We start from the raw sequence: 56154 nt of genomic DNA, 5'->3' as shown, positions 1-56154 counted from the left end.
GACCTGGAATTTGAGCGGGGCGAAGGGCCATACCTCTTCACCACGAGCGGCGAGCGATACCTCGATTTCGGTGCGGGCATCGCGGTGAACGCGCTCGGCTACACGCATCCGGCTCTTGTCGCAGCACTGGTGGAGCAGGCCGGAAAAGTCTGGCACCTCTCCAACATCTACAAGATTCCGGGTCAGGAAAAACTCGCCCGCCAGCTTGTCGACGCAACCTTCGCCGATACGGTCTTCTTCACGAATTCCGGCGCCGAGGCGCTTGAATGCGCGATCAAGATGGCGCGGAAATATCACTATGCGGGCGGTGCGTCGGAACGCCACGACCTCATCACCTTTGAGGGCGCGTTTCACGGGCGCACGCTGGCGACCATCGCCGCAGGCGGCAACGCCAAATATCTCGAAGGCTTCGGCCCGGCTATGCCTGGCTTCGTGCAGGTGCCCTTCGGCGATGTGAAGGCGCTCGAAAAAGCCATCGGTCCGAATACGGCAGGCGTGCTGATTGAGCCGGTGCAGGGCGAAGGCGGCATCCGTGTTCTGCCGAACGAGGATCTGCGCCGCATCCGTGCGCTTTGCGACGAGGCGGGCATTCTGCTTGTACTCGACGAAGTGCAGACGGGCTTCGGCCGCACGGGCCAGCTCTTTGCCCATGAACTTGCGAGCATCACGCCCGACATCATGGCTGTCGCCAAGGCGCTGGGCGGCGGTTTCCCTGTCGGTGCCTGCCTCGCAACCGAAAGCGCCGCACGCGGCATGGTGGTCGGCACGCATGGCTCGACCTATGGCGGCAATCCGCTGGCTATGGCTGTTGCGGGCGCGGCCGTTGCGCTGATGACGAAGCCGGAATTCCTCGCGCATGTGCGCGACATGGGTGTGAAGCTTCGCCAGAAGCTCGCAATGCTTGTCGATCAGCACCCGACCATCATTGAAAGCGTGCGCGGCGAAGCCTTGATGCTGGGCCTCAAAACCCGCGTGACGAATACCGAGCTTGTCGAAGCCTTGCGGGCCGAACACATGCTGACCGTCGGTGCGGGCGACAATGTCGTGCGCTTGCTGCCGCCGCTCATCATCGACGAAACGCATCTCGACGAAGCAATCGAAAAAATCGGCAGGGCCTGCGTGGCGCTTGAGGCGAAAATAGCCGCCGCGCCCGTCAAGGCAGCCGGAGGTGTTGCATGAATCCCCGGCATTTCCTCGATCTCGATGCTGTTGCGCCTGCGGAAATCAGGGGTATCCTCGATCATTCGCGCAGCCGCAAGGCGCAGCGCAACGGGCTTTCCCATGCTGCGCCCGACGCCGACAGCCCGCTGAAGGGCAAGCTTCTTGCCATGCTTTTCGAGAAGCCTTCGACGCGGACGCGCGTGTCATTCGACGTTGCAATGCGCCAGCTCGGCGGCGAAACGCTGCTGCTCAACGGCAACGACACGCAGCTTGGCCGTGGCGAGACGATTGCCGACACGGCGCGCGTGCTTTCGCGCTACGTCGACGCGATCATGATCCGCACGACCGATCACCGGCATCTGATCGAGCTTGCCGAATATGCAAGCGTGCCCGTCATCAACGGCCTGACGGATCGCTCGCATCCCTGCCAGTTGATGGCCGACGTGATGACGTTCGAAGAGCACAAGGGGCCGATCAAGGGCCGCAAGGTTGCCTGGGTCGGCGACGGCAACAACATGGTCACCTCATGGATTCATGCGGCGACGCAGCTCGATTTCGAATTGCAGCTCGCCTGTCCGCCCGAACTCGCGCCCGCGAAGGACGCGCTCGCCTGGGCGCGCAGCAAGGGCGCGAAAGTAAGCGTGACGAGCGATCCTTATGAGGCGGTCAAAGGCGCCGATTGCGTGACCACGGATACGTGGATTTCGATGGGAACGCCTGCCGACAAGGCCCAACATCGCCACAATCTGTTGGCACCTTATCAGGTAAATGCGCGGCTCATGGCCGCCGCCGCCAAGGATGCGATCTTCATGCATTGCCTTCCCGCGCATCGCGACGAGGAGATGACCGCCGAAGTGATCGACGGCCCGCAATCGGTCGTCTGGGACGAAGCGGAAAACCGTCTGCATGCGCAGAAGGGCGTTCTTGCCTGGTGCTTTTCGTGAGCGAAGCGGGGTCCATGGCGTCGGGTGATATGGAGCATGGTCTTTCGGCTGCCGCCGACGATCTCATTCTGCCTTTCCAGATCGAGGGGCTGGGCATTCGCGGGCGCGTCGTGCGGCTTGGGCCGCTCGTCGATCGCGTGCTGACGCAGCATAACTATCCAGAACCTGTTTCGCGCATGCTTGGCGAGGCGCTTGCGCTGACTGCGATGATCGGCTCGGCGCTGAAGTTCAAGGGCCGCTTCACGTTTCAGACGCAAGGCAAGGGGCCGGTCAATCTGCTGGTCGCCGATTATGAAACGCCCGATGACGAGCACAAGGCCGGGCGCTTGCGCGGCTATGCCCAGATGGACGAGTTGCGCCTTGCCGAAATGCTGGATGAGGGACGCACCTCCACAGCCGATCTGCTCGGCGAGGGCTATCTCGCGCTGACCATCGATCAGGGCGACGACATGGAGCGCTATCAGGGCATCGTCGCGCTCGACCCGGCGGGCCTGTCTGAAAGCGCGCATGAATATTTCGCAAGCTCCGAGCAGGTTGCGACGCGCATCCATCTCGCCGCCGGGCCGCTTTTCCAGCGCCGCGCCGACGGACAGGCGGAAACGACATGGCGCGCCGGCGCCATCATGATCCAGCACATCGCCAGCGACGGCGGCCTGACCGGCTATCGCGAAGGCGACGACGAAGCAGTGCCGGATGACGAGGAAGAAAACTGGAACAGGGCGGCGATCCTTCTCGATACGGTCGAGGATCACGAGCTGCTCGATCCAGCCCTTGCGCCCGCGCGCCTTCTCTACCGTCTGTTCCACGAAGACGGCGTGCGCGCCTATGAAGTATCGGAAGTCTCATTTGCATGCCGCTGCTCGCGCGAGCGTACGCGCTCCGTCGTCGGCTCATTCGAGGCTGAAGAAATCGATGAGATGGTAAAAGACGGTATCATCGAAGTGACATGCGAATTTTGCAGCGAAGTGTACCGCTTCGCGCCCGATGAGCTGAAAGAGGGAACGGAATGAAGCTGACCACGATGTCTCGACACGTCGCCGCTGCCGTCATATTGCTGGGTCTTGCCATTCTGCCCGGCTGCGCAAACGAGCCGCCGCCCGCGCCGCAGGCCGCTATCGGCTTCACCGGCAAGCCGATCAAGCTCGATGTCGCGAGCATCGCGGTCGATGAACGCTACAATCCGCCCGGTCGCGCGCCCAATGTCGAACAGCTTCATGCGGTGACGCCGACGACGGTCGCGCAGCGCTGGGCCGATACGCGCCTCGTCGCTGTCGGCACGCGGGGCATTGCGACGCTGACGATCTTCAATGCGAGCGTTGTGGAGTCAAAGCTGCCGGTCAAAGGCGGCCTCACGGGTTTCTTCGGCGACCAGACGGACACGAAGATCACGGCGACGCTGCGCGCGGAGCTTGTCGTCTCGCGTCCGGGCGATCAGGCCGGGGCTTTCGCGACCTACAAGGCCATCGTCAATGCGAGCGGCGAAAAGACGATCCTGCAAAGCGCAAACCTCAATGATCGCGACCGCGCCTATTTTGAACTGATGCAGTTGATTGCGCAGAAGTTCGACGCGGCGCTGAGCGCCGAGGTCAGCCGCACCATGGCGCCCGTGATCCGCTAGTCGCGCGGATCAATTCTGTTTTTGTCCGACATGTTCGGCGAGCCGCGCCATGAAGCGCTCGCATTCCGCAATCTGTGAAAGTGCGATGAATTCATCGGGCTTGTGCGCCTGATCGATGGAACCCGGGCCGCAAACGACTGTCGGAATATCGGCAAGCTGAAAAAGCCCGGCTTCCGTATTGTAGGAAACGGCCTCCGCCGAATTGCATTGCGCGAGCTTCATCACCAGTGTCTCGCCGGGATCGCCATCGGTGGCGGCAAGACCCGGCGATTGCGCCCGCGCCACGGTTTCGATTTTCGCGCCGTCAAAGACGCTGAGCATGCGCGGCAGAACCTGTGCCTCGGCGAAAGCGTTGAAGCGCGTGACGATTTCTTCCGCGTCCGCGTCGGGGAGCGAACGATATTCCCAGAGAAACGAGCAGCTTTTCGGAATGATATTGACGGCCGTGCCGCCCTTGATGATGCCGACGCTGATCGTCGTGAAGGGCGGCGTGAAGCGGCCGGACGCATCGCCGCGCTCGCGCATCTCCTCGCCGAGTTTCATCAGAAAGCCGATAAGCTCGGCGGCATATTGAATGGCGCTGACGCCCTGATGGGTCTGGCTCGAATGAAATTCGAGGCCGGTGACGGTCGTGTAATAGGAGCGAATGCCCTTATGCGCGTTGACGACCTTCATGTCCGACGGCTCGCCGACGATGACGACTTGCGGCTTGGGCAATGTGCGGATGACCGTGTCGATCATCGGCCGCACACCAAGGCAGCCGACTTCTTCATCATAGGAGAGCGCGAAATGGATCGGGATTTCCGGCCCGCGCGCCAGGAAGTCCGGCACGGCGGCAAGCGCGGCACCGATGAAACTTTTCATGTCGCTGGTGCCGCGGCCATAAAGCTTGCCGTCGCGCTCCACGACCTTGAACGGATCGCTCGACCAGTCCTGCCCCTCAACGGGCACGACATCCGTATGGCCCGACAGCACGATGCCGCCCGCGCGATCGGCAGGCCCGAGCGTCGCAAAGAGATTGGCCTTGGTATTGTCGTCATTCGCCACGCGCTGCGAGCTGACGCCGTGGCCCGACAGGTAGTCTTCGACGAAGGCAATCAACTCAAGGTTCGACTTGCTGCTTGTCGTGTCGAACGAGATGAGCTTCGCAATCATCTCGCGCGTGGTGTAGCGCGTTGCGGGCATGTGGCATTCCTTGATTGGGTGGCGCCTACATTACCCGACTTCGCCGTCTTTCACACAGTCCCGTCAAGCCGGACGGAAGATGGGTCCCGGGGACAAGCCCCGGGACGACGCATCATTCTTGATGTGCGCTGCCTCACCAGTGCAAGCCGCGCGTCAGCGCCGCGAGTGCGACCGCCTCGTTCGATGGCTGGTTTTCTCCCGCCACCGGCTTTTCGCCTTTCGCCGCTGCCGAATCCGGGAAGAGGCGGAAGGTGGTGTTGAAGAGGATATTGGTGATGTTGGGTGCAAGTGCCCAAAGCGTTTCGCCGAAAGTACCGAGCCTTGTCGCGATGCGCTTGGGGCGTTCGATGATGCCTTCACAGATCATGTTGGCGGCATCGTCGGGCGAGAGCGTCGGTACATTGTCATACATTTTTGTCGGCGCAATCATCGGTGTCTTCACCAGCGGCATATAGATATTCGTGAAGACGATATTGTTGTGATGAAACTCCGGCTGCGCGCAGCGGGCGAATGCGCCAAGCGCTGCTTTCGACGCGACATAGGCCGAGAAGCGCGGCTGGTTCACCTGCACGCCGATCGAGAGGATGTTGATGATCTGGCCGCGATTGCGTTCCACCATGGCGGGCAGAAAACCCATGATGAGACGCAGCGAACCGAAATAGTTGAGCTGCATCGTCCGCTCGAAATCGTGGAAGCGATCATAGGACAAATGCACCGAGCGGCGGATGGAGCGCCCCGCATTATTGACCAGCACATCGACGCCGCCGTGATCCTTCACGACTTGCGCAACGAGCTTGTCGCAGCTCTCCATATCGGCAACGTCGGCGCTATAGACATGGGCTGTGCCGCCTGCGGCTTCGATTTCCGCCTTGGTGGCGGCAAGTTTTTCAGGATCGCGCGCAACGATGATGACGCGCCCGCCCGCGCCCGCAACCTTGAGCGCCGTTGCATGGCCGATGCCGGACGACGCGCCCGTGATGAGCACCGTCTTGCCGCGCACCGCGCCGGACAGCGAGTGATCCTTGAAGAGATCGGGATCGAGATGGCGCTCCCAGTAATCCCAGAGATAACCGGCATAGGAAGCGAGCGGCGGACACTCGATGCCCGAGCCCTTCAGCGCCTTTTCCGCATCGCGATTATCGAAGCGCGTCGGATAGTTGAAGAATTTCATCGTCGCGCGCGGAATGCCGAAATCGGCAAGCACGCCTTCGACGATTGCGCGCACAGGCGGCAGACGCATCAGGCTGTCGCGCAATCCCTTCGGAATGAAGGCGAACATGCGCGCATCGATACGGACGCTGAATTCAGGCGCACCGGCAGCGCGCGCAAACATGTTGAGGATCTGCCCGACGCGATGGTGTTCGGGATTTGTGAGATGGAAAGTCTGTTTGTTGAGCTTCGGCTTATGCGCGATGTGGTCGAGCGCCTGCGTCACGAAATCGACCGGCACGACATTGAGAAATCCGCCCTCGATGCCGACAAGCGACACCCATGAGGGGATGAGCTTGCGCAGCTTCTTGATGAGGCGGAAGAAAACATAAGGCCCGTCGATCTTGTCGATCTCGCCGGTCTTTGAATGGCCGACAACGACGCCCGGGCGATAAATGCGCCACGGCACTTTCGCCTCCTCGCGCACAACGGCTTCGGAAGCGTGCTTGGTGGAGAAATAGGGATGCTGTCCATTCTCCCATTGCTCGAACATGTCCTCGCGCCACCAGCCGGGGAAAAGCCCCGCCGCCGCGATGGAACTCACATGATGAAAGCAGCCCGCCTTGAGCGCCTCGGCAAGTTCGAGCGCGTGGCGCGTGCCGTCGACATTTGCGGCGAGCTGCGCTTCCTCATCTTCATTCGTGATGTCGTAGATCGCGGCGAGATGGAACACATGATCGATCTTGCCCTTGAGCTTGGCGATCTCGGCGGGCGAAACGCCAAGCCGCTTCTTCCCCAGATCGCCGGTCAGGGCGACGACGCGATCGGCGTCCTTGCCCCAACGCGCGCTCAATTTCTTGAATTTTTCCTTCGAGCCCGGACGCACCAGCACATGGATCGTGCCTTTGCGTTTTGCGATCAGCTCGTCGATCAGATGGCGTCCCAGAAAGCCGGTCCCGCCCGTCACCAGATAACCCATAAGTCCTCCCCTGCGCGGGCGCCTGGCCCTTACGCGCTCTCCCTTGGGGCGCGCCCAACCAGACGGCGGGCGGCCTCCTCCCGCATCGATGCTACGCGAGAACGGGGAAAAGATGCCAGACGGGCGGGCAGGCGAGACTTGACAGACCGGTCTGCGGGAATAACATTTAACTAGTTGGTTAAGTGCGGGTGAGATCAGTCTCGGTCGCGCTTTTGCGGCGCGGGCATCTGGCCGAGGGAGGTCGCCGTGCCATGGCTTGATTGCCGCGAGCGCTTCTGGTCGGCGCAGATTGACCGGCTTGCTCGCTATGTGGAGGAAGAAACATGCCCGCCCAATCCCGGCCCGACCGCACCCAGACTGCTGCGATTTCCGCAGCCGACGCCACGATCAAGCCGAGCCTCACGCTCCGACGCCGGATCAAGGCGCGGCCGGAAGACATCTATGCGGCCTGGACCGACCCGCAAAAAATAGTCCGATGGTGGGGGCCTGCGGGCGCCGAACCTTTGCACGCGCAAACGGATGCATGCATAGGCGGGCGCTTTCGCGTGACGTTCCGCACGCCCGACGGCGAGGAGCATGACGTGAGCGGCATCTATCGCGAGGTGGTGCCGAACGAAAAGCTCGTTTTCACCTGGGAGTGGCGGACCATGCCGGAGCGCCAGTCCCTCGTTACCATCGCGCTCAAAAATATGGGTGATGAAACGCAGCTCACATTGATCCACGAGCAGTTCTTCGACGAGCCCGCCCGCGACCGCCACGAATATGGCTGGACCGGCGCTCTCGACAAGCTCGAAGCCCTCTGTTCGTCTGACCATCGCGAAGAATAAAACGGGAGAGAAACGCATGGCCTATGTAGATGGATTTGTCCTGCCCATTCCGGCGAAGAATGTTGACGCCTACAAGCGCATGGCGCGCAAGGCCAGTAAGGTCTGGAAGGATCATGGTGCGCTCGAATATGTGGAATGCGTCTATGACGGCCTCCATATCAAAGGCATGCAGACCTTTCCGCGCGGCATCAAGGTCAAGCGCGGCGAAACGGTGATCATGGCCTGGATCACCTACAAGTCACGCGCGCATCGCGACAAGGTCATGGCAAAGGTGATGGCCGATCCGCGTCTGGCGGACATGCCGAGCCCGATGCCTTTCGATTCCGAACGCATGCTCTATGGCGGCTTCAAGACGCTGGTTTCGTTCTGACTTCGGTTCAACAAACGACGAGGAGGATTGACGATGGACGCGCACAAGATCGTTTCTCGCGAAGACTGGACTGTCGCCCGCAAGGCGCTGCTGCTGAAGGAAAAAGAATACACGCATATGCGCGATCGGCTGAGCGCGGAGCGGCGCGACCTGCCCTGGGTGAAGGTCGAGAAGACCTACACATTCGAAACGCCAGCGGGCAGGAAGACGCTCGCCGATCTCTTTGACGGGCGCAGCCAGCTTATCGTTTATCACTTCATGTTTGCGCCCGGCTGGGCGGAAGGCTGCCCCGGTTGCTCGCTGCTTTCCGACCATCTCGATGGGCCGAACATGCATCTGCCCCATCACGATGTCGCGATGGTCGCCGTGTCGCGCGCGCCGCTTTCGCAAATCGAACCGTTCAAGAAACGCATGGGTTGGCGCTTCAACTGGGTGTCGTCGCAGGGAAGCGATTTCAACACGGACTATCAGGTCTCGTTCACGGCTGACGAGGTCGCCAAGGGGCCGACCTATTACAACTATGAATTGCGCGAAGACCCGAGCGAGGGCGAAGCGCCGGGCGTCAGCATTTTCTATAAGGATGAAAAGGGACAGATATTCCACACCTATTCGTCATATGGCCGCGGACCGGAAGACATGATCGGCGCGCTTATGTATCTCGATCTGACGCCCAAGGGGCGCAACGAGACGTCACCCATGAACTGGGTGCGCCATCACGACAAATATGAAGAGGTGGCGGCTGGCGCTTGCCATGCTGCGGAGAAATCGGCCTAGGCGCGCCGCTCAGTTCGGCAGATGGGCCGCAAATGGGCAATCGAGCGAGAAGGCGGGAATCTTGACTTCAAGCGTCTCGCCTTTTTCGGTTTCCATCTGATAGGTGCCGAACATGATGCCTGACGGCGTCGCAAGCGGCGTGCCGCTCGTATATTCAAAGCACTCGCCGGGACGCAGCACAGGCTGCTCGCCGACGACGCCGGGGCCACGCACTTCATGCAGATGGCCGGACGCGTCGGTGATCTTCCAGTGCCGTGAACGCAACTGCACCGTCCGCTCTCCGCGATTTTCGATCACGATATGGTAGGCCCAGACATAGTAATTCTGCTCGGGCTCGGACTGATCCTCGAGATATGTCGGCTCCACTTCAATGTGGATGGAGTGGCTTGTGGCGCTGTACATCGTGCGGTCCTTGCCCGAAAGCGTCGGTGAGTCTGGCTGGTGCCGAGGGGCTCGTTCTGCGCTTGCCCCGGCACGTGAATTTTACTGCGAATATCAGGAACCGCCGAACAAATTGGGTCCCTGATCGGTCACATTATCGGCAATCCGCTAACTCACGATTAACAACGTGTGCACGGCTGCCATAGAGTTTGGCTTCAGGCGTGGCGCAATGCCGCGTCGAGGTCCTCGATGATGTCCTGAATATCCTCCAGGCCGACCGACAGCCGGACCATGCCATCACTGATCCCGACAGTCACCCGTTGTTCCGGTGTGAGCCGCTGATGCGTCGTGGTCGCGGGATGGGTAATGAGGCTTTTCGTGTCGCCCAGATTGTTCGAAATCTTGATGACCTCGAGCGCATTGGCAAAGCGGAAGGCGCCTGCCTGGCCACCCACAACATCGAAGCAGACGACATTGCCGCCCATCTCCATCTGCGACATTGCAAGCTCGTGCTGCGGATGGCTCTTGAGGGCCGGATGCAGTACGCGCTCGATCTTCGGATGGGCCTCGAGAAAATGCGCCACAGCCTCGCCGTTGCGCGCATGTTCGCGCACGCGCAGATCGAGCGTTTCGAGGCTTTTCAGCATGACCCAGGCGTTGAAGGGGCTGATCGAGGGGCCCGTCTGGCGCATGAAATTATGCAGGTTCTCGTCGATCCATTTCTTTGACGACAGCACGACGCCGCCAAGGCAGCGGCCCTGACCGTCAATATGCTTCGTCGCCGAATAGACGACGATATCCGCGCCGAGTTCGAGCGGGCGCTGAAGGATGGGCGTCGCGAAAACATTGTCGACCATGAGCAGCGCGCCGACCGAATGAGCGATTTCGGCGACCGCGCGCAGATCGATGATTTCAAGCGAGGGGTTCGAGGGCGACTCGAGAAAAACGATTTTCGTATTGGGCTGGATTGCCTTGCGCCAGGCGTCGAGATCGCGCCCGTCAACCAGCGTGGAGGTGATGCCATAACGCGGCAACAGGTCCTCGACGATGAAGCGGCATGACCCGAAAAGCGCCCGCGACGAAAGCACATGATCACCCGCCCGGAGGCAACAAAGCATTGCCGAGGTGACGGCCGCCATGCCGGTCGCGGTCGCGCGCGCATCTTCCGCGCCTTCAAGCAGAGCCATGCGTTGCTCGAACATGCGGATCGTCGGATTGGCAAAGCGGCTATAGATGAAGCCCGGTTCTTCGTTGGTGAAGCGCTTAACGGCTGCTTCCATCGTTTCGTAGACATAACCGGAGGTGAGGAAAAGTGCTTCGCTCGTCTCGCCGTATTGGCTACGCAGCGTGCCGCCATGGACGAGGTCCGTCCGCGGCCGATATTTTTTGGTCATGTCTATGTCCTGGGGTCTGCCTGTCTTGAAAAACAAAAAACCCCGACCAGCAATGGACAGGGTTCGCAGAACCCGACCACTTTAGCGATTTATTTAACGTGGCCGCAAGCCGGTCGGCTCAAATCACCACGGGAGAATGGGGCGCATTTAATGCTCATCGGCGCGGGGCGTCAAGAACTACCCTGCCTGAGGGCTTCCCGACGGTCGCAGGCGGACCTATAACGGGCATCCGGCAGGCATCAGGCAGAACGATGACGAAAACGGCGGACGATCTCTTCCCTAACCATGACGGCGCGGAAATCAGGCGCGGTCCCGGCCAGTTGCATGCGACCGGCATCCTGCCTGCCCATGGCATTCAGGCGCTGATCCGTGAGCAGGAGATCTGGGCGACGCGCGAGGTCGAGGCAAACCAGATACAGCCCGCAAGTCTGGACCTGCGCCTAGGCGCACAGGCCTATCGGTTGCGGGCGAGTTTCCTTCCCGGCCCCGAACGCGGCGTCATGGAGTGCGTCGAGGAACTGACGCTCCACAAGATCGACCTGGCGGACGGCGCGGTGCTGGAAACCGGCTGCGTCTATCTCGTGCCGCTGGTCGAAGCGCTGGCCCTGTCGGAGCGCACTTCGGCATCCGCAAACCCCAAAAGCTCCACCGGTCGCCTCGACGTATTCACCCGCGTCATCACCGACTTTGGCACCGAGTTCGATCAGGTGGTGGCGGGCTATAAGGGCCACCTCTATCTCGAAATTGCGCCGCGCACCTTTCCCATTCTCGTTCGCTCCGGTTCGCGCCTGGCGCAGATGCGCTTTCGCCGCGGCTCGCATACGAGTTCCGATGCCGAGATGAAGCGGCTGCATGAAGAGGTCAAGCTTGTCGATGGCGAGGCGGATATAGATGGCGGCATCGCGCTCACCGTCAATCTGATGCCCGACAAGGAACACGAGATCGTCGGCTATCGCGCCAAGCGCCACTCCGGCGTGATCGACGTCGACAAGGTCGGCGCTTACGACGTGCTCGACTTCTGGGACCCGGTGCAGGTGCGCCCCGGAAAAGGTCTTATTCTCGACCCGGACGAATTTTACATTCTCGCCTCGCGCGAGGCGTTGCACATTCCCGCGACCCATGCCGCTGAAATGGTTGCCTATAATCCGCTGGTCGGCGAATTCCGCGTTCACTATGCCGGTTTCTTCGATCCGGGCTTTGGCGCGCGCGAAGCAGGCGGGGCAGGCAGCCGCATCGTCCTTGAAGTGCGCAGCCATGAAGTGCCCTTCATTCTCGAACATGGCCAGATCATCGGGCGTTTCGTTCTGGAGCGGCTGACGGATCGCCCCGCCGTGCTTTATGGCGCGGGCCTCGGTTCGAACTATCAGCGGCAGGGCTTGAAGCTCTCCAAGCATTTCAAGCCGCTCTGACGCATGAACCGCCGCCGTATCATCTCCTGGGCCGTAGCTTTTCTGGCGCTTGTCGCCTGCAACGAGGCGGGCCGTCTGATCGCGGCGGGCTTGCATTTGCCGGTGCCGGGCACGGTGATAGGGCTTCTGATTTTGCTCGCCGCCCTCCTTGTCATGCGCCGCGTGCCCACGCCGCTTCGAGAGATGACGGTGTTTCTCCTCGCGCATCTCAATCTGTTTTACGTGCCCGCAGGTGTCGGCGTGATGGCCTATCTCGCGCTGGTGCGGCAGGACCTCTGGCCGATCATCGTCGCGCTGTTCCTCAGCACCTTCCTCGCCACGCTTGCGGCAGGGCTTGCCTTTCACTGGACGGCGAAATTCGTCCGCGACGATGAGAGCGGCACATGAGCGATGCGGTCGAGTGGGCAGCGCTTGGCGAGGCCGCGTTCTGGCTCGCGCTGACTGTCGCCTTTTACATCGGCGCGCGCCGCGTCCAGCAGATGGTGGGCGGTAGCGCGCTTGCTAACACGGTACTCATCGCCGCCTTGCCGATCATGCTGCTGCTTCATTTTGCAGGTATTCCGTTCTCGGATTACCGCGATGGCGGGGCGCCGCTGCTCTGGCTGCTTGGGCCCGCAACCGTCGCGCTCGCCGTGCCGCTCTATATCAACTTTCACCACGTCCGCGCCGCATGGTTGCCGATGTGCGTTTCGCTCGTGGTCGGATCGGTCGTCGCCGTCCTGTCCTCAATCTGGCTCGGCGATGTTCTGGGGGCGAGCATGGAGACGGTGCGCTCGCTGGCGCCCAAAACAGTGACAACGCCGATCGCCATGGGTATCGCATCGAAAATCGGCGGCGTCCCCGCACTCACCGCCGCTTTCGTGATCTTCACCGGCATCATCGGCGCGATCAGCGCGAGCGCGATCTTCAACGCTGTCGGCATTCGTGACCAACGCGCACGCGGCTTCGCCCTTGGCGTTACCTCGGGCGGCATCGGAACAGCGCGCGCATTTCAGGAAAGCCTGCTGGCAGGCACCTTCTCCGGCGTCGGCATGACGCTGAACGGCATCATCACGGCGATCTTACTGCCGTTGCTCTGGCTTGCCTTTTCCTGACCATCCACTGGAAACTCGCGATGGCCGACACCCGGTGGGGCCGGGGGACAGCCAGCCATCGCGAGCTCATGACGGATGTCAGAGATGGTCTGGATTTCCGTCGTAAATCTTGAAGTTCGTATCCGTCACGCCGGGAACATTAAGTCGGCGCAAAGTGCCGTCCTTGTCGATCTGATAGTCGAAGCAACCGCTGGGCCTGCCGGAGCCGAGCGTTATACAGAACTTGCCGTCCTTGATTGCCCAGACGCCACCATATTTCTTCCAGCTGCCGGCCTGGTTGCATGGCCGCTCGCGACCGTGAATCTTGCCGTCCTCCGTGTAGAATTCGTTGAAGTCGTTACGACCTGCGCTGCAGTCGCGATACTGCCCTTCGATCGTCTTGCCGGCGACAAGCTTGGCGACATCCTCGCCCCTCATATACACGTCGGCCAAGGCAGCACCCGCAAACAGGCTCGTCGCCGCCGCAGCCACCAAAATCAGAGATTTCACCTTCATGTCGTGTTTCCTCTTCCCAGGAACAGACGAAGCGCAATTGCTCCGTTTCCTTCCGCTGCCGAAGAGATTGGAGCAAGGCGGAGCACTCGGCTTTGATTGGTATCAAATTTGGTTGCCGATTATGCCATGTCTGCGCGCGGCCGACATGGGCAGGCGGGAGGGCGGGCAAGCATAATATCAGTTGGCGGAACAACTTCCGCCGCCGAGAACGCAGAATTTTGCGCAGTGGCGATGGTTGAGTTTTACGGGCCGGAAGCTCTCGGCCAGCGTATCGCCGAGATCGAATTGCGGGTCATCCGGCAGCAATGTGCAGGCGACGACGCGGGGCCGCGTCGCGCCCTTGCGTTTCACGACCATGCGGCTCGTCGCGCACATCATGCTTGCCGGATCGACATGCAGAATGTCCCAGCAGGCCGTCGTGATTTCGGGGACATCCACCCGCTCGTCCATTTCGGGAAAGAGAACGAGCGCGGCTGGATTGTATGCATCGACAGGTATGAGCCTGCCGGAAAAAAGCTCCGCATAGCCTGCGCGCTCAAGCGCTTCGTCTTCGCCCGATGACGTCCGCCCCGCAACCGTAATGGAGAAGCCTTCGCTAGCAAGCCAGCTCATGCCTTCCATCGTCTTGTCGAAGCTGCCCGCACCCCGCTCTGCATCATGCAGCGCCGCCGTATAGTGATCGATGCTGACGCGCAGCCGCAGTCTTGCGCCATGCCGCGCCTTGAGCGCCAGCAGCCCTTCACGAATGCGAGGGCGCATCATCGGCTGCATCGCATTGGTGAGGATCAATGCATCGTGCCCGCGCTGGAGCGCATCCCCGACCATTGTGAGAATGTCCGGGTTCATGAACGGCTCGCCGCCCGTAAAGCCGATCTCATGTGTCGCCAGCTTTTCGCGCGCGATCTCGTCGAGAAATGTCGCCACCTCCGCCGCCGATATATAGGCGAGGCGATCTTCCGTCGGGCTCGAATGTATATAGCAATTAGCGCATTCGATATTGCAGAGCGTGCCGGTATTGATCCACAGCGTCTCGAGCTTGTGGAACGACACGGACGCGCGGCGTTCTCCCTTCGCCGTGATGTCGGGATGGGAGAATTTTTCGAGCACAGGTGAGGGCGCAATGGTCATAGTTGAAAGTATAACATTTTAAGGTCGGCCTCACCGTTCACAAATCGGCGAGCGGGGGTAGAGTGCGGGTGACAACAAAAGAGGGCCTTGCATGCAGCACGAAATGACGGTCGGCGAGCTTCTGGATGACCGGGGACAGCTTGTCGAAGCAGGGTGGGCACGGAGCGAAAAGCGCCGTTATCGCCGCGACGCTATCCGCGCGCCCTGGTTCCGCATCAAGGAGTGGGACTATTACTGCGTCCTCGCCGACGATTATGGCATCGCGCTCACCATCGCCGACAACGCCTATATGGGGTTGCTCTCCGTCTCCTGGCTCGATTTTACGAAGCCCGATACGATCACCGATAGCGTTATCCTGCCCTTCACCAAGGGCCGCATGAAACTCCCCGAAAGCGCGGATGCGGGCGACATTGTCCAGCAGCACCCGAAAATGTCGTTGGCGTTCCAGCATAGGCCGGGCGGCCGCAGCCTGAGCGTCGATTGTCCGGGCTTCGCGCGCGGCCGTGGCCTCAAGGGGGAAATCCGTCTCGACCAGCCGGATATGGATCGCATGGTCATCGCCACGCCCTTTCGCAAGGTGCCGCGCGCTTTCTACTACAATCAGAAAATCAACTGCATGCCTGCCAGCGGAGAGATCGAGTTCGATGGCAAGCGGCATATATTCGAGCCCGCCTCGGCCATGGGCATTCTCGACTGGGGCCGCGGCGTCTGGACCTATGACAACACCTGGTATTGGGGTTCGGCCTCCGGTTTTGTCGATGGGCACCCGTTCGGCTTCAACATCGGATATGGCTTTGGCGACACCTCCGCCGCGACCGAAAACATGGTCTTTCTGGACGGCAAGGCGCACAAGCTTGGCGATGTGACCTTCCATATTCCGCATGGCACCTATGATGGCGCGCCATGGAAATTCACCAGCAGCGACGGGCGCTTCGAGATGGATTTCGAGCCGATCATCGACCGCAGCGCGGCGATGGACCTGAGAATCCTGCGCTCAGTCCAGCATCAGGTTTTTGGGCATTTCACCGGCTACGTCATTCTGGACGGCGGCCGGAAATTCGAGATCAGGCGCTTTCTGGGCTTTGCCGAAGAGGTGCAGAACCGCTGGTAAGCCTCTTGCGCGTCCGGCTGCGGAGAGGCTACATCTGGGGCCTTCGCGGGTGTAGCTCAATGGTAGAGCAGAAGCTTCCCAAGCTTACGACGAGGGTTCGATTCCCTTCACCCGCTCCAATTTTCATAGCGTCTTGAGGCAGGTTGGGGCGCTTTGGATAGTTCATCTGTCGACAGTCGCTTCAGTAGCGAAGATCGGAGATGAGGCCCATTTCAGTTCGCACGAAATTTTGTCGGAAAGGCAGCAATATCGGGCGAACTTTCGAGACAACGACGGCGGTTGAGCATTGGGGGGTGACCGCATCAGGGCAAGGGAGGGCTTCGGGCGTCTTGGACTATGATGCAACAAACAAATGATCGCTTTTAGAGCGCTGCGGATCGTTAGTTGGAACTGCAACGGAGCCCTGCGCAAGAAGTTGCACGCACTTGAACCTCTGGGTGCGGATGTGCTGGTGGTGCAAGAGTGCGAGGATCCCGCACGAGCGACTGATGATGCTTACCTAAAATGGGCGGGCAACTACTTGTGGGCCGGCTCAACAAAAAACAAAGGGATAGGGGTATTCGTAAGAGAGGGCATCACTTTGGAGCGCGTGGCTCTAGATATGTCGTCGTTGCGGCTCTTCCTTCCGTGTCTAGTGGATGGGGCTCCCCTGCTCGCCACGTGGACGCAGCGCGCCAACTCCCCAACATTTCCCTATATCGGTCAATTGTGGAAGTTTTTGCAGTGGCACAAGGACTTTTTGAGAAGTCCGCAAGCCCTTTTGGTTGGAGATTTCAATAGCAACGTGCGGTGGGATGTATGGGACCGGTGGTGGAACCATTCAGATGTGGTTGGGGAACTGCGGGACGTTGGCCTATGCAGCGCCTACCATGAACATCGGAGCATTCAGCAAGGCAATGAGCCTGATCCCACTTTCTACATGCATCGAAATATACAAAAGCCATATCATATCGACTACGCATTCGTAGGTCATGCGTGGAAGGTGGATGATGTGCAAGTTGGGCAAGCGAGTGAGTGGCTGGTTCACAGCGACCACATGCCATTGATAGTGGATACTGGCCGCGTTGGCCGTGTTGGCTGAGTTGTAGAGTTTTCTTGGAGTATTTGGGACGCTTACGCGTGCAACTCCATGTATCGGCAGCCCTCGTTATATAGGTATTTCTGACCATTCGGGCCGCCGAAAAATCGCTAAATTGGGACGCCCAAGCCTTCGCCGCCATGGCTGCGGGGCAGGCTGTTCGCATGAAAATGACTGGACGAAAGCTGCTTGCTGGTGCAGGTGTCGGGATGGGCAGATGCTCAAGGAGTGTCGGCGGCGAAAGTCCGATGCCGATGCTCGGACAACTGCAATAAGACAAGAGGTAAAATTTCAAATGAGCCAGTCTGTCTCGAACGAAGCGCGCGAAGTCGGCGACCGTGTTGAGGTTTTTGTTCGCACGATCGTCGTTCCCTATGAAAAGGATCTGCGCTGCGGTTCGCATGGGCCATCGGAAGAACTCGTCCGCGAGTTGCGCCAAAAGGCTCGTGCGGCGGACGTGATGACGCCGCATATCCGCAAGGATGGCGAACATTTCAGCCAGATCGAGACGGCCTATATTCTGAAAAAATCCGGCCTTTCGCCGCTGGGCCCCGTCGCCTGCAACACGATGGCGCCCGACGAAGGCAACATGTTCCTGCTCGGCAGGTCGGGCAGCGCCGAGCAAAAGGCGCGGTTCCTTGAGCCTCTTGTAAGCGGCGAGGCACGTTCTGCTTTCTTCATGACGGAGCCGTGGAGCGAAGGCGGAGCGGGCTCCGATCCGTCGATGATGAAGACGCAGGCCGTGCTTGATGGCAATCATTGGGTCATCAACGGTCGCAAGACCTACATCACCGGCGCGATGGGCGCGAAGGTCGGCATCGTCATGGCGAATTCCGCCCATGGCGCCTGCATGTTCCTCGTCGATCTGCCCGATCCCGCGATCAGGATCGACCGCGTGCTCGACACCATCGACAGTTCGATGCCCGGCGGTCACTCCGAAATCACGATCGACAATCTGCGTGTACCCGCCGATCAGATGCTGGGCGAGCCCGGCCAAGGCTTTCGCTTTGCGCAGATCCGGCTGGCTCCCGCAAGGCTTTCTCATTGCATGCGCTGGCATGGCGTTGCAACGCGCGCGCAGGAAATCGCCATCGACTATGCCTGCCGTCGCGAGGCTTTCGGCAAGCTGCTGATCGACCACGAAGGCGTCGGTTTCATGCTCGCTGAAAACCAGATCGACCTGAAGCAATCCGAACTGATGATCGACTGGTGCGCGGCTGCCCTCGACAGCGGTGGCGACGGCAATATTGAAAGCTCGATGACGAAGGTGTCCGTCTCCGAAGCGCTCTTCCGCGTCGCGGATCGTTGTGTGCAGGTGATGGGCGCATTGGGCGTGACGCAGGACACGATCGTCGAGCAGCTCTTCCGCGAGGTCCGCGCTTTCCGCATCTATGACGGCCCCACCGAAGTTCACAAATGGTCTCTGGCCAAGAAGATCAAGAAGCAGGCACTGAAAGGCGCCTGATCGAATATTGAACGAGGGACAGTCGGGACAATGTGGTGTCCTGACTGTCCTCGCAATGCCAAGGGCGAAAAGCGCGACGAAAACGGGTATAAAGGCTCCATCGAAATTCGAGCCCCGAGACGCGCATGCCTACCTCCTTTTACACGTTGATCGAGAATTCCTTTCCCGAAGACGGGCGCCAGATTGCCATTGAAGCGCCAGACCGCCCGCATGACCGGAAACATGGCCGTGCAAGCTGGTCTTTCAACGAGTTGAAGGCAGCGGTTGCGCGCTATGCGAGCCTCATCGCCCAGCTTGGCCTGAAGCGCGGCGACCGCGTGGCGGTGCAGGTCGAAAAATCCCCGGAAGCGCTTTTCCTTTATCTCGCCTGCCTGCGGGGCGGCTTCGTCTTCCTGCCGATGAATACGGCCTACCGCACCGATGAGGTGGACTATCTCGTCGGCAATGCCGAGCCGGCATTGATCGTGGGCGATCCGGCGCGCGAGAATGAATTGCACGAAATCGCTTCGCGCCACGGCGCCGTTCAGGTGTTGACGCTTGATGCGGACGGGCGGGGCAGCTTCAGCGAGGAAGCCGCGAAAGTTCGCGATGCGCAGCCCATTGTCGATTGCGCGTCGCGCGATCTTGCGGCGATCCTCTACACCTCCGGTACAACGGGCAAGCCCAAGGGCGCAATGCTGAGCCACGGCAATCTCGCCGCGAACGGGCTCGCGCTGCGCGACGCATGGGCCTTCACCGAAAACGACGTGCTGCTTCACGCCTTGCCGATTTTCCACGCGCACGGGCTTTTCGTGGCCTGCCACACGACGCTGCTCGCAGGCGCGCGCATGATCTGGATGTCGAAATTCGACCGATCGGAAATCCTGCGCCAGCTCCCCCGCGCAACCGTGTTCATGGGCGTCCCGACCTTTTACACGCGCCTGCTCGCCGGAGACGATTTCGACGCGAAGCTCGTCGGCCATATGCGCCTTTTCACCAGCGGCTCGGCGCCCCTGCTTGCCGAGACGTTTGATGAATTCAAATCGCGCACCGGCCTTGCGATCCTTGAGCGCTACGGCATGACTGAAACCGGCATGAACACCTCAAACCCCTATGAAGGCGAAAGACGCGCGGGCACAGTCGGCTTCCCGCTTCCGGGCGTCGAGGTGCGTGTGATGAACGAGGAAGGGGTCGAACTGCCGCAGGGTGAGATCGGCGACCTTCAGGTGCGCGGGCCCAATGTCTTCAGCGGCTATTGGCGCATGCCTGAAAAGACGGCGGAGGAATTTGCCGAAGGCGGTTGGTTCAAGACCGGCGACGTCGCGATGATCGATGCAGAGGGTTACGTCCACCTCGTCGGTCGCGCGAAAGATCTCATCATTTCGGGCGGCTTCAACGTCTATCCGAAGGAGATCGAGGGGCTGATCGACGAGATGCCCGAGGTCGATGAATCTGCAATCATCGGCGTCTCGCATAGCGACTTCGGCGAGGCGGGCGTGGCGGTTGTCGTGTTGCGAAATGGCGCGACGCTCAACGAGGCGACGTTGATCGCGAGGTTGAAGGACAAGATCGCGAATTACAAAGTGCCAAAGCACGCCTTCTTCGTTGAAAGCCTGCCGCGCAATACGATGGGCAAGGTGCAGAAAAATCTTTTGCGCGACACCTATCGCAACGCCTGCACCTGAAAAATCATCGCCGCCGATCCCTGGCGTCGCCGCGCTCCTGGCCGCGCCGTTCGACGCTTGTGTTGTCGTCCCGGCGACGGCGGCGATCCGGGCCGACATAGGCCGCGGCTTCGACGAACTCACGCGGCTTCTTCACCGTCGTTTCCAGTCGCGCGCGCAGTTGTGCGGCGGTGAAGGGCTTGAGCATGATCTCGTTGGCGCCTGCGTCGCGCGCGGCGACAATGCGCTCGCGTTCGGCAACAGCCGTCACGAACATCACCGGCACGGCATGAGGCAGCTTGTTGCTTCCGGTGCGCAGAAGTTTCAGAAATTTGACGCCGTCAAGCGGTGCGTAATCATCCACGATGATGAGGTCGATCGGCTCGCTCAGAAGCGTGTGCACGACCTCCTGGGCATTGCGTCCATGGATGACATTGCGGATGCCGAGTTCGCCAAGCACGGTGCGGAAGATGCCGAGCATCGGCAGGTTGTCGACAATGACAAGCGTGTTCAGTACACGGAGCTGGTCCGGCCCGAGTTCCGTAAGCGTCGCTGTCTCATCTCCTGATTTTTCGGTCATTGCCCCGACCCATTATGTAAAACAACAGTAATTATGGGAGGCGCGGGTTATCGAAAGGTTAGGAAATGCCCGACCAAGGAGCGGTCGCCCTAGCTCGCGTCGGAAAGACGCCTGCGCGTGTCGGGCACTTTGGTGCGCCGCCGTCTGTCCGGGCCGACAAATTCGGCGGTTTCGACCAGCGGGCGTGGCTTTACCAGAACGGATTCGAGGCGTGCGACGAGCTGCGCGGCTGAAAAGGGCCGCGAAAGAACTTCTGTTACCCCGGCGTCGCGCGCGGCGATAATTTCGCTTTTGCGCAATTTCGAGGTCATGAAAATGACGGGTAAGTCCCGGGGCGGCTTTGCCTGCGCCTTGCGAATGGTCTTCACCACAGTAAGCCCGTCCAACGGCGGCTTAAGATCGTCGATCAGAATGGCGTCGACCGGAAGGGTGGCGAGAATGTCGAGCGCATCGTCGCCGTTACGGGCTTCGTAGATGTGACCGACGCCAAGCGATTTCAGAATGCCGCAGACCAGACTTGCCATATGCGCCGCGTCTTCGACGACTAAAACAGCGATTGCGCCATAGGCCTTTTTGTTGAGAACGAGCGGGGCGGCTTTGGTGGCTTCTGTCATCATTTCGGGCATGGCTTTGATACTCGCTGAGCTTGCCCGAGCATCCCCTCAAACCATTAGAAAGTGGTTAGCGTTTGGTGTCCGTGTGTTCCTGCGCGAGTTCTTTGGCGGCTCTGGCGCGGCCGAGTTGCAGCCCCGTCAGGCGGCTGATGCCATGTTCGGTTTTCTCCCAATGAAACGGCCTCGTCACGAGTTGAAATATAGCCTTGTAGGCGCCGAGCGAGATCAGCAGCCAATAGGCGGGCATCATCAGCGCCGACAAAATGAGCGGCTGCAATCCACGCCCCGCTGCCGCCGTCATGCCGGCAAGTACCGTGATGCTGTAGCCGGACACCAGCACGATGAGATTGAAGACTGCAATGGCCACACCCTGTCGCAGATCCTCGAGCATGCCGCTTCCGGGTAGCGCATGTGTGGTGAAGATGGCGGCGAGTGCTGCCACATAGAAAAGCGGGTGGACGAGGCTCGACAGTGAGAACCCGCCGATCACGATCTGAAATCCAAGGAAGCCCTTGAAGCCGAGCGCGCGGTAAAGCTCCACGGGGTGGCGCATCCGCACGAGATAGGTCTGCATCCATCCCTTGATCCAGCGCGAGCGCTGCCGCAGCCAGTTATCGATACGGCAATTCGCCTCTTCCTGCGTTGTCGATCGGATGATGCCGGTGCGCAATCCGAGCAGCGCGAAACGCATGCCGAGATCGGCATCTTCGGTCACGTTGAAAGGGTCCCATGCGCCTGCCGATCGCAATATATCAGTCTTGAAATGCGTTGACGTGCCGCCGAGAGGTATCGGCATGCCGAGCTTTGCAAGCGCCGGCAGCAGCAGGTCGAAGAAGGACGCATATTCGAGCGCGAATTGCCGCGTCAGCCAGTTCTCGAACCAGTTGTAATAGTTGAGCTGCGCCTGCACGCAGGCGAGCTTCTCGTCGCCCTGCCGGAAGGCGGCGACGGCGCGTTTCAACTGGTCTGGTGCGGGCAAATCCTCCGCGTCATAGACGACGAGGAATTCTCCGCGCGCGAATGGCAGGGCGTAGTTGCAGGCTTTCGGCTTGGTGAGCGGCAGGCTGTGGGGCACGCGAATGAACTCGAAATTGCCCGGCAGTTGCAGCGCCTTGGCGGCCTTCCAGGTGTCGACGTCTATCTCTTCGAAGATCAGCTTGATGTCGAGCTTGGACGCGGGATAGTCGAGATTGCGAAGCGCATTGGCGAGAATCGGCAAGACCTCCGCCTCGCGAAAGAGCGGCACGAGAACGGTATAGATCGGCAACTCGCGATCCGCCTCGACGCCGCGCTCATAAGCGAGTTCATCTGCCGTGCGCGCGCCGCGCAATGTGAGAAAGATCGAGATGCTTCTCAATGTCGTGACGGAAAGGAAGCAGAGGCCGAGCGCAATGTTGATCGTGTAAATCGTATAGACGGGGGCCTGCCACAAGAAGAAGAGGATGAGCGCCGCGAATATCGCGATTGTCCATTTCTGGGTGCGGCTCACACGAAGGCTCGCCGAATCCTCCGGCATGCGCGTCGAGAGATCGAACCTTGCGCGCTCGCTGAGTTCGATGTGAAACCGCTCCAGAAGCGCCCGGTCGATATTTTGCGACGATGAAATCAGGACCGGGCAGGGCCGCCCTTCGCGTTCGGCAATGGCCGCCCGCGCTCTCTCGGGATCGGCGGCGACATAGACCGTCTCCCGATTGATCCAGCGCCACGGGATACAGCGTCGCGAAATGTAAAAGTCGAGATCGGTGCTTTTCGCGAGCGTCGGGTCGGGACGGTCGAGCTTCAGGTCCACAAATCGCACGCCGCTTTGCGCGCCGACAAGCCGCGCCACATCGGCATGGTGCATCTCGCCGGTGCTGACCATGATTTCGCCGAGGCGCGTCCCCCAGCGGCGCTGAAGCGCGAGGAGCGGCTGAACGGCATCGAGACCGATCAGCCCCGCGCTCACCGCAAGCTCGCCGATCAGGGATTTGGGCCGCGTCAAGAAGGCGCCAGCTTCGGCAAAACCCTCCCGATGCGCAGGCTCATCGCCTGGCGCTCCCGCACTTTCCCCCATCCGTGTCCCCCCGGCTCACGCACTGCGTATGCTCACGCAATCTGTCGAATATGTGACATAACCAATGGATGCTAATATTGAAATTTCACCATATGAATAGACCGAAAGGTCAGGAACGCTGCCGAAAGGCACGTGTCTTGCTCTGTGAAAGATGAATGACGGCTTGAGATCGAGATGCGTCCCCAGGCGATCCGCGACAGGACGCTTCCGTTTCATTTCAGCACGAGCGCAGTCCTGAGAGGGACGTGAAGCCACAGGCGACAGGTTTACGGACGAGCGAGTGACATGCGGCTTCTGATGTTCATCAATTTGATCGCGATCGTCGTCATAGCCGGCGCGCTCGCCCATATGTATGAGGGCACACCGCTTCCCCTGAAGCTCGTTTTCGCATCGGACAAAGGCAAGGGACCTGCGCAACCCGCGACACCCGAGCCGATGGCCGCCAGTGCAACCCCGCCTGAAGGTGCCGTCACGCCTGCGCCAAATCCCAAGCGTGCGGCCCTGGCGCTGGAGCCGCAGCATCAGCCGCGCGCCACCTTGCGCGTTCTCACCGAAGGCGCATATCCGCCCTTCAACTATCGCGACGGCAATGGCGATCTGACGGGCTTCGATGTCGACATGGCGCGCGCACTTTGCGATCGCCTGAAACGCGATTGCGTGATCGAAACGCGCGCCTGGGCCGAATTGCTCCCGGCGCTGAAGCGCGGCGAAGGCGATGTCGTCATAGCCTCGACGCTGATCCCCTCGCATGGCCGCCCCGTGCCCGCGCATGATGCCGACATTGCTTATACGCAAGCCTATTACACGACGCCCGGCCACTTCGCGGCGCGTCGAGATGCGCGTCTTTCAGGCGCGAGTGCCGATGCCCTTGCCGGGCGGCGCATCGTCGTCGAAGCGGGCACGACGCATGAAGCCTTTCTGAAAGCGCGCTATCCCGATGCAGTTATCCTCGATGTGAGTTCGCTCAGCCTCGCGCAATCCTCCCTCGTCAATGGCCGCGCCGATCTTCTGTTTGCCGATCGCAATGCCTTGCTGCGCTGGATGATGAGCGGCAAGGGCGCAGAGTGCTGCCGCCTCGTCGGGCGCGATTACAATGATCCGATTTATTTCGGTCCCGGTGCGGGCATTGCGCTGCGCGTCGAAGACGAAGCGCTGCTGGCGAGCATCGACAAGGCGCTTGTCGAGCTTAATGCGGACGGAACGCAGGCGAAAATATCCACGCGCTATTTCGGCCAGAACATTCGCTGATCGAGATCAGCGCTCGGCGGGCATCAGATCGCGCGGGCGACCGAAAAACACGGTGCGTCCCTCTCCCTCTTCAATCTCCGCCCAGTCATCGACATCGAATTCGAAAACGATGAAGCCGCCTGTCGGCACGCCGTGAGCCACGCGCATCGCAACCTCTTCGTCGGGGTCTTCGGCCAGCGCCATGGCAAGCAGTACAAGGCCCGGATTATGCGCAACGACTAGCAGCGTCTCCGCGTCTGCGGGCGCGGCATGAATTTCCTCGAGCATGACATCGGGCATCGCATGATAAAGCTCGTCGCGATAGATCACCGGAACTTTTTTACCGAGAAGCGGCGCGAGTGGCGCGAAGGTTTCGAGCGCACGTTTCGCTGTGGAGCAAAGGACTGCGTCGGGGCGATAGGGCGAGTCCGCAATATAGCGCGCCATGAAATTCGCCGAGCGTCTTCCCCGCGCGTTGAGCGCCCGGTCGAAATCGTCGCTGGCCGGATCGCTCCAGTCCGATTTGGCGTGACGCAGCAGGCAGAGCCTTTTCATCGCGCGCCCTCCTTGAGTTTGAAGAATGGCAGAGCGAGGCTCCAGAAAAACCATGTCGGCTTGAAGTCGGTACAATCGGCAAGGCCGATCCGCATGCCGGTCTGTCCGCCGCGCGGGCTTGCGCGATAAGTGCCAAAGAGCCTGTCCCAGATGGACAGGTTGAAGCCGAAATTGCTGTCATGCTCATCGCGCTCGACCGAATGATGCACACGGTGCATGTCGGGCGTGACGATGACGAGGCGCAGCGCGCGATCCACCGCTTCACCGAGCCGCACATTGCCGTGATTGAACATCGTCGTTCCGTTGAGCAGGACTTCAAAAACCAGAACCGCAACCGCAGGCGCGCCAAGTGCCGCGACAGCCGCCATCTTGATAAGCATGCTGACGAAAATCTCTAGCGGATGAAAGCGCACGCCGGTCGTCGTGTCGATATCGGGATCGGCATGATGAACGCGGTGCAGACGCCAGAAAATGCTGAAGCGGTGAAACGCGACATGCTGGGCGTAAATCAGCAGGTCGAGCGCGATAATGGTGAGCGGAATGGAGAGAAGGAGCGGCAGATCGAGGCGATTGAAAAGCCCCACATTCTCCGTCGCCGCCCAGATGGCGATACCGACCGCAAGCGTCGGCAGTGCAAAGCGGATGAGAAGCGTACCGGCCGCGCTCAGGCCGAGATTGGTCCACCAGCGACGTCGCCCGCGCAACAGCGCCCGGCGGGGTGCGACAAGCTCCCATAGCGCCATCGCAGCGAGCACGCCTGCGAAGCCGGCAAGCCTGACGGCGGGCTCATGGCCGAGAAGAAAGGCGCTCATTGCGAGGTCCTTAAGGGAGGCATGCCGCCCGAAAGAGCGGGTGCCAGACTGGTGGGCAGCACTATAAGGGGCCTTTGGCCGCTTGAAAAAGCCTGACGATGGCCGCTCAATGCGGCAAGAACAGCGGATGCTCCTTCGTTGCGGCTCGGCTAGAATAAAGAACGTTCGCAGACGTAAGGGAATGCTGGGGCGGGGGGATAGAATGTCGATGCGGGGGTTCGCAAAATGGAGTGCCGTCGCCATGCTTGCGGGGGCATTTATGCCTGCGCTGGCGGCCGAGCCTGTGGGCGACGAGACGTTTGAGGGCGGTTTTGCCTGCCTGAAGCCTTCCGGCAAGGCGGACAAGGCGCCCCTCATCTGCCAGAGCGAAATCAACCCCTCGCTGCCGAGTTTCGATTTTTCTCTCGTCTGGCATGAGGATGAGAAGGAGGGGCTTCGCGTTCTCGACCGCATCGAAATACGTCGCAAGGGCGAGCCGCAACCTTTTCAGATTCTGTCGCCGGTCGAATCGAGCCTGTCGCCGGAAATTCAGAATAATGGCTTTGAAGTTCTCGATCTCAACTTCGACGGCTATCTCGATCTGCGCGTCATTCGCTTCACGCCGGCGGGTCCGAACATGCCCTATCAGAACTGGCTCTGGTCGAAGGCGGAGGACAAGTTTATTCCCAGCCCCGCGCTCGATCAGATCACCTCGCCGCAATTCGATGCCGAGTCCCGCGAGATTGTGAGCCACTGGCGCTCAAATGCCGCGGAAAGCGGCAGCGACGTCTATTCCTATGACGATGAAGCGCCCGTGCTCATTCATCGCGAAGCCGATGCCTATGACGGCAGCGGTGCTTGCACCCGTACTTTCTATGACCGGATCGAGGATGAGCTGCGCAAGACCGGAACCGGACCATGCAAGGACGAGAACTAGCCCTTCGCCCTTATACGGTCATGTGGCGCGCGCGTGCGCCGCGTTCGATTGCCGCCGCGATGAGCTTTTCGATGCCGAGCGTATCGCGCAGCAATTGCAGAAGCCGCAATTCTTCCTGCCCGACAGTGAGATCGGCTGACGCGACTTCGACGGCCACGGCATAAGCCGTTTCGCGCATATGCACAGGCAGCGCATCTTTCACCAGCCCGAACACGGCATCGAGCCCGCCATCTTCCTGCAGGATCGCCGCGCATTCCTTGGCAACCGGAATGAGCCGCGCGGCGTCGAATCCACGAAAGGCGGGGAGATGCTTCACGATATCGCCGATGGTGCGAAGCTCATTGTCGCTCATGGCGCTGTCGACGGCACTCATGGTGACCATGACATAGATGAGGGCAGTTTCTGGCGCGATCGTCGACATGCAGGAAGTTCCCGGACGAATTGAAAGGATGAGCGAGCTTAGGGTCAGGCGCACGTAGCGGCAAGCGCGGGCTTACGTCTCTTCTGACAGAAAGGCCCGCGCCCCGGCAATCGCCTCGGCAAGTCCGACGCGCTCGACAGTGACGCCGGGTGGAAAGGCCGATGTAAGCCGCGTCGGCAGCCGGGAATCGAGCATGATGAAAACGCCCTTGTCGCGCGCGCTGCGAATGAGCCGCCCGAAAGCCTGCTTCAGCCTGAGCCGCGTCAGCATGTCGTCATAGCGCCCGCCGCCGAAGCGTTCGCGTCGCGCCTTGTGCAGAATGTCAGGGCGCGGCCAGGGTGTGCGATCGAAGACGATCATGCGGAGCGCATCGCCGGGCACATCGACGCCGTCGCGCACGGCGTCCGTGCCGAGCAGGCAGGCGTGGCGTTCGGCGCGGAAAATATCGACAAGCGTACTCGTGTCGAGCGCGTCCACATGCTGGGCATAAAGCGAAATCCCCGCCTGTTCGAGCGGCGCGATGAGGCGCTCCTGCACCGCGCGCAAGCGATGGATCGCGGTGAACAGCCCGAGGGCGCCGCCGCCTGCCGCGAGGAAAAGTTCGCGATAGGCCGCCGCAACCTGATCGACATCATTGGTCTTCACATCGCGCACGACGAAGATGCGCGCCTGTCTGGCATAGTCGAAGGGCGAGACCATGAAGGCGCGCCGCGCCGGTGTCACCAGATGGCTGACGCCTGTGCGTATTTCCGCCGACTGCCAGCCGTCATCTTCGTCCACATCGTCGACGAGACGGTCGCGCAAGGTCGCCGACGTAATGACGACACCATGCGCGGGCTCGAGCACGGCTTCGGCAAATGGCTGGCTCGGATCGCGCCAGTGCCGATGCATGCCCACATCGACTTCGCGCCCGGCGATGCGTTCGATCGAAAACCAGTCGACGAAAATATCAGGTGTCGGACGCCCGAGCGTCGACAGCATGGAGCGCCAGGAAGGGATCAGAAGTTTTGCACGGCGTTCGAGCCCTCGCGCTGCCGCATCCATGCGAATGCGCAACGATGTGTCGAGGTCTTCCGTTTCGGCGTCGAGCTTCACGCGCAAACGCTCTGCAATGCGTAGAAGCGGCAGCGCAAGACGCTCCAGCGCTTGATCGAGCGCGCGCGCTGCTTCTTCAATGCCGGGAACAAGCGGTTCGATCTCTGCTTCCAGCGAATAGAGCGTGTCGGCTTCGCTGGAGCGCGCATGAACCTGCGTGCTGACCAGCGCGAGAAATTGCTCCGCCTGTCCGCGCGGCGTCCCGTCATTGAGCCGTCCGGCCCAGCCCGGTGCGGGAAGGGCGGCGGCGGCATTGATGGCTGCCGACAAGGCTTCTTCCGCCATCTCGTCGCCGCCGGTCAGATCGCCGATACGATCTTCAAGCCCGCGGCCGCGCCGTCCGCGTTGGCCTTCCGCGCCTCTGATCCAGCGCCGCAGCTCTCCCGCCTCGGCAGCCGAGAGATGCGTCGAGAAAGCTCCGTCCGCCGCATCGAATATGTGATGGCCTTCGTCGAAGACGAAACGCGAGCGTTCCTCACGCCCGCTCGGCTCCTCGTCTTCGGAGTTGCCGGCCGCCTCGACCGAGGTTGCATTCGCTTTGGGCGAGAGTGCGGCGATCGCAAGATCGAGCGCCGCCTGCCGCATGACGAGCGCATGATTGGCAACGACGATATCGGCGCGCCGCGCCTTGCGGATTGCTTTCTCGATGAAGCACTTCTTGAAATGCGGGCAGGCCGTGTAGACGCATTCGCCGCGCCTGTCTGTCAGTCCGCCGCGCCCCTCGCCGACATTGGTCAGGCGCTGCGCGAGCCAGGCGGGGAAATCGCCGCCCACCATGTCGCCGTCGCGGCTTGCCCGCGCCCAGCGCGCCACCAGACCGACAGCGACCGCGCCGCCGCTCCGCGCCGCGCGATCGGCGAATTCGGCAAAGTTCAGCAGGCAGAGATAATTCTCGCGACCCTTGCGGATAACGGCCTTCTCCGCCTTCTCGGCAGGGTCGGGATAGAGCCGTGTCAATTCCTGATCGAGCTGGCGCTGAAGGTTCTTCGTATAGGTCGAAAGCCAGACCGTGCCCTTGTTGCGCTGCGCCCAGAGGCTCGCAGGCGCGATATAGCCAAGCGTCTTGCCAATGCCCGTGCCTGCTTCGGCAATGACGATATTGGGTTCGCCCATCGTTTCGCGCGCATTGAAGGCGCGCGCCGTCGCGGCGGCGAAGTCGGATTGTCCGCTGCGCTTTTCAGCGTCCGGTCCGACGAGTTCGGCAAGCCGCGCGCGTGCGTCGTCTTCGCTGACCGGAATGGAGCTTGGATTGCCGCGTGGCGCGCGATCTTCCCATTCGGGCAGATCGTTCCACACGTCGAAACCGCGCCCGGTCTGCGGGCGCCCGTCGCGTGTGATGACGTCGCCAAGCGCTGCCATGACGCCGGGCCCCCAGGCCCAGCCAGCCTCCGCCATGCGCCATGCAACGCGCCCCGCAGCGCTGCGGTCGGGGTAGTGCGGCGATTGCAGCGTCGCCAGCAGCTTTGCTGCGGCCTGATGCAGCATCAGCGCCTGTGTTTCGGGTTGCTCTCCGGCATCAAGCCCCAGCGCACGGGCAAGCCCACCCGGTGTCGGCAGGCAGGGGGCGGCGGGATGGACGAAGGCGAAAAGCTCAAGAAGGTCGAGAACCTTCGGCCCGGCATCGCGCTCGTGCCGCTTGTTGCCTTTTCCCAGACCCAGCGCAATCCGCCGCGCGGTAAAGCCCGGATGGACGGTGATGACCGTCTCGCGCGCCAGCATGTCGAGCGCTTCTTCGGCGCCCAGCTCCTCCACCTCGCCATCGGCACTGACGGCAAGCGCACCCCAGCGCATGGCGCTCCCCGTGCCGATGCGGGCAGGGACCAGCGCGGGCGCATCGGGAAGGACAGGGCCTCCCATCTGGAAGCCAGCCGAATCGTGGACAGGAGAATGGGCCATTGCCTCTCAGTATAGCTGCCCTCGGGCCTGCGGTGGGGCAGCTATAGGCAGAAAATTAGAGGCTGATATTCGGGAAGGATTTGGCGAGCACGCTCCAGCTTGCCGAAATCTTCGGCTGCAACCGCGCAACATCATGCATCGCCGTTTCCGCGCGGCCGGATTTGACGGCGTCCGCGATCTCTTGAGCCACATTCGCCACGGCGACAAGACCGACCTCCCGGGCCTCTCGTTGCAGCCGCTCGGCGTTGTTGTGCAGGGCGAGGACGTCTCGCGCTGCCTTTGCGCGATCGATTTCGCGCAGCAATTCGACGACGCGTATCAGCGACGCGACCATGCGCTCCGTCGTGCGTTCGACACCAAGTTCGCGTTCCAGTTCATAGAGATAGTCGTGATCGACGAGCCGGTCGGGCTGCATCGGGGATAGTCGTGGCGTCTTCTGCGCGGATTGCGGCGCGGCAATTGCTCCCGCTTCGCGCGGCAAGCGAAACCAGAAGGTGCTGCCTTGCCCGGCGGCGCTATCGACCTGGATCTGGCCACCCATGATCCGGGTCAGTCGATCGCAGACGGCAAGGCCAAGTCCCATGCCGCCCGGCCGTTCCTGCTCGCTGTGTTCATCACCCTGCGTGAAGCTTTCAAAAAGCCGCGTTTTGGCGCTTTCTGTCAGCCCGACGCCCGTATCGATCACAGAGAAGCGCAAACCCTCGGTTTGCGCGTCAACCGCGGCAGACTGCACACGCAGGATAACGCCGCCCGATTCCGTAAACTTGATAGCGTTGGAGACGAGGTTGACCAGCACCTGCCGCAGCCGGTCGGGATCGGCGATCATGGTCGGCGGTGTGCTGGGCACCAGATCGAGTTCCAGCGACAGACCGCGCTCTTTCGCCCGCGGACGCATCAGCCGCACGACGCTCTTCACAAGCTCTGCCGGATCGAAGCTGCGCGGCTTCAGTTCCAGAGTGCCCGCTTCCATCTGCGAGAAGTCGATCATGTCGTCGAACAGACGCCGCAGCATTTCGCTCGACGCGCTCATGGCCTGAGCAAGATTGTGCTGCGTCTCGGTCAACGGCTCATCATGAAGCTGCACGGCCATATGCGACAGCGTCTCGAGCGGCGTGCGAACCTCATGGCCGAGAATATCGAGAAACTCGCTCTTGGCGCGGTTTGCAGCTCTGGCGCGGATTTTCGCTTCTTCGGCGTCGGCGCGTTTTTGTTCGGTCGCCGCATGTGCCCGCGCCATGCGCTCGACAAGATCGGCGTTTTCAAAGCGCAGCCGAATGGCTTCGCGATAGGACTTGTGCATCTGTCGCGTCCAGCCGAACAGGGCGAACAGGAACAGGAGCCCGAGGGCGACTGTCGCAACCGAGAGCAGTTCGGGAAAATACAGCAACATAAGCAGCGTCGGCGCGCAGGCGGCGCTGACATAGACGATGACCGCAGGCGGATAGGTGGCGCGCGAGATGGCGGTTGCCATGCTCAGGACGGACAGGACGAGAGCGAAAAAAATGTGATGCGCGAAGGACGAGCCCGGCAGCCACAAGAGCCCGCCAATGCCCCAGGTCATGCCGCTGATGAAGGTGGCAACCGCGTAGCGCTGCGCCCAGGTCAAGGCACGCTCGCATGCATCGGGATCCGCCCTGAAGCCGGTGCGGACCCGGTCAAAGATGATTTGGGCAATCGCCTGTATCGCGACGACAATGCCGGTCGTCCAGACGGGGGCCGTCGGATAGAAGGTCAGGCCGACAATGAGAATGGCGCCGAAAATCGTGTAGCGGCTGCTGCCGCCCAGATCGAGGAGCAGGCGCACCTCTTCAGCGGCAATGCGTGTCTCAAGATCGGGTTTGCGGTGGATGCGTCCCGCCGCCGCTGCGAATGCGGCGTCTGAATCCATGACCTTTGCGGGGGGCAGTTCCGTCTCGGACATAAAACGCAATTCGGCTACTATTTGCTGACGGCGCTGCTGCATCTGAAAGGTTTTATCGGACCTGTCGGGAGCAGATCGTGTCGCGTTGACTGTACGGGACCCGAAGCTTAGGGTCCCGTCACTTTACAAATCATTAAGCTATTTTTCGCAGGTCGTTATGTCGTCGGAAGCCCAGAACACGCACGAATCCGCCTTCCTTGAGATTGCCCGGGTGAGCAAAGCCTGGCCTTTCGAGGAAGCGCGGAAACTTGTCGAGCGGCTGGAGAAAGAGGGCAATCCAGACCGTACCGTCCTGTTTGAAACGGGCTACGGCCCGTCCGGCCTGCCGCATATCGGCACCTTCGGGGAAGTGGCGCGCACGACCATGGTGCGTCGCGCCTTCGAAACGCTGATGCCGGGCGTGAAGACGCGCCTTCTTTGCTTCTCGGACGACATGGACGGTTTGCGCAAGGTGCCGACCAACGTGCCGAACCAGGAGATGCTGGCGAACTACATCAATATGCCGCTGACCAAGGTGCCTGATCCATTCGGCGAATATCCGAGCTTCGGCGAACATAATAATGCCCGCCTGCGCTCGTTCCTCGACAGCTACGGCTTTGAATACGAGTTCGCCTCCTCGACCCAGTATTATAAAGAGGGTCGCTTCGACGCGATGCTTCTCAAGGTTCTGGCGAAGTTCGATGAGATCATGGCGATCATGTTGCCGAGCCTGCGCGAAGAGCGCCAGCAGACCTATAGCCCGATCCTGCCCGTCAGCCCCCGCACCGGCCATGTGCTTCTCGTGCCGCTCATCGAGCGCAATGTCGAGAAGGGCACGGTCACCTATGCCGAACCGGAAACCGGGGAGATTGTCGAGGTGCCTGTCACCAGCGGCCATTGCAAACTGCAATGGAAGGCTGACTGGGCGATGCGCTGGGCGGCTCTCAAGGTCGATTACGAAATGGCCGGCAAGGATCTGATCGACAGCGTCAAGCTCGCCTCGCGCATCTGCCGCGTGCTCGGCGTCAATCCGCCGGAAGGTTTCAACTACGAGCTTTTCCTCGATCAGGAGGGCAAGAAGATTTCGAAGTCGAAGGGCAACGGCCTTTCGATTGAAGACTGGCTGCGTTATGCGAGCCCGGAAAGCCTGCAATATTTCATGTATCAGGCGCCGCGCACTGGCAAGCGGCTCTATTTCGATGTGATCCCGAAAAACGTCGATGAGTATCTCGCTTCGCTGACGAATTTCGGCAAGCAGGAAACGAAGGAGCGCCTCGGCAACGCGGCCTGGCACATCCATCGCGGACAGCCGCCCGCCGAAGACCTGCCGATCAGCTTTGCGCTGCTGCTCAATCTTGCCAGCGCCTGTCAGGCCGAGGACAAGTCCGTGCTCTGGGGCTTCATCCGCCGTTATGCGCCCGATGCGACGCCGGAGAACCTGCCCAAGCTTGACCAGCTCGTCGGCTATGCGGTGAATTACTTCCACGATTTCGTGAAGCCCGCAAAAACCTATCGCGCGCCGAGCGAGATGGAACGCACCGCGCTTGCCGATCTCGCCTCGCGCCTCGAAGTTCTTGACGGTCAGGACACGGCTGAAGAGCTGCAGAACCTCGTCTATGAAATCGGCAAGGCGCATGGTTTCGAGAACCTGCGCGACTGGTTCCGTGCGCTTTACGAGGTGCTGCTGGGCGAGGCGCAAGGGCCGCGTTTCGGCTCCTTCATCGCGCTTTATGGCATGAAGGAAACCGCGAAACTCATCCGCCGCGCGCTGGCGGGCGAGGATCTTTCGAAAGCCTGAGGCAATTCTCCATAGAGCAGGCCGTTCGCACGCAGATGTGAGCGGCCTTGCGCCTTTATGGCGGCGCTTGGCCTTGCGGCGCATAACTTCGTGCCCGATCATAAGGCCATGTGGATTGCGCGGTTTCGCCTAGCGAGCATTTGCCTTGTCGTATTCGCGCTTGCCTCGATCTTTCCGGCAAGGGCGTCGGCGCAGGATCTCGGCCCCGCGCGTCTCGCCTTTGCGCGCGGCGCGTTTGCCGAGGCTGCTGCGCTCGCAAGGCCGGTTGCAACCGCCGAGGGGCTGGCTTTTGCCGCCCGGGCCGCGATTGTGGAAGGCGACTTCATCGCACCGCCGCCCGAGCGCCGCGCCATACTCCTTCGCGCCGAAGCGGATGCTCGCGCCGCCATTGCGCTCGATCCGCAGAACCTTGAGGGCCATTTGTGTCTGGCGCTTGCGCTTGGTTTCATCGGCCGCATGGATGGAAGCCTCGCCGCGCATTTCGCGGGCTATGCCGCCGAAGCACGCGCGCATATCGACAGGGCGCTCGCGCTCGATCCGAACAGCGCCTGGGCGCATGCGCTTCTCGGCGGCTGGAATCTCGAAATCGTCCGCGATGGCGGGATGATCGGCGAAACGATCTATGGCGCGTCGCTCGATCAGGGCCTTGCCGCCTATGCCCGCGCGCTGTCGCTGGAACCCGACAATGTCGCTATCGCCTATCAATATGCGCTGCAATTGATCGCGCTTGGCGGCCCGCTGCACCGCATCGAGGCCAAGCGCGCATTGGCAACGGCCTTGAATGCCGAACCGCAAGATGAACTGGGCAGGCTCGCTCGCCGCCGTGCGCAGCGCCTGAAGCTGGTGCTCGACACGCGTGACGACGCGGCACTAAGGGCGATCCTGCATGAGCAGCTTGGTCAATTCGAAAACGTCACGTTGCCGCAAAACGCGCCTCGCCCCGGCAACGTGCATCCCGGCGCTATTGGCTCGCCCAGATAATCCGCGCCATCCAGAGAACGTCTTCCGGCTTCAGCACGCGCATATCGAAGGCGGGATTGAGCGAATGCAGCTCGATGCGTTTTTCGCTGCGCCGCGCCAGCACCTTTGCCATGACCTCGCCCGTGATCGTTTTCACGACCACTCGGTCGCCCTTGCGAATGGAAGCGGCGGGAGAGACGACGATGACGTCGCCATGGCGATAAACGGGAGCCATGCTGTCGCCGGAAACTTCCAGCGCATAGGCGTTCTCGTCTTTCACATCCGGCAGCGAAACCTCGTCCCAGCCGCCGCCGACGGGAAATCCCGCATCGTCGAAATAGCCGCCGCCACCGGCTTGTGCGAGACCGATCAGCGGGACGCGCCGGGGCCGCGCCGCGCCGCCCTCGCCCTCGACCAGCATGACGAACTCATCGAGGCTTGCCCCCGTCGCGTCGAGCACGCGCGCCAGGCTCTCCGTGCTCGGCCAGCGCGGCCGCCCTTCCGCCGTCACGCGTTTCGATTTGTTGAATGCGGTCGGATCGAGCCCCGCCGCCTTTGCCAGCCCCGAAACCGAAAGCCCGTGACGCTGCGCAATCTTGTCGATCGCCGTCCAGAGGCGGGGATGCGAGAGAGAAGGGGGCATGGCAGGCTCCATCTCTAGGTTGATATTCCTAGGAATGATAACCCATAAATATCGCCTCGCCATAGGCCGTTCTTGTCCCCGCATACCCCCGCCGCTACATTGCGCGCGCATCGAGCGAGGGAAAAATGACGGCGCGGACCATCTACAAGATCGTGAGCGAGGGCGAGTGGCGCGCGGCGGAGGCGGCGGGGCGCTTTGATGGCTCGGCGGTCGATCTGAAAGACGGCTTCATCCATTTTTCGACCGCCGAACAGGCGCATGAAACGGCGGCCAGGCATTTTGCCGGCGCGCTCGATCTGCTGCTCGTGGCGGTCGATGCATCCGTCCTCGATCTCAAATGGGAGCCGTCGCGTGGCGGCGCTCTTTTCCCGCATCTTTATGCGCCGCTGCCGATGAGCGCGGTGCGCCGTGTCGATCCCCTGCCGCTTTGCGCCAGCGGCGAGCATCGTTTTCCCGATTTGACCGAGTGAGCTTCATGAACCTCTTCCCGCTTGCCCGCCCGGCGCTGCGATTTGTCGATCCCGAACGCGCGCATCGCCTGACGATCATTGCGCTGAAGAGCGGCCTCGGTCCGCGCCAACACGGTGCCGATCCGGCATCGCTCGGCGTCGATCTCTTCGGGCTGCATTTCCCGAACCCTGTCGGCATCGCGGCGGGCTTCGACAAGAACGGCGAAGTGCCGGACGCCATGCTCGCCATGGGCATGGGCTTTGCTGAAGTCGGCACCGTGACGCCGCTCCCGCAAGCGGGCAATTCGCGCCCGCGCATCTTCCGCCTTGAGGCGGAACGCGCTGTCATCAATCGTCTCGGCTTCAACAATGAGGGCCATGATGCGCTGAAGCGCCGCCTTGAAGCGCGGCGCGCGCGCGGCGGAATAGTCGGCGTCAATATCGGTGCGAACAAGGACGCTGCCGATCGCATTGCCGATTACGAAACAGGAATTGCCGCATTCGAAGGCCTCGCGAGCTATTTCACCGTCAATATTTCCTCGCCCAATACGCCGGGCCTGCGCGCGCTGCAAAATCGCGCCGAGCTTGAGGCGCTGGTGTCGCGCGTGCTGAAGGCGCGCAAGGGAAATGTGCCGATCCTCCTGAAGATCGCGCCCGATCTCACTGCGCCTGAACTTGCCGATATCGCCGCCGTTGCGCTCGATATGCATCTCGACGGGCTCATCGTCTCGAATACGACGATCCGGCGCGAAGGTTTCGTTTCGGGTCCGCATGCCCATGAAACCGGCGGACTGTCCGGCAAGCCGCTTTTTGCGCTGTCGACGGAAGTGCTGCGCGACATCTACCGCCTGACAAAGGGACAAATCCCGATCGTCGGCGTCGGCGGCATTGCGAGCGGCGCGGATGCTTATGCGAAAATTCGTAGCGGCGCCTCGCTCGTTCAGCTTTACTCGGCGCTGACCTATGAAGGCCCCGCACTTGTTGCCAGCGTTAAATGCGATCTCGCCGCAGCCTTGGCCCGCGACGGATTTTCGCACGTCGCCGATGCCGTCGGTGTCGATGCGAAGAACTGGTAAGGCCATCAACCGGAGTAGAAGACATGTCCGACGTCACGATCTGGCATAATCCTCGTTGCAGCACATCGCGCGCCACGCTGTCGCTTCTGGAGCAGCATGGGCTTCAGCCTGAAATCGTCGAATATCTGAAGACGCCGCCAAGCGCCGCTCAGTTGAAAACGGTGCTGAAGGAATTGCACATGCGCCCGCGCGAGCTGATGCGCAAGAAGGAAGCAATCTACAAGGAACTCGGCCTCGACGCTGAAAGCCTCACCGACGACAAGCTCGTGCAGGCGATGGTGGATAATCCAATCCTGATCGAGCGCCCGGTCGTTCTCTTCGGCAAACGCGCAGCGCTGGGCCGCCCACCGGAAAACGTGCTCGATCTCTTCAATGATATGGGCTGAGCGCGGCGCGCCGCACCGAACCATAAAAGGGCAGTAGCGTCGCCGCTCTCGCGACATAGAAAATGGCAAGCGCTGCCCAGAGCCCGTTATTTCCATATGCGGGTGCAAGAAACCACCACGAGACGAGGAAGATCGTCAGCGCCGCCGCCATGGCGTTGCGCATCTCGCCGGTGCGCGTCGCGCCGATGAAAATGCCGTCGAGCAGGAAGCACCAGACGGCAATGGATGGAACGAGCGCCGCCCAGGGAAGATAGATCCGTGCTGCCGCCCGCACGTCTGGCGCGGTCGTCAACGCGTCGATAAGCAGCGGCCCGGCAAAATATACGAATGCCGATAATGCGAGCGCCGTCACGCCAGCCCATAGCGACGAAAGAAACACCGCCCGCTCCAGCGTTCTCTTGCTGCGCGCGCCGACAGCCTCGCCGACCAGAGCTTCCGTTGCCGAGCAGAACGCGTCGAGCAGAAATGCCGACAGGGCGATGAACTGGCCGAGCACGGCATTGGCCGCAAGCGTCACATCGCCCGCTCTCGCGCCCTGTGCGGTGAAAAACGAAAAGGCAAAGATGAGGCAGAAGGTGCGCAGCATGATGTCGCGATTGACGGCGATCATGCGGCCAAGCCGCACGGGATCGAGAAGCTGCGCGCGCGTCCAGCGACCAGTCCAGCCGATGCCTTTGAGGTCGCGCCAGGCGAGCGCCCCGCCAAGACCGGCGGCGGCGATTTCCGCGATAAGCGTGCCTGCCGCGACGCCTTTCACCGCCCAGCCAAAGCCTGCGACGAAAGTGACGTTGAGCACGATGTTGAGGCCGTTCATGAAGACCTGCACCACCAGCGCGGTCTTTGCTTTTTGGCGGCCGATGAACCAGCCGAGCAGCGCGAAATTCGCCAGCGTGAAAGGCGCGCTCCATATGCGGATCGAAAAGAAATCATGCGCCATGGCCTGCACCTGCGCGCTGCCCTTTAGAAGCGCGAAAGCTGCGAATGCAATCGGCCATTGCAGAAGAATGAGGCTGAACCCGATGGCGAATGCGACGAGCAGCGCGCGGGCGAGATTGGCGCTCACTTCTTCCGCGTCGCGCGCGCCCAGCGCCTGAGCGGTGAGGCCCGTGGTCCCCATGCGCAAAAAGCCGAAGCCCCAATAAACGAAATTGAAAATCGTTGCGCCGATTGCAATGGCGCCGAGCGCCGCCGGATTGGGAATGCGCCCGATGACGACCATGTCGGCTAGGCCGAGCAGCGGCGTCGAAATATTGGAAAGTACAATCGGCCCGGCAAGTCGCAGCACCGAGCGGTGGGTGACGGGCTTGGCCGCCGTCTCCATTCAGCGGTCGCCGGTCAGGGCGGCGAGGTCCGGCGCGCCTGCCGCTGCAAGCTGCGCCAATGCGAAGCCGGTGAAATGCGCGTCGTGCGTTACCTCCCGGATCGCGAAGGGCGGGCTTGGATAGGCGCTCATGGTTTCATCGTCATCGAATTCGACTTCGGCAAGAACCAGCCCGGCAAGCGGCGCGTCGAAACGGTCGACTGAAATGCGGCGGCCTGCAAGGCTGAAGCTGTGTCGATGTTTCTTGAGCACCAACCCGCCGAGCACGCGCATCTGCGCATATTCGCTTTCGCTGAGATAGATCGTCGTGATGAGCCGATGGCGCGGATCGGCAAGCTGCGTCTTCTTCGACAGGCGCAAATTGTCCACACCGCCATGAAGCGGCGCGGCTGAACGCAATCGCAACGCGCTGTCCGGCAGATAGTAATCGACGATCTCGAATATCTCCGGGGCGGAGATCGCCTCCTCCGGCATTTGCGTGCAGAGCCAGCGCCGCTCGCGCTCGATCTGTGCATATTTGAGATGCGGATAACCGGCAGGCGGTGCGATCTCCGGCCTGTCCATCAGCCGCCCGCTTCGTCCGCCGCCTTGAGGAGGAAGTGCCCATGCGCGGTCGCGATGGGCTTCGTGCGATCTTCCTGCCAGGCTTCGACCAGCACGGTGGCGACGCGACGCCCCTGCTTGGTGATGCGCGCACGGCCATATGTGTCGAGCGGCTTGCCCGAACGCAGATAGTCGATGGTGATGCCGATGGGCTTCGGCACGGCGGTGATGCCCGTCTCGAAAGCGAGTTGGATGATCGCCGTCATTTCGAGGAACGCGCCGATGGCGCCGCCATGCAGCGCAGGCAATACCGGATTGCCGATGAGCTTGTGCTCGAAGGTCATCACGGTCGTGATTTCATTGCCTTTCTGATCGACGTTGATATTCAGAAAGCGCGCATAGGGGATCGCGGAAATGAACTTGTTCAGGTCCTGGCGGGGCGTGGCGTCTGCTTTTGTCTCGCTCATGGTCAGCCCTCGCTCTTCGGCTGCTTGACTGCCGCCGATATGTAATCCATCGGCGTCGCGCGATTTGCTGCGAGCATGAAGGTACCGACGCAGGTTGCAATCGGGTCCGCTTCATCCGTGTGATAGGCCGTGCCGCGCACAAAGGCGATATTGCGCGTGACCTTGTAGCAATGCGCATGACCCATAAGGGCAAGGCCGGGCGTCGCCGGCTTCATATAGTCGATCCGCAAATCCAGCGTGGCAATCGACATGCGCTCGGGCAATGCGAGCTGCACGGCGGTGCCGCAGGCATTGTCGAGCATCGTCGTGATGACGCCGCCATGGATGACGCCTGTTTCCACATTGCCGATGAACTTCTCGTCATAGGGAACCGACAGCCACGAATGACCGGGCTTGGCATCGACGATAGTCAGGCCGAGCGCGCGGGCATGCGGCACGTGCTGGATCAGCACGTCTTTCATGTTCTGGATGGCTTGGGGGGTAAGTTTGAACTCGCTGGCCATTCTCTATCGCGGCTTTTCATATTTTGATTGACGGGGGCAAGCCCGAACGGGCTGGATGAGGCCAATCTACTGCCGGGGACCGGAATTTGCGAACCCCATTTAGTTGCGTTCAGAAGGAAGGCCATATGCTGGATACCGTCACGGAATTTACGCCCGTGGAGGATTTTTCCAACCTCGACACCAAGCTCCAGCAACTTCTGAACTATTGGCAGGGAAAAGGAAGCGAGGGCGTTCTTCCGTCGCGCAAGGACATCGACCCGATCGAAATTCCGCGTCTGATGCCGCATGTCGCAATGGTCGATATTTTGCGCGACCCGCTCGATTATTACTATCGCCTGTCGGGCACGCATCTCGTCGAGATGATTGGTCATGATCGTACAGGCCGCCGCATGCGCGAATTTTTCACCGCACCGGCCATCGAGGCCGCCGAGCAGATTCTGGAGCGCCTGTTGTCCAGCCGCAAACCGCTCGCATTCGAAGGACGGCTATACTGGATCGAAAGAGACTACTTGGCGTTTCATGCGCTGATTTTGCCGCTCGCCGCCGACGGCCATACGGTCGATATGGCCATCATGGGTGTGCATTTCGGCCCGGCTGACGTGCCCCGTTAAACGCCGGATGTGCTCAACCTATTGATTCGGTGTCGGTTTTGGCCGCAGGGACCCTGCGTCAAATTGACCTTTCTCCGGCTTCGTCTAGATTAGAGCCATGGGGCGCAAGTGGCCTCGGGGAAACAGGGGACTTGCAGTGGTTTGGAAGTGCGGCAGCTCATGCCGGAACGTGGAACGCGTATGAACGAGGTCAAGGAGAAGCAGCCGCTTGTGAAAGAGGCCGGAGCTTTCTTGTCGTCGGGCAAACCGATGGGCAAGCGTGAGCAGACGAAGCTCAACAACCGGGAAGCGATACTGAACGCGGCGCGTGAGGTCTTTGCCGAACTCGGCTATGGCGCGACGACTGTGCGCGACATCATCCGCAAGACCGGCCTCGCTTCCGGCACCTTCTATAATTACTTCAAGAGCAAGGAAGAGGTCTTCGAGGCGATCATGGATGACGGCATGCGCCGCATCCGTCCGCGCCTCAAGGCCGACCGCATACGCTCGCGCAACTTCGAAGAATTCATCCGCAACGCCTATCGCACCTATTTCGATTATCTGGCGACGGACCGGCACACATTTCAGATGATCCGCGGCAACCAGACCTGGTTTCGCGTGCGCATGGATACGCCGGAAATTCTCGCCGGTCTGGAAGAGATACGCGAATATATCGAGGAAGATATTCGCGACGGCAATCTTCCACCCGTCGATAGCGAATATCTGATGGCCGCCGTCGTCGGCATTGCCATGGAGATCGGCGATCGCATGATCCTTCGCACCGAAGTGGAACCCAAGATCGCCGCCGACTTCGCGACGACGCTGGTGCTGAAAGGCTTTGAAGCCTTGCCGCTGAAACCTCCATCACGAAAATAAATAGTCCAACCTCGAGGCCGCGCGTGAACGTCCAGAAGCTTATCGTCCGCACTTTGCTCAAATTGCCAGACGGCGCGCTCCTTGCCATGACAGGCGGTGCGCCGCTGCAGATCGATGGACGCGTGCTTGATGCGCGCATGCAGTTCCTTGCCGCACAAGGCGCAAAGGCGCCTTCGATCACGACGCTCGATCCCGTGGCGGGCCGCGCGGCGACCGCGCAGGGCCTTGCCCTGCTTGACGGCAAGCGGCATTCGCATGTCACCGTCAAGGACATCACCATACCCGGTGCCGAAGGCCCGCTCGATGCGCGCCTCTACACGCCGAAAAACGCGACGGGCCCCTTGCCCGGCCTCGTCTTCTTTCATTTCGGCGGTTGCGTGATCGGCGATCTCGACACATGCGATACCTTCTGCTCGATGCTGTCGCATATCGCCGATTGCGTCGTGATGTCGGTCGCCTATCGCCTCGCGCCCGAACACAAGTTCCCCGCTGCCGCCGACGATGCGCTGGCAGCCTTTCGCTATGCCTGCGCCAACAACACCGCGCTCGGCATGACGCGCCGTATCGGCGTCGGCGGCGATTCAGCGGGAGGATATCTCTCCGCCATCGTCGCGCAGGAGACGATGCGCGCGGGTGAGGAAACACCCGTGACGCAGCTTCTCATCTATCCCGTCACCGATATGGAATGGCAGGGCGGCTCATGGACGAGCTGCGAGAACGTCTATCCGTTGACGCGCGACATCATGGAGTGGTTCATCGCGCAATATCTCCGCGCGCCCGCCGACGCGGCCGACCTGCGCGCGTCGCCCCTGAAAGCGACCGATCTCGAAGGCCAGCCGCAGGCTATCGTCATAACCTCCGGCTTCGACGTATTGCGCGATCAGGGCATCGCCTATGCCGACCGGCTGAAAGAGGCGGGCGTGAAGGTGACTTACCGTTGCTACGACAATCTCGCCCATGCCTTCACGGCCATGACGGGTGCGGTTCCCGCGGCCAAGCGTGCCTGCGAGGAAATCGCCCGCGATCTGCACAGCGCGCTCCGCGGCTGACCGGTCTTGCCGGAACGCGACACCCTGTGCTATCTCCGTTGCGTCCTTAGGGGAGTAGTCGCCCTCCGTCGTGAGACTGAGAGGGGTGCGCGTCAACATACTTGATCCGCTTGCGGGTCATGGCGCGTGCAGGGGCTGCGGGAATATTCCGCGCCGATTGACGAGACCTTTGGCTTGATGCGCGCCTCCCGGCCGGGCGGTGCGCTGTCGAGTCATTGGTTTTGAGCGCGCCCGGCCCCGAGGAATATTCATGGAAGCCTTCCTTATTTCTATGTCGGCGGTCGCCGTCGCCGAAATCGGCGACAAGACGCAACTGCTGGCTCTGGTCTTCGCCGCGCGCTTCCGAAAGCCCTTGCCGATCATCGCGGGCATTTTCGTCGCTACCATCGTCAATCACGCGCTTGCCGCCGAACTCGGCATTCTGGTCGCAAGCTGGCTGACGCCGCAGATTTTGAACTGGGTGCTTGGCGTTTCTTTCCTCGCGGCAGGCGTCTGGATGCTGATCCCCGACAAGGTGGACGATGTGTCGGACGGCACAGGCTCGCGCTTCGGACCTTTCATCACGACGACCATCGCCTTCTTCCTCGCTGAAATGGGCGACAAGACGCAACTCGCAACGATCGGCCTTGCCGCCCGTTTTCACGATCTCCTTGCCGTCGCAGGCGGCACGACCATCGGCATGATGATCGCGAATGTGCCTGCGGTATTTCTGGGCGAGGCGGCAGCAAAGGCGCTTCCCATGCAACTCGTGCGCGGCACGGCGGCGGCGATCTTCGTCGCGCTGGGCTGCGTCGCCATCCTCGAAGCATTGGGCATCGTCTAGGCGTGGAAGCCCGATCGCCCTATGCTTCTTTCAAACAAAATTGAAAATGGGGAGACGCCGATGCGCAGCATGCGCGTGCACGAATTGTCGGAAGACATATCTGTCCTGCGAATGGATGAGGTGACGCTGCCGCCGCCGCGCGCAGGCGAAGTGTGTCTGCGGCTGAAGGCTTGCTCGATCAACTTTCCTGACATTCTGATGGTGCAGGGCAAATATCAGTTCAAGCCGGAGCTTCCCTTCGCGCCCGGCATGGAAGGGGCGGGCATTGTTTCGCAAGTCGGCGAGGGCGTGACGAAGCTGAAGGCGGGCGATGAGGTCGTGGCAGGTCTGCGCATCGGCGGCTTTGCCGAGGAAGTGAATATCGCGGCCGAGAACTGTCGCCCCATGCCGAAGGGCATGGACTTCATCAAGGCCGCCGCCTATCCGGCAGCCTACCTCACCGCTTATGTCGCGCTCATCATCCGCGGCAATCTGAAAGCGGGCGAAACGCTTCTCGTGCATGGCAGCACCGGCGGCGTCGGCATGGCGGCGGTCGATATCGGCAAGCTCTGGGGTGCGAAGGTCATTGCGACATCGGCATCGGATGAGAAGCTGAAGGTCGTGAAGGCGCGCGGCGCCGATCATGTCATCAACGTGACGCGCGGCTTCCGTGAAGAGGTGAAGGAACTGACGGGCGGCAAGGGCGCCGATGTCATTTACGATCCGGTCGGCGGCGACGTCTTCGACGAAAGCGTCCGCTGCATCGCCTGGAACGGTCGCCTTCTCATTATCGGTTTCACGAGCGGGCGCATTCCGAGCGTTTCGGTCAACATGCCTCTCATCAAGGGTTTTTCCGTGGTCGGTGTGCGTGCCGGTGAATATGGCCGCCGCGACCCGGAGGCGGGCAGGGCGAACATCGAGGCGATCGATCGTCTCGCTGCCGAAGGCAAGATCGACCCCTATGTCTGTGCGACCTTTCCGCTCGATCACGCGGTTGAGGCGATGCGCATGCTGCAAAACAGACAGGCGATCGGGAAGGTCGTCATAACGATGGATTAGTCGCAGTAGCCGGATAATAATGCGCGGGCAACAAAGGAAAACACGAATGAAGTCGCTCGCGAAAATCGGCCTGATGGCTACTCTTGCGCTTGCCCTGTTTGCCTGTTCAAAGCCGTCCGAGCTGGTGGTCGGCCAGACAAGCGTCGGTCCGATCACGATCAAGGCCGAGTTCGACGTCGCCACGATCAAGAAGCTCTTGCCGAAACTCGAGGTGGAAGCGGCGGTTTCCTCCGCGCTCCAGCCGGGCGAGCATGTCATACGGGTTTCGAGCGGCAGCAAGCCGCTCTTCGAAATCTATCCGTCCATGGACCGAAAGAACGTCGAAAGCATTCTGGTCATTGACGAAAGCGTCAAGGACGACAAGGGCGTCCATATCGGTTCGTCATTTTCCGAGGCGATACCGGATGGAAACCTGAGCGAATGCATGTCGGGAGCAGGCGAGAAGACAGGTCGTCTCTATTGCCCGCAGCCCGGTTCCACGCATGTCATCTATGAATTGCAGGGCGCGACGCCCGCGGCGGAAGGGGAAGTGCCGCCCGTCGAGACGCTGAAGACCTGGCGTGTGACGTCGATGCTTTGGGATGGTCGCGAGTCCGCGCACTAGGCACGGACCCGCTCCAGTTCTCGTCAGACGCTGCGCTGCGCCTTGTCCTTGTCGTTTGCCGAACGGATCATTTCGCGCATTCCGTCCCACTCTTCTTCCGACAGCTTCGACAGGCGCGAGAAATTGCCGCCGCCTGCATTGAAGCCCGCGCCGTCAATGGCGATGCACTGGCCGGTGAGATAGTCGCAGCCATCGGCCATCAGGAATGTGGCGAGGTTTTTCAGCTCGTCCATTTCGCCGACGCGCCCCATCGGAATGCCCTCGCGCGAGGTGTCGCCGTCGGTTGACTGGCCGGGGCTCAGCCGTTCCCACGCGCCCTTGGTCGGGAAGGGGCCGGGGGCGATTGCATTGAGGCGAATGCCGTATTGACCCCATTCGGCGGAGAGCGATTTCGTCATGATGTTGATACCGGCCTTCGACATGGCGGACGGCACGGTGAAGGGACCGCCGTTCCACACCCAGGTCGTCAGGATCGAGATCACGCTGCCCTTGTTCCCGCCTTCGATCCAGCGCTTGCCGCAGGCATGCGTCACATAGAAGGAGCCGTGAAAGACGATGCCCGCAATGGCATCGAAGCCCTTGGGCGAGAGGTCTTTCGTCGGGCTGATGAAATTGCCCGCCGCATTGTTGACGAGGCCGGTCAGCGGCCCGCCATCGGCCCAGATTTCGCCGATCATGTCGTCGACGGCGGCGGCGACGCGAATATCGACGCTATGCGTTTTGACCGAGCCGCCATGCTTGTCCATCAGCTCCTTGGCGGTGTCGTCGAGAACATTCTTGCGGCGTCCGCAAATATAGACTTCCGCACCGAGCCGCAGATAGTCCTCAGCCATTTCCCTGCCGAGGCCCGTGCCGCCGCCCGTCACCAGAATGCGTTTGCCCTTCAGAAGTCCGTCGCGAAACATGGTCGACATATCATCCTCCATAAATTGTTTTGCGAGAGGATAGCAGGCGCAAACGCATTTGCACGCGAGGCAAGATGGACCTAGCGGAACGCTGCGTCAGCTCACTTCCGCTCGATCAGGAAGGTCCAGAGCCGCACAAAAAGCCAGATCGGCACGACGACAACCGCGCCGAGCAGGATGTAGCGGACCGACCAGTCTATGGCATCGAAGCCCATGTGCCAGATGCGCGCGACCGTATCCAGAAAATCGCGCCAGAGGTCGATTGGCTGAATGCCGAAGAAGGCCAGCAATATGCCGACGACAACCGAGGCGACGGCGAGCTTCATAAGCGTAGGAAGAATAGGGCCGCCAAAAATCTTCTGCATGCTTCGTCTACCGATCAGTTTGTGCGCGAGGTGTCCGCAGGCCATCCTGCCCCATATGCGGCAGGGTTGGAATATCGATACCGCTGGCTTGGAAGCGATCCTTGACGGTCCGCAGCACCGAGAATTTTACAGCCTCCAGATCGCTGGTCGCAGCCCAGATGCGGACCAGAAGATCGACCGAAATGTCGCTGAAGGCCGCGACGGCGATGACCGGCGCTGGCGTTTTCAGAATGCGTGTGTCGCCGTCAACGACGCTCTGGAGATCGGCAAGCGCGCGGCCGAGATCGGTTCCATAGCTCACGCGGAAAAGCAGCTCCAGCCGCCGCGTCGGGTGATGGCTCATATTGCGTACAGGCTGCCCCCAGACGGCGCTGTTCGGCACGATGATCTGAATATTGTCCGCAGTCGTGAGTTCCGTCGTGAAGAGCGTGAGCTCCTTCACCGTGCCTGCAATGCCGCCGACCTCGACCGCCTGCCCGGCGCGGAAAGGCCGGAAGATCAGCAGCATCACGCCCGCCGCGACATTGGAGAGCGTGCCTTGCAGCGCGAGGCCGACCGCGAGACCTGCAGCGCCAAGCAACGCCACGAGGCTTGCCGTCTGCACGCCGAATTTCGCCAGCACCGCCAGAACGGTGAATATGATGATGATGTAACGCACGAGGCTGCCGAAGAAGCCCTGCAGCGTCGCATCGACATGCGGCATGCGCCGCAATGCGCCGATCGTCCATTTCCGGGCCTTGCCGGAGAACCAGAGGCCCAGAACCAGAATGATCAGGGCGGAGGCGAGGCCAAGCCCGTTCTCGATGAGAAGCGGCCAAAGGGTGTTCATATCGACAATGAAGTCACGCGTAATGTTTGCGGTCGGCACGAACAATACTCCGGTCAAAATTCAACTCTGGCAGGGCGGGGTCAAGTTTCCCATGGATTGCAGGCGCGGGGAACGGTTTATAGTTCGCACATGAAAAGGCTGCCTCGAAAAGCGCCGACCGCCTTGCCTGCCGGGCGCCTGCCCGCGCAGTTCGAGCGCTGGTTCACGCGCCGGGGGTGGGAGCCGCGCGCCCATCAGCTTGCACTTCTCGACCTTGCCCGCGCCGGGCGCTCGGTGCTGCTGATTGCGCCGACGGGAGCGGGTAAGACGCTTGCTGGCTTCCTGCCGAGTCTTGTCGAGCTGAGCGAGAACCCGGCGCGCAAACGTGGCCTCCACACACTTTATATCTCGCCCCTGAAGGCGCTGGCCGTTGATGTGAAGCGCAACCTTGAAACGCCGATTGCCGAGATGGGTCTGCCCATCGCCATCGAGACGCGGACGGGCGATACGCCGTCTAACCGCCGCCAGCGACAGCGCCGCGAACCGCCCGACATTTTGATGACGACGCCGGAACAACTGGCGCTGCTTCTCTCCTATGCGGATGCGGATATTTTCTTTGGCAATCTGCAATGTGTCATCCTTGACGAATTGCATGCGCTGGCGAATTCAAAACGCGGCGATCTTCTGTCATTGGGTCTTGCGCGTCTGGCAACACTCGCCCCGTCGCTGCGCCGCGTCGGCCTTTCGGCGACCGTTGCCGAACCCGATGAACTGCGCCGCTATCTGATGCCGCAGCCCATGGGCGGCGAGCTTCTGAGCGATGTCGTGGTTGCGCCGCCGGGCGCGACGCCGGAGATCGGCATTCTCGTGCCGCGTAACCCTGAAAGCGACAACGAAGACGACGCGCGCATTCCCTGGTCCGGCCATTCGGCGCGTCACGCCATGCCCGCCGTTTATGACGCGATCAAGGCGAACAAGACGACGCTTGTCTTCGTCAACACGCGCAGTCAGGCCGAACGCGTCTTTCAGGAACTCTGGCATCTCAACGAAGACGGGCTTGCCATCGCGCTGCATCATGGTTCGCTCAGCGTCGAGCAACGGCGCAAGGTGGAAGCCGCGATGGGCGCAGGCACGTTGCGCGCCGTCGTCTGCACCTCGACGCTCGATCTCGGCATCGACTGGGGCGAGGTCGATCTCGTCATTTGCATCGGCGCACCGAAAGGCGCGAGCCGCCTCGCCCAGCGCATCGGTCGCGCGAACCACAGGCTCGATGAGCCGTCGCGCGCACTCCTTGTGCCTGCCAATCGCTTTGAAGTCCTTGAATGTGAAGCCGCCCTCGAAGCGGCCATCGAAGGCGCGCAGGACGGACGCATCCGCCGCGAAGGCGCGCTCGATGTGCTGGCCCAGCATGTGCTTGGACGTGCCTGCTCCGAACCCTTTATGCCTTCGGCGCTATATGACGAGATCCGCGCGGCCGCACCTTATCGCAATCTCGCGCGCGAAGAATTCGACCGTACGGTGGATTTCGTCGCGACGGGCGGCTATGCGCTCAAAACCTATGATCGCTATGCGCGCCTGCGCCCCAACTCTCCCATGACCGGCGACATGCGCCTGCGGCCTTCGTCGCCGAAAGTCATTCAGCAATATCGCATGAATGTCGGCACCATTGTCGAGGCGGCGATGGTGAAGATCAGGCTGGTGAAAAAAGGCACACGCCCGCGCGGAAATTATGGCGGCCGATTGCTCGGTGAGATCGAGGAATATTTCATCGATCAATTGACGCCGGGCGACACTTTCATTTTCGCCGGACACATATTGCGCTTTGAAAGCCTCGTCGAGACCGAGGCCTTTTGCAGTCGCGCCGAAGGCGGCGAGCCGATGGTTCCCTCGTATTACGGCGGCAAGTTCCCGCTCTCGACCTATCTGGCGGAACGCGTGCGCGCCATGCTTGCGCATCGGGAACAATGGGCGGCGCTGCCCGATCAGGTGGCGGAATGGCTGCGCATGCAGGAATGGCGCTCTGTGTTGCCGCGCGAAGGCGAATTGCTGATCGAGACATTCCCGCGCGGGGATAAATTTTATCTCGTCTGTTATCCCTTCGAAGGCCGCCTCGCGCATCAGACGCTTGGGATGTTGCTGACGCGCCGCCTCGACCGTGCGGGCGCGCGGCCCATGGGCTTCATCGCCTCGGAATATGCGCTGGCGATCTGGGGCCTGCGCGACATGGGATTGATGGCCGAACGCAATGAGCTGCCGCTTGGCGAACTTTTCAACGAAGACATGCTCGGCGACGATCTCGACGCGTGGCTCGCGGAATCAAACCTGCTGAAGCGCACATTCCGCGACTGCGCGATCATTTCCGGCCTGATCGAACGCCGCTATCCGGGGCAGGAGAAGACGGGGCGTCAGGTGACGTTTTCCTCCGACCTTATTTACAACGTGCTGCGCGAGCACGAGCCGGACCATATTTTGCTGCGCGCCACCTATGCCGACGCGGCGACCGGTCTTCTTGATGTTGCCCGCGTGGGCGATATGCTGAAGCGCGTGAAAACGCATATCGTGCTGAAAAGGCTTGATCGCGTCTCGCCGCTTGCTGTGCCCGTCCTTCTCGATATCGGCAAGGAAGCGGTGCATGGCGAAGCGAACGAAGCGCTCTTGAGCGAAGCGGCAGATGAATTGATCGACGAGGCGACGCGGCTTGTTTGACACTCTGGCACAAGGCAGCGAGGAAAAGCTCAGCGCATCGCGCGAATTGCGCGTATGCGGCGCCGCGCTGACCGTGCTTGCCGAAGGCGCGCTCTGGTGGGAAGCCGAGCGCATGCTCGTGGTCGCCGACCTGCATCTTGAAAAAGGCTCGGCCTATGCCGCGCGCGGCATCGCCTTGCCGCCTTATGACACAAGAACCACGCTTGCCCGTCTCGATGCCCTGATGAGGCGGTTCGCGCCCGCGCGCCTCGTAGCGCTTGGCGACAGTTTCCATGATCGCGACGCTGAAAGCCGGATGGATGAAGCCGATGCAGCCGCTCTCGGCGCACTGACGGCGCAAACGGATTGGGTGTGGATTACAGGCAACCACGATCCCGTGCCGCCGCGCCGTTTCGGCGGAACGGTGATGCACGAGCTTCGCACCGGACCGCTGACTTTCCGCCATGAGCCGCAACCGGCACCCGCAAGCGGCGAAATTGCGGGACATCTCCATCCATGTGCGGCGGTGCGCGTGCGTGGCCGCCGCTTGCGCCGACGTTGCGTGGCGTCAGATGGAACCCGCGCGATCATGCCCGCTTTTGGTGCCTATGCAGGCGGGCTCAACGTGCTGGATGAGGCTTATGAAAATCTGCTGCCCGCATCGGGTTTTCATGCATGGATGATGGGCGCGCGAAGCGTGGTGCCGGTTGCCGCTCATCGCCTTGAAGGCGACTAGCCGATCAGTGTCGCCACAAGCGATACACCCAGACCAAGCTCCACCATGATCGTGAACGGCAGTTGCAGCGCGCGATACCAGCCTGGCGTCGGGCTTTCGTCGTCCAGACGCTCGGCAAACAGCAAAAGCAGAAATCCGACCATCAGCGCCGCAATCGCCATGCGCACATCCATGAAGAGCACGATCCAGGCAAAGGGAATGGGGAGCGTCGCAATGGCAAGCGGGCGAAACAGAAGCTGTTGCCCGCCCGCCGACACGGCAATGCCCCAGCGAATGCCGCCGAGGAATGAAAGCAGCGCCGCGCCGTAAGCAACCTCCGCCCGCAGCACGCCCTCAGAGCCGGGCGCGGGATAGGTGAAGAAAATAATCATCGCCATGGCAACGAGCGGCACAAGCGCGCCATAGCCGAGGATTTGCATCGCGGCCGACGCATGCGGCTTGGCGGCTGCGGATGGTTCCGCCAGACGTCCCTCGATGCTCATGATTCCCCCGTTCGCCGCCCGTTAGCCGAGCTTTGCGAGGAAGGGAAACACGTTGAGCAGGGTTATGGCAATCCTCTCAAACGAGCCGAGCGCCATCAAAAGCCCCGTTCCGGCAAGCAGCACGCCGGCTGCCTTCTCGATTTTTCCCATATGACGGCGAATGCGCACCGCAAAGGCGAGGAAACCGCGCACGGCAAAGGCCGCGGCGAGGAAGGGGATGCCAAGGCCCAGCGAATAGGTAGCAAGCAGCGCCACGCCCGAGGTCAGGCTTTCCTGCGATGCGGCGATGGCAAGGATCGTTGCGAGAATGGGCCCGATGCAGGGTGTCCAGCCAAAGGCGAAGGCAAGGCCGAGCACATAGGGGCTGAGAAATTGCAGCCACAGGTTCTGCGTGACATCGCCGAGATGGTTCGGCTGAAACCGCGCCTCGCGATTGAGAAAGCCGATGCGCAACAACCCCATATAGTGCAGGCCGAAGATGATGATGATGACGCCCGCGATGCGGCCGAGAATTTCCTTATGCGCAAGGATCAGCGGATTGATCGCCGATGCGCTGGCGCCGAGCGCGACGAAGATGGTGGTGAAGCCGAGCACGAAACCGATCGCGCCGAGCGCGACGCGCCGCGTCAGCCCTTCGGAGCCGAGCACTTCGCCGCGCGCATCTTCCCGCGTCAGTTCCTCAAACGAAGTGCCGGCGATGAAGCAGAGATAGGCGGGCACGAGCGGCAATACGCAGGGCGACAGAAAGCTCAGCAATCCGCCCGCCGCCGCCGCTGCATAGGAAATATCGAACGCCGCCATTTAGCCCTGCTTTGGATAAAGGATCATCTGTGTGCAACGGAAAAGTGCGATGACGCGGTTCGTCGTGTCGTTGCGCACTTCGACGTCCCAGACATGTGTGCTCTTGCCGCGATGGGCCGGAACCGCGCGACCGGAGATGACTTCGCCTTCTTTCGCCGAGCCCAGAAAATTCGTCTTCAGCTCCACCGTCGTGAAGCTCGCGCCTTCGGGCAGATTGGGCGACATGCCCGCTGCGCAAAGCCAGTCGGCCAGCGTGATGACGACCGGCGCCCAGAGGAAACCCGTGCCTGCGATAACCGGCTCCGTCACCGTCATCTTGCCCGTGACGAGTTCGGCTTCGCAGATTTCGAGTTCGATGCCGACAAGCCCCGGATGCTTGTGTCTGGCAAACTCGTTGAGACGCGCGACGCGCTCTTGCGACATGTTCGATATCCCCCTGTTGGTCAGGCGGCGACTATAGCGGAATTAGCGTTCGCGCAGCACCGCCGAGGCGATCCAGCCCGCAAGCGCCGCACCCAGAATGACGAGCAATCCGTAGAGAAGCGCGCTGTTATGCGCAAAGCGATAGAGGAAGCGTTCAAGACCGCTCTTGTCGATATAGAGCGGCGAGGAAATCGCGTCGACCACTTCTCCGTTGCGCATCAGGAAAACGGTTGCGGTATATAGTCCCACCGGCACATTCGCCGGAATATCCACCGTGGCCCGAAAGAGCGTCTGGCCGAGGAAAACGATGCCGCCGGGATCGCTGATATAGAGCTTTTCCCGCTTCTTGTTGCGGATCAGCGCTTTGACGAAGTTCTTTTCCTCATCAGGCGGGAGAATTTCGACGCTGCCATCCATGGCCTGCGCGAGCGGTGCACCGAAATCCACATTGTCGATGCCGATCTGTTCGCGTTGCAGTACCTCGACGCCCGCGGTCACTTCCAGCGGCCTTGTGCTGGCGACAGCGTAATAGCCCGGCACCTTGGGAAAGGTCAGAGAGTCGTGATTGACCCAGATGCCTGCAATGCGCGCCTTGCGCCTCACTGTGACGGGGCGTGCGGGCCCGGAGACGACAATGACCACGTCGCGGTCTAGATCGCGCTCATCGGCGGTGTTCACCTCGATGGCCCCGAAGAGAAGGATTTGCGTGCCGTTGAAATTCGAGCGGATGCGGATCTGATGTTCCGACAGGTCCGTCACAAGCTGCGCCGCGTGAGCTGATGCGCCGCCGAACATGAGCGCGGCGAGAAACAGCAGGGCGCCTATGCGGTATCGCGCGCTCATGAATGCGGTATCGCGTCGGTGATGGAATAGAAATCGGGTGGCGTGGTCACGAGGTCCCAGCCGAGGCGCAATCCCATCAACAGCACGAGAGCCGCAAGCATTGCGCGCAAATGCTCGCCCTTGAGCCGCGAGGAAGCGCGCACGCCGTATTGCGCGCCGACGACGCCGCCGACGACCAGAATAAGTCCGAGCATCGCATCGACGGTCTGGTTCTCAACCGAATGCATGACGCCGGTAAGGCCCGTCACGAAGACGATCTGAAACAACGATGTGCCGATGACGACGGATGTCGGCATGCGCAGGAGATAGATCATCGCCGGGATCATGATGAAGCCGCCGCCGACGCCCATGATGGCCGACAACATGCCGACGAAGAAGCCGATGAGAACAGGTGGAATGACGCTGATGTAAAGCTTCGAGCGGCGAAAGCGCATCTTGAAGGGCAGGCCGTGCATCCAGCTATGCTGCCCGCCGCGCGTTGCCGGAATGGGCGTGCCGCGCCGCGTCGCAAGCATGGCACGCACGCTTTCGATCATCATCAAGGCGCCGATGATCGAAAGGAACACCACATAGACAATGGAAATGGTGAGGTCGATCTGCCCGATGCTGGTCAGCGCGCGAAACAGGAAAATGCCCGCAATGGACCCGAGGACGCCGCCCGCCAGCGTCACGCCGCCCATCTTGAAATCAATGGCTGCGCGCCGCCAATGCCCAAGAGCGCCTGTAACCGATGACGCGACGACCTGCATCGATTGCGTGCCGACCGCGACACCGGGAGGAATGCCGATAAATATGAGCAGCGGCGTCATCAGAAAGCCGCCGCCGACGCCGAACATGCCTGAAAGAAACCCGACCGCGCCGCCCATGGCGAGGATCACCAATGCATTGACCGGCAACTCGGCGATCGGCAGATAGATCTGCATGGCGTGCCCGGACTCCATCGGCCTTGAGCGGCCCGTTCATGCGTCCTCGGGGAATGTCGGAAGCGGCGTGTAAGACCGCGGAAGAAAATTCGAGAGCGCGATTTGCAGAGCTTAGCCGCTTTTGCAGAAGAAGGCGCGTCAGCGCGTCGCGATTTCGAGCGATTTGAGAAGGGCGGGATTGACGCTGCCCGTCTGATCGAGGCCAGCCGAACGCTGATAGCCGAGGATCGCATCGCGCGTGCGGGGGCCCATCAGCCCGTCCGAAGAGCCCGGATCGTAACCGAGCTTGATGAGCATGGCCTGCGCCCTGCCGAGGTCACTGCGTGCGCCATCGAAGCCGATGCTGCCGGTGACGTCGCTGCCGGGCGTCGCCCAGTGGCCCATCGAGGACAGATCGCCATTGGCGACCGGGTCGGGGCGCTTGGCCGCCCAGGTTTCCGCGGCGACCTTTGCCTGGGCAAGCGTCGTCGGGTCGAGCTTTGCCGCCAGTTCGTCGCGCTTTTGCGCCGCGCCCTTGTCGCCGCCCTTGGCTGCGATCGAAAGCCACTTATAGGCCGACGCCAGATCCTGCTTCACGCCGAGCCCGCGCTCCTGAAGGATCGCCAGATTATACTGGCTGTCGCCGAGGCCGAATTCCGCCGCGCTGTCGAACCAGCGCGAGGCGGTGAGGAAATCCTGCCGGGTGCCGCGCCCTTCGGCATAGATGACGGCGAGATTATGCATCGCCTTCACGTTGCCCTGCGTGGCGGCTTTCTCGTACCAGCTCCGCGCCTTCTCATTGTCCTGCGGAACGCCGCGGCCTTTTTCGTAAAGCGTGGCGAGCCTGTATTGCGCGATGGCAAGGCCCTGATCGGCAGCCTGATTGTACCAATAGGCGGATTGCGAGAGATCCTGCGGCACGTTCTCGCCATTGGCGTAACGCTGGCCGACTTCATATTGCGCGGCCGCATTGCCGGAGATGGCGGCGGAGCGCAGCGCGCGTTCGGAAGGCGGCACGTCGCCGAGCGGCGCGCTGGCAACCGGGGTGGCCGGTGCGGGGGTCAGTGTCGGGCCGGGCGTGATCGCGGGGCCGACGCTTTCGCGCGCGGCTTGCTTCTTCGGCGCGGGGATAACGGGAGCGGGGGCCTTTGCCGGTGCGGCAGGTTTCGTCGCGGGCACGAGAGGCGAGGTGGATGCCGGAGCTTCGGCAGCAGCCTTTGCTCCGACATCCTCCGGCGTGGCCTCCGGATTGGCTTGCGTCGGTGCAGCAGGCACTGTCACCGCGCTGGCGCTCGGCTTGGCTATTTCGGTGCTGGCGCCCATATCGCCCGGCGCTTCGCCGGTTGTTGCTTCCGTGGTGGTCTCAACAACAGGCGGGGGCGTCGTGGCGACAATGACGGGTTCGCGTTCGAGAAGGCGCATCGCGCCGATGGCGACAGCGATCAGCATCACGACGGCAATGGCGCCAAGGATGATTTTCTTGCGGCGTCCATCGCCCGTTTCGATGGCGGTGAAGCGTCCCGTGGTGTCCATATAGCCGTTCGGACCCATCATGGGCTGCGGCCCGCGACCGTTCATGGCGGCGGCCTGAGCTGCGCGACGGGCGGCGGCCATGAAGTCATTGGCAGCGCGCGCAGGCTCCTGCAGCGGATTGTCGAAATCCTGTTCTGCCTCTTCCTGCGGTTCTTGCGACGGCATGCCGAGCGTCGGCTCGCGACGCTCTTCCTCGCCTTCCGGCACGAAGGGCGGCGGCGGAGGCATGTCGGGCTTGAAGTCCGGTGTGAATGTATGGTCCGGCGAGACC

Annotated in this window: 57 protein-coding genes, 1 tRNA gene and 2 riboswitches (1 of these 60 only partly in view); of the genes, 30 read left to right on the top strand and 28 right to left on the bottom strand. The window is 61.4% G+C overall.

Going from position 1 to position 56154, the window contains the following annotated elements; all coding sequences use genetic code 11:
- The 4 genes in view from WA943_RS13485 to WA943_RS13470 are tightly spaced (at most 14 nt apart) and all read left to right on the top strand, a layout consistent with a single transcriptional unit that may run on beyond the window.
- Positions 1-1179, top strand: partial view of an aspartate aminotransferase family protein gene (locus tag WA943_RS13485; RefSeq protein WP_424470402.1) — the 3' portion only. Its footprint begins 36 nt before the window's first position; only the last 1179 of its 1215 coding nucleotides appear in the window; its start codon lies off the left edge, out of view; its stop codon occupies positions 1177-1179.
- Positions 1176-2105, top strand: coding sequence for an ornithine carbamoyltransferase (argF, locus tag WA943_RS13480; protein ID WP_424470401.1), 930 nt, complete (start codon positions 1176-1178; stop codon positions 2103-2105). Before WA943_RS13485 ends, argF begins: the two co-directional genes overlap by 4 nt.
- A 14-nt stretch (positions 2106-2119) precedes the next feature.
- A complete protein-coding gene (locus tag WA943_RS13475; RefSeq protein WP_424470400.1) occupies positions 2120-3115 on the top strand; it encodes an Hsp33 family molecular chaperone in 996 nt (331 codons plus the stop codon).
- Positions 3112-3723 (top strand): hypothetical protein, encoded by a 612-nt coding sequence (locus WA943_RS13470; protein ID WP_424470399.1) that lies wholly within the window; start codon positions 3112-3114, stop codon positions 3721-3723. Before WA943_RS13475 ends, WA943_RS13470 begins: the two co-directional genes overlap by 4 nt.
- A 9-nt stretch (positions 3724-3732) precedes the next feature.
- Here the strand turns inward: WA943_RS13470 and argE are convergent, their stop codons facing one another.
- Positions 3733-4908, bottom strand: a complete 1176-nt coding sequence (gene argE, locus WA943_RS13465) for an acetylornithine deacetylase (protein WP_424470398.1) — start codon at positions 4906-4908, stop codon at positions 3733-3735.
- A gap of 133 nt (positions 4909-5041) precedes the next feature.
- Positions 5042-7036, bottom strand: a complete 1995-nt coding sequence (locus WA943_RS13460; protein ID WP_424470397.1) for an SDR family oxidoreductase — start codon at positions 7034-7036, stop codon at positions 5042-5044.
- A gap of 323 nt (positions 7037-7359) precedes the next feature.
- On the opposite strand from WA943_RS13460, the gene WA943_RS13455 reads away from it, so the two are divergent.
- From WA943_RS13455 to WA943_RS13445, 3 genes are read left to right on the top strand one after another with little or no spacing between them, the layout of a single operon-like run.
- On the top strand, positions 7360-7863 hold the full coding sequence (locus WA943_RS13455) for an SRPBCC family protein (protein WP_424470396.1): 504 nt from the start codon (positions 7360-7362) through the stop codon (positions 7861-7863).
- Positions 7864-7879: 16 nt separating this feature from the next.
- The gene (locus WA943_RS13450; RefSeq protein WP_424470395.1) at positions 7880-8233 is read left to right on the top strand and encodes a DUF1428 domain-containing protein; all 354 of its coding nucleotides are present in this window, start codon (positions 7880-7882) and stop codon (positions 8231-8233) included.
- A gap of 33 nt (positions 8234-8266) precedes the next feature.
- On the top strand, positions 8267-9007 hold the full coding sequence (locus tag WA943_RS13445) for a DUF899 domain-containing protein (RefSeq protein WP_424470394.1): 741 nt from the start codon (positions 8267-8269) through the stop codon (positions 9005-9007).
- A 9-nt stretch (positions 9008-9016) separates the two neighbouring features.
- On the opposite strand, the gene apaG is transcribed toward WA943_RS13445, so the two are convergent.
- A complete protein-coding gene (gene apaG, locus WA943_RS13440; protein WP_424470393.1) occupies positions 9017-9409 on the bottom strand; it encodes a Co2+/Mg2+ efflux protein ApaG in 393 nt (130 codons plus the stop codon).
- Between the two features lie 194 nt (positions 9410-9603).
- The gene (metZ, locus tag WA943_RS13435; protein WP_424470392.1) at positions 9604-10782 is read right to left on the bottom strand and encodes an O-succinylhomoserine sulfhydrylase; all 1179 of its coding nucleotides are present in this window, start codon (positions 10780-10782) and stop codon (positions 9604-9606) included.
- 60 nt (positions 10783-10842) lie between these two features.
- Positions 10843-10922: riboswitch (SAM riboswitch) on the bottom strand.
- Between the two features lie 111 nt (positions 10923-11033).
- On the opposite strand from metZ, the gene WA943_RS13430 reads away from it, so the two are divergent.
- The 3 genes from WA943_RS13430 to WA943_RS13420 are packed head-to-tail and all read left to right on the top strand — an operon-like array spanning position 11034 to position 13285.
- Entirely contained in the window at positions 11034-12191 is a 1158-nt protein-coding gene (locus WA943_RS13430) for a 2'-deoxycytidine 5'-triphosphate deaminase (protein ID WP_424470391.1), read from the top strand.
- A gap of 3 nt (positions 12192-12194) precedes the next feature.
- Positions 12195-12578 (top strand): CidA/LrgA family protein, encoded by a 384-nt coding sequence (locus tag WA943_RS13425; protein ID WP_424470390.1) that lies wholly within the window; start codon positions 12195-12197, stop codon positions 12576-12578.
- Positions 12575-13285 (top strand): LrgB family protein, encoded by a 711-nt coding sequence (locus tag WA943_RS13420; RefSeq protein WP_424470389.1) that lies wholly within the window; start codon positions 12575-12577, stop codon positions 13283-13285. Before WA943_RS13425 ends, WA943_RS13420 begins: the two co-directional genes overlap by 4 nt.
- Positions 13286-13363: 78 nt before the next feature.
- Here the strand turns inward: WA943_RS13420 and WA943_RS13415 are convergent, their stop codons facing one another.
- Complete coding sequence (locus tag WA943_RS13415) at positions 13364-13780, bottom strand: hypothetical protein (protein WP_424470388.1); 417 nt, start codon at positions 13778-13780, stop codon at positions 13364-13366.
- Between the two features lie 177 nt (positions 13781-13957).
- Entirely contained in the window at positions 13958-14908 is a 951-nt protein-coding gene (locus WA943_RS13410; protein ID WP_424470387.1) for a radical SAM protein, read from the bottom strand.
- A gap of 91 nt (positions 14909-14999) precedes the next feature.
- Here WA943_RS13410 and WA943_RS13405 point away from each other — a divergent pair, with 91 nt between their 5' ends.
- From WA943_RS13405 to WA943_RS13385, 5 genes are all read left to right on the top strand, one after another.
- A complete protein-coding gene (locus WA943_RS13405; protein WP_424470386.1) occupies positions 15000-16019 on the top strand; it encodes a DUF2804 domain-containing protein in 1020 nt (339 codons plus the stop codon).
- Between the two features lie 45 nt (positions 16020-16064).
- Positions 16065-16138: transfer RNA gene (locus WA943_RS13400), tRNA-Gly, on the top strand.
- 233 nt (positions 16139-16371) lie between these two features.
- Positions 16372-17100, top strand: a complete 729-nt coding sequence (locus WA943_RS13395; protein ID WP_424470385.1) for an endonuclease/exonuclease/phosphatase family protein — start codon at positions 16372-16374, stop codon at positions 17098-17100.
- A gap of 292 nt (positions 17101-17392) precedes the next feature.
- Positions 17393-18562: an acyl-CoA dehydrogenase family protein gene (locus WA943_RS13390; RefSeq protein WP_424470384.1), complete on the top strand. Its 1170-nt coding sequence runs from the start codon at positions 17393-17395 to the stop codon at positions 18560-18562.
- Positions 18563-18687: 125 nt separating this feature from the next.
- Entirely contained in the window at positions 18688-20226 is a 1539-nt protein-coding gene (locus WA943_RS13385; RefSeq protein ID WP_424470383.1) for a malonate--CoA ligase, read from the top strand.
- A gap of 4 nt (positions 20227-20230) precedes the next feature.
- Here the strand turns inward: WA943_RS13385 and WA943_RS13380 are convergent, their stop codons facing one another.
- From WA943_RS13380 to WA943_RS13370, 3 genes are all read right to left on the bottom strand, one after another.
- Complete coding sequence (locus tag WA943_RS13380; protein WP_424470382.1) at positions 20231-20785, bottom strand: response regulator; 555 nt, start codon at positions 20783-20785, stop codon at positions 20231-20233.
- Between the two features lie 89 nt (positions 20786-20874).
- Positions 20875-21411: a response regulator gene (locus WA943_RS13375; protein ID WP_424470381.1), complete on the bottom strand. Its 537-nt coding sequence runs from the start codon at positions 21409-21411 to the stop codon at positions 20875-20877.
- A 55-nt stretch (positions 21412-21466) separates the two neighbouring features.
- Positions 21467-23380: a glycosyltransferase family 2 protein gene (locus WA943_RS13370; RefSeq protein ID WP_424470380.1), complete on the bottom strand. Its 1914-nt coding sequence runs from the start codon at positions 23378-23380 to the stop codon at positions 21467-21469.
- Positions 23381-23737: 357 nt separating this feature from the next.
- Between WA943_RS13370 and WA943_RS13365 the strand changes: the two genes are divergently transcribed.
- Positions 23738-24700: a transporter substrate-binding domain-containing protein gene (locus WA943_RS13365; RefSeq protein ID WP_424470379.1), complete on the top strand. Its 963-nt coding sequence runs from the start codon at positions 23738-23740 to the stop codon at positions 24698-24700.
- A 6-nt stretch (positions 24701-24706) separates the two neighbouring features.
- Here the strand turns inward: WA943_RS13365 and WA943_RS13360 are convergent, their stop codons facing one another.
- Together WA943_RS13360 and WA943_RS13355 are read right to left on the bottom strand one after the other, a co-directional pair.
- Positions 24707-25234 carry a SixA phosphatase family protein gene (locus WA943_RS13360; protein ID WP_424470378.1) on the bottom strand — a complete coding sequence of 176 codons (528 nt, stop codon included), beginning with the start codon at positions 25232-25234 and terminating at the stop codon, positions 24707-24709.
- Positions 25231-26046: a sterol desaturase family protein gene (locus WA943_RS13355; protein WP_424470377.1), complete on the bottom strand. Its 816-nt coding sequence runs from the start codon at positions 26044-26046 to the stop codon at positions 25231-25233. The genes WA943_RS13360 and WA943_RS13355 overlap by 4 nt, the downstream gene beginning before the upstream one ends.
- 208 nt (positions 26047-26254) lie before the next feature.
- Between WA943_RS13355 and WA943_RS13350 the strand changes: the two genes are divergently transcribed.
- On the top strand, positions 26255-26962 hold the full coding sequence (locus tag WA943_RS13350; RefSeq protein ID WP_424470376.1) for an XAC2610-related protein: 708 nt from the start codon (positions 26255-26257) through the stop codon (positions 26960-26962).
- Positions 26963-26972: 10 nt separating this feature from the next.
- On the opposite strand, the gene WA943_RS13345 is transcribed toward WA943_RS13350, so the two are convergent.
- The 3 genes from WA943_RS13345 to WA943_RS13335 form a co-directional block, all read right to left on the bottom strand.
- On the bottom strand, positions 26973-27383 hold the full coding sequence (locus WA943_RS13345; protein ID WP_424470375.1) for a tellurite resistance TerB family protein: 411 nt from the start codon (positions 27381-27383) through the stop codon (positions 26973-26975).
- A 72-nt stretch (positions 27384-27455) separates the two neighbouring features.
- Positions 27456-30335 carry an ATP-dependent DNA helicase gene (locus WA943_RS13340; RefSeq protein WP_424470374.1) on the bottom strand — a complete coding sequence of 960 codons (2880 nt, stop codon included), beginning with the start codon at positions 30333-30335 and terminating at the stop codon, positions 27456-27458.
- 94 nt (positions 30336-30429) lie between these two features.
- The gene (locus WA943_RS13335; RefSeq protein ID WP_424470373.1) at positions 30430-32295 is read right to left on the bottom strand and encodes a sensor histidine kinase; all 1866 of its coding nucleotides are present in this window, start codon (positions 32293-32295) and stop codon (positions 30430-30432) included.
- A gap of 157 nt (positions 32296-32452) precedes the next feature.
- Between WA943_RS13335 and WA943_RS13330 the strand changes: the two genes are divergently transcribed.
- Complete coding sequence (locus tag WA943_RS13330) at positions 32453-34072, top strand: lysine--tRNA ligase (RefSeq protein WP_424470372.1); 1620 nt, start codon at positions 32453-32455, stop codon at positions 34070-34072.
- A gap of 57 nt (positions 34073-34129) precedes the next feature.
- Positions 34130-35053, top strand: a complete 924-nt coding sequence (locus WA943_RS13325) for a hypothetical protein (RefSeq protein ID WP_424470371.1) — start codon at positions 34130-34132, stop codon at positions 35051-35053.
- On the opposite strand, the gene WA943_RS13320 is transcribed toward WA943_RS13325, so the two are convergent.
- Complete coding sequence (locus WA943_RS13320) at positions 35034-35675, bottom strand: S24 family peptidase (protein ID WP_424470370.1); 642 nt, start codon at positions 35673-35675, stop codon at positions 35034-35036. The genes WA943_RS13325 and WA943_RS13320 overlap by 20 nt on opposite strands.
- Before the next feature lie 125 nt (positions 35676-35800).
- On the opposite strand from WA943_RS13320, the gene WA943_RS13315 reads away from it, so the two are divergent.
- From WA943_RS13315 to arsC, 3 genes are read left to right on the top strand one after another with little or no spacing between them, the layout of a single operon-like run.
- Positions 35801-36145 (top strand): DUF952 domain-containing protein, encoded by a 345-nt coding sequence (locus tag WA943_RS13315; protein ID WP_424470369.1) that lies wholly within the window; start codon positions 35801-35803, stop codon positions 36143-36145.
- Between the two features lie 5 nt (positions 36146-36150).
- The gene (locus WA943_RS13310; RefSeq protein WP_424470368.1) at positions 36151-37200 is read left to right on the top strand and encodes a quinone-dependent dihydroorotate dehydrogenase; all 1050 of its coding nucleotides are present in this window, start codon (positions 36151-36153) and stop codon (positions 37198-37200) included.
- A 23-nt stretch (positions 37201-37223) separates the two neighbouring features.
- Positions 37224-37586, top strand: coding sequence for an arsenate reductase (glutaredoxin) (arsC, locus tag WA943_RS13305; protein ID WP_424470367.1), 363 nt, complete (start codon positions 37224-37226; stop codon positions 37584-37586).
- Here the strand turns inward: arsC and WA943_RS13300 are convergent.
- From WA943_RS13300 to WA943_RS13285, 4 genes are read right to left on the bottom strand one after another with little or no spacing between them, the layout of a single operon-like run.
- Positions 37570-38907: an MATE family efflux transporter gene (locus WA943_RS13300; protein ID WP_424470366.1), complete on the bottom strand. Its 1338-nt coding sequence runs from the start codon at positions 38905-38907 to the stop codon at positions 37570-37572. The genes arsC and WA943_RS13300 overlap by 17 nt on opposite strands.
- A complete protein-coding gene (locus WA943_RS13295) occupies positions 38908-39471 on the bottom strand; it encodes a hypothetical protein (RefSeq protein ID WP_424470365.1) in 564 nt (187 codons plus the stop codon). It lies immediately after the preceding gene.
- Complete coding sequence (locus WA943_RS13290; protein ID WP_424470364.1) at positions 39471-39917, bottom strand: PaaI family thioesterase; 447 nt, start codon at positions 39915-39917, stop codon at positions 39471-39473. Before WA943_RS13290 ends, WA943_RS13295 begins: the two co-directional genes overlap by 1 nt.
- A gap of 2 nt (positions 39918-39919) precedes the next feature.
- Positions 39920-40420 carry a PaaI family thioesterase gene (locus WA943_RS13285; protein WP_424470363.1) on the bottom strand — a complete coding sequence of 167 codons (501 nt, stop codon included), beginning with the start codon at positions 40418-40420 and terminating at the stop codon, positions 39920-39922.
- Between the two features lie 125 nt (positions 40421-40545).
- Here WA943_RS13285 and WA943_RS13280 point away from each other — a divergent pair, with 125 nt between their 5' ends.
- From WA943_RS13280 to WA943_RS13255, 6 genes are all read left to right on the top strand, one after another.
- The gene (locus tag WA943_RS13280; protein WP_424470362.1) at positions 40546-41031 is read left to right on the top strand and encodes a PAS domain-containing protein; all 486 of its coding nucleotides are present in this window, start codon (positions 40546-40548) and stop codon (positions 41029-41031) included.
- Positions 41032-41211: 180 nt separating this feature from the next.
- Complete coding sequence (locus WA943_RS13275; RefSeq protein WP_424470361.1) at positions 41212-41886, top strand: TetR/AcrR family transcriptional regulator; 675 nt, start codon at positions 41212-41214, stop codon at positions 41884-41886.
- Positions 41887-41909: 23 nt separating this feature from the next.
- The gene (locus tag WA943_RS13270; RefSeq protein WP_424470360.1) at positions 41910-42935 is read left to right on the top strand and encodes an alpha/beta hydrolase fold domain-containing protein; all 1026 of its coding nucleotides are present in this window, start codon (positions 41910-41912) and stop codon (positions 42933-42935) included.
- 44 nt (positions 42936-42979) lie between these two features.
- Positions 42980-43174: riboswitch (yybP-ykoY riboswitch) on the top strand.
- 11 nt (positions 43175-43185) lie between these two features.
- Positions 43186-43758: a TMEM165/GDT1 family protein gene (locus WA943_RS13265; RefSeq protein WP_424470359.1), complete on the top strand. Its 573-nt coding sequence runs from the start codon at positions 43186-43188 to the stop codon at positions 43756-43758.
- A 60-nt stretch (positions 43759-43818) separates the two neighbouring features.
- Positions 43819-44796: an NADPH:quinone oxidoreductase family protein gene (locus WA943_RS13260; protein ID WP_424470358.1), complete on the top strand. Its 978-nt coding sequence runs from the start codon at positions 43819-43821 to the stop codon at positions 44794-44796.
- A 46-nt stretch (positions 44797-44842) separates the two neighbouring features.
- Positions 44843-45400, top strand: coding sequence for a DUF1131 family protein (locus WA943_RS13255; protein WP_424470357.1), 558 nt, complete (start codon positions 44843-44845; stop codon positions 45398-45400).
- Between the two features lie 23 nt (positions 45401-45423).
- On the opposite strand, the gene WA943_RS13250 is transcribed toward WA943_RS13255, so the two are convergent.
- The 3 genes from WA943_RS13250 to WA943_RS13240 all read right to left on the bottom strand — a co-directional run bounded on the left by WA943_RS13250 (position 45424) and on the right by WA943_RS13240 (position 47556).
- A complete protein-coding gene (locus WA943_RS13250) occupies positions 45424-46305 on the bottom strand; it encodes an SDR family oxidoreductase (protein WP_424470404.1) in 882 nt (293 codons plus the stop codon).
- 101 nt (positions 46306-46406) lie between these two features.
- Entirely contained in the window at positions 46407-46670 is a 264-nt protein-coding gene (locus WA943_RS13245; protein WP_424470356.1) for a DUF6460 domain-containing protein, read from the bottom strand.
- Between the two features lie 7 nt (positions 46671-46677).
- On the bottom strand, positions 46678-47556 hold the full coding sequence (locus tag WA943_RS13240; RefSeq protein ID WP_424470355.1) for a mechanosensitive ion channel family protein: 879 nt from the start codon (positions 47554-47556) through the stop codon (positions 46678-46680).
- 72 nt (positions 47557-47628) lie between these two features.
- On the opposite strand from WA943_RS13240, the gene WA943_RS13235 reads away from it, so the two are divergent.
- A complete protein-coding gene (locus WA943_RS13235; protein WP_424470354.1) occupies positions 47629-50184 on the top strand; it encodes a ligase-associated DNA damage response DEXH box helicase in 2556 nt (851 codons plus the stop codon).
- A complete protein-coding gene (pdeM, locus tag WA943_RS13230) occupies positions 50177-50899 on the top strand; it encodes a ligase-associated DNA damage response endonuclease PdeM (RefSeq protein ID WP_424470353.1) in 723 nt (240 codons plus the stop codon). Before WA943_RS13235 ends, pdeM begins: the two co-directional genes overlap by 8 nt.
- On the opposite strand, the gene WA943_RS13225 is transcribed toward pdeM, so the two are convergent.
- The 6 genes from WA943_RS13225 to WA943_RS13200 all read right to left on the bottom strand — a co-directional run.
- Entirely contained in the window at positions 50896-51381 is a 486-nt protein-coding gene (locus WA943_RS13225; protein WP_424470352.1) for a DUF3429 domain-containing protein, read from the bottom strand. The two genes, pdeM and WA943_RS13225, sit on opposite strands and share 4 nt — an antisense overlap.
- A 21-nt stretch (positions 51382-51402) precedes the next feature.
- Complete coding sequence (locus WA943_RS13220) at positions 51403-52182, bottom strand: cytochrome c biogenesis CcdA family protein (protein WP_424470351.1); 780 nt, start codon at positions 52180-52182, stop codon at positions 51403-51405.
- Positions 52183-52605: a PaaI family thioesterase gene (locus tag WA943_RS13215; protein WP_424470350.1), complete on the bottom strand. Its 423-nt coding sequence runs from the start codon at positions 52603-52605 to the stop codon at positions 52183-52185.
- Between the two features lie 42 nt (positions 52606-52647).
- Positions 52648-53448 (bottom strand): TIGR02186 family protein, encoded by an 801-nt coding sequence (locus WA943_RS13210; RefSeq protein ID WP_424470349.1) that lies wholly within the window; start codon positions 53446-53448, stop codon positions 52648-52650.
- Complete coding sequence (locus WA943_RS13205; protein WP_424470348.1) at positions 53445-54371, bottom strand: sulfite exporter TauE/SafE family protein; 927 nt, start codon at positions 54369-54371, stop codon at positions 53445-53447. The genes WA943_RS13210 and WA943_RS13205 overlap by 4 nt, the downstream gene beginning before the upstream one ends.
- Before the next feature lie 138 nt (positions 54372-54509).
- The coding region (locus WA943_RS13200; RefSeq protein ID WP_424470347.1) for a peptidoglycan-binding protein at positions 54510-56154 on the bottom strand (1645 nt) is incomplete at its 5' end.

Source organism: Parvibaculum sp. (assembly GCF_049651025.1).
GTDB lineage: Bacteria > Pseudomonadota > Alphaproteobacteria > Parvibaculales > Parvibaculaceae > Parvibaculum.
This window is presented reverse-complemented; position numbering and strand designations above follow the sequence as displayed.

Coding starts and splice junctions, on each gene's coding strand:
- WA943_RS13445 (WP_424470394.1), top strand. CDS start 8,267: ATGGACGCGCACAAGATCGTTTCTCGCGAAGACTGGACTGTCGCCCGC.
- argF (WP_424470401.1), top strand. CDS start 1,176: ATGAATCCCCGGCATTTCCTCGATCTCGATGCTGTTGCGCCTGCGGAA.
- WA943_RS13275 (WP_424470361.1), top strand. CDS start 41,212: ATGAACGAGGTCAAGGAGAAGCAGCCGCTTGTGAAAGAGGCCGGAGCT.
- WA943_RS13455 (WP_424470396.1), top strand. CDS start 7,360: ATGCCCGCCCAATCCCGGCCCGACCGCACCCAGACTGCTGCGATTTCC.
- WA943_RS13265 (WP_424470359.1), top strand. CDS start 43,186: ATGGAAGCCTTCCTTATTTCTATGTCGGCGGTCGCCGTCGCCGAAATC.
- WA943_RS13225 (WP_424470352.1), bottom strand. CDS start 51,381: ATGAGCATCGAGGGACGTCTGGCGGAACCATCCGCAGCCGCCAAGCCG.
- WA943_RS13475 (WP_424470400.1), top strand. CDS start 2,120: ATGGCGTCGGGTGATATGGAGCATGGTCTTTCGGCTGCCGCCGACGAT.
- WA943_RS13385 (WP_424470383.1), top strand. CDS start 18,688: ATGCCTACCTCCTTTTACACGTTGATCGAGAATTCCTTTCCCGAAGAC.
- WA943_RS13250 (WP_424470404.1), bottom strand. CDS start 46,305: ATGTTTCGCGACGGACTTCTGAAGGGCAAACGCATTCTGGTGACGGGC.
- WA943_RS13215 (WP_424470350.1), bottom strand. CDS start 52,605: ATGTCGCAAGAGCGCGTCGCGCGTCTCAACGAGTTTGCCAGACACAAG.
- WA943_RS13295 (WP_424470365.1), bottom strand. CDS start 39,471: ATGGACAGGCCGGAGATCGCACCGCCTGCCGGTTATCCGCATCTCAAA.
- WA943_RS13365 (WP_424470379.1), top strand. CDS start 23,738: ATGCGGCTTCTGATGTTCATCAATTTGATCGCGATCGTCGTCATAGCC.
- WA943_RS13320 (WP_424470370.1), bottom strand. CDS start 35,675: ATGCCCCCTTCTCTCTCGCATCCCCGCCTCTGGACGGCGATCGACAAG.
- WA943_RS13210 (WP_424470349.1), bottom strand. CDS start 53,448: ATGAGCGCGCGATACCGCATAGGCGCCCTGCTGTTTCTCGCCGCGCTC.
- arsC (WP_424470367.1), top strand. CDS start 37,224: ATGTCCGACGTCACGATCTGGCATAATCCTCGTTGCAGCACATCGCGC.
- WA943_RS13260 (WP_424470358.1), top strand. CDS start 43,819: ATGCGCAGCATGCGCGTGCACGAATTGTCGGAAGACATATCTGTCCTG.
- WA943_RS13315 (WP_424470369.1), top strand. CDS start 35,801: ATGACGGCGCGGACCATCTACAAGATCGTGAGCGAGGGCGAGTGGCGC.
- WA943_RS13235 (WP_424470354.1), top strand. CDS start 47,629: ATGAAAAGGCTGCCTCGAAAAGCGCCGACCGCCTTGCCTGCCGGGCGC.
- WA943_RS13335 (WP_424470373.1), bottom strand. CDS start 32,295: ATGTCCGAGACGGAACTGCCCCCCGCAAAGGTCATGGATTCAGACGCC.
- WA943_RS13360 (WP_424470378.1), bottom strand. CDS start 25,234: ATGAAAAGGCTCTGCCTGCTGCGTCACGCCAAATCGGACTGGAGCGAT.
- WA943_RS13345 (WP_424470375.1), bottom strand. CDS start 27,383: ATGTCGACGATCGCGCCAGAAACTGCCCTCATCTATGTCATGGTCACC.
- WA943_RS13395 (WP_424470385.1), top strand. CDS start 16,372: ATGATCGCTTTTAGAGCGCTGCGGATCGTTAGTTGGAACTGCAACGGA.
- WA943_RS13460 (WP_424470397.1), bottom strand. CDS start 7,036: ATGGGTTATCTGGTGACGGGCGGGACCGGCTTTCTGGGACGCCATCTG.
- WA943_RS13285 (WP_424470363.1), bottom strand. CDS start 40,420: ATGGCCAGCGAGTTCAAACTTACCCCCCAAGCCATCCAGAACATGAAA.
- WA943_RS13245 (WP_424470356.1), bottom strand. CDS start 46,670: ATGCAGAAGATTTTTGGCGGCCCTATTCTTCCTACGCTTATGAAGCTC.
- WA943_RS13430 (WP_424470391.1), top strand. CDS start 11,034: ATGACGAAAACGGCGGACGATCTCTTCCCTAACCATGACGGCGCGGAA.
- WA943_RS13300 (WP_424470366.1), bottom strand. CDS start 38,907: ATGGAGACGGCGGCCAAGCCCGTCACCCACCGCTCGGTGCTGCGACTT.
- WA943_RS13255 (WP_424470357.1), top strand. CDS start 44,843: ATGAAGTCGCTCGCGAAAATCGGCCTGATGGCTACTCTTGCGCTTGCC.
- WA943_RS13350 (WP_424470376.1), top strand. CDS start 26,255: ATGCGGGGGTTCGCAAAATGGAGTGCCGTCGCCATGCTTGCGGGGGCA.
- WA943_RS13450 (WP_424470395.1), top strand. CDS start 7,880: ATGGCCTATGTAGATGGATTTGTCCTGCCCATTCCGGCGAAGAATGTT.
- WA943_RS13325 (WP_424470371.1), top strand. CDS start 34,130: ATGGCGGCGCTTGGCCTTGCGGCGCATAACTTCGTGCCCGATCATAAG.
- WA943_RS13425 (WP_424470390.1), top strand. CDS start 12,195: ATGAACCGCCGCCGTATCATCTCCTGGGCCGTAGCTTTTCTGGCGCTT.
- WA943_RS13410 (WP_424470387.1), bottom strand. CDS start 14,908: ATGACCATTGCGCCCTCACCTGTGCTCGAAAAATTCTCCCATCCCGAC.
- WA943_RS13420 (WP_424470389.1), top strand. CDS start 12,575: ATGAGCGATGCGGTCGAGTGGGCAGCGCTTGGCGAGGCCGCGTTCTGG.
- metZ (WP_424470392.1), bottom strand. CDS start 10,782: ATGACCAAAAAATATCGGCCGCGGACGGACCTCGTCCATGGCGGCACG.
- WA943_RS13220 (WP_424470351.1), bottom strand. CDS start 52,182: ATGGCGGCGTTCGATATTTCCTATGCAGCGGCGGCGGCGGGCGGATTG.
- WA943_RS13205 (WP_424470348.1), bottom strand. CDS start 54,371: ATGCAGATCTATCTGCCGATCGCCGAGTTGCCGGTCAATGCATTGGTG.
- WA943_RS13470 (WP_424470399.1), top strand. CDS start 3,112: ATGAAGCTGACCACGATGTCTCGACACGTCGCCGCTGCCGTCATATTG.
- WA943_RS13340 (WP_424470374.1), bottom strand. CDS start 30,335: ATGGGAGGCCCTGTCCTTCCCGATGCGCCCGCGCTGGTCCCTGCCCGC.
- WA943_RS13310 (WP_424470368.1), top strand. CDS start 36,151: ATGAACCTCTTCCCGCTTGCCCGCCCGGCGCTGCGATTTGTCGATCCC.
- apaG (WP_424470393.1), bottom strand. CDS start 9,409: ATGTACAGCGCCACAAGCCACTCCATCCACATTGAAGTGGAGCCGACA.
- WA943_RS13405 (WP_424470386.1), top strand. CDS start 15,000: ATGCAGCACGAAATGACGGTCGGCGAGCTTCTGGATGACCGGGGACAG.
- WA943_RS13280 (WP_424470362.1), top strand. CDS start 40,546: ATGCTGGATACCGTCACGGAATTTACGCCCGTGGAGGATTTTTCCAAC.
- WA943_RS13415 (WP_424470388.1), bottom strand. CDS start 13,780: ATGAAGGTGAAATCTCTGATTTTGGTGGCTGCGGCGGCGACGAGCCTG.
- WA943_RS13390 (WP_424470384.1), top strand. CDS start 17,393: ATGAGCCAGTCTGTCTCGAACGAAGCGCGCGAAGTCGGCGACCGTGTT.
- WA943_RS13380 (WP_424470382.1), bottom strand. CDS start 20,785: ATGACCGAAAAATCAGGAGATGAGACAGCGACGCTTACGGAACTCGGG.
- WA943_RS13290 (WP_424470364.1), bottom strand. CDS start 39,917: ATGAGCGAGACAAAAGCAGACGCCACGCCCCGCCAGGACCTGAACAAG.
- WA943_RS13355 (WP_424470377.1), bottom strand. CDS start 26,046: ATGAGCGCCTTTCTTCTCGGCCATGAGCCCGCCGTCAGGCTTGCCGGC.
- WA943_RS13375 (WP_424470381.1), bottom strand. CDS start 21,411: ATGCCCGAAATGATGACAGAAGCCACCAAAGCCGCCCCGCTCGTTCTC.
- WA943_RS13330 (WP_424470372.1), top strand. CDS start 32,453: ATGTCGTCGGAAGCCCAGAACACGCACGAATCCGCCTTCCTTGAGATT.
- argE (WP_424470398.1), bottom strand. CDS start 4,908: ATGCCCGCAACGCGCTACACCACGCGCGAGATGATTGCGAAGCTCATC.